This window comes from Rhizobium sp. 2MFCol3.1 (assembly GCF_000377565.1).
GTDB lineage: Bacteria > Pseudomonadota > Alphaproteobacteria > Rhizobiales > Rhizobiaceae > Rhizobium.
In genome coordinates this window covers 565,889-623,559 of sequence record NZ_KB898354.1, presented here as the reverse complement: position 1 = coordinate 623,559, position 57,671 = coordinate 565,889, and the positions used below count along the sequence as shown (strand labels likewise).

52 protein-coding genes and 1 other RNA gene (1 of these 53 cut by a window edge) are annotated in these 57,671 nt (G+C 62.3%); 17 read left to right on the top strand and 36 right to left on the bottom strand.

The window, feature by feature from the left end:
- The first annotated feature begins 37 nt into the window (after positions 1-37).
- Both D460_RS0105915 and pncA read left to right on the top strand, forming a co-directional pair.
- Complete coding sequence (locus tag D460_RS0105915; RefSeq protein WP_245267714.1) at positions 38-1,330, top strand: sugar MFS transporter; 1,293 nt, start codon at positions 38-40, stop codon at positions 1,328-1,330.
- Positions 1,331-1,433: 103 nt separating this feature from the next.
- A complete protein-coding gene (gene pncA, locus D460_RS0105910) occupies positions 1,434-2,060 on the top strand; it encodes a bifunctional nicotinamidase/pyrazinamidase (RefSeq protein ID WP_018897596.1) in 627 nt (208 codons plus the stop codon).
- A gap of 60 nt (positions 2,061-2,120) precedes the next feature.
- Here the strand turns inward: pncA and D460_RS0105905 are convergent, their stop codons facing one another.
- Positions 2,121-2,369, bottom strand: coding sequence for a DUF2164 domain-containing protein (locus D460_RS0105905; RefSeq protein WP_018897595.1), 249 nt, complete (start codon positions 2,367-2,369; stop codon positions 2,121-2,123).
- 133 nt (positions 2,370-2,502) lie between these two features.
- Between D460_RS0105905 and D460_RS0105900 the strand changes: the two genes are divergently transcribed.
- Together D460_RS0105900 and D460_RS0105895 are read left to right on the top strand one after the other, a co-directional pair.
- Positions 2,503-3,219 (top strand): AzlC family ABC transporter permease, encoded by a 717-nt coding sequence (locus D460_RS0105900; protein WP_018897594.1) that lies wholly within the window; start codon positions 2,503-2,505, stop codon positions 3,217-3,219.
- 1 nt (position 3,220) lies between these two features.
- Positions 3,221-3,529: an AzlD domain-containing protein gene (locus D460_RS0105895; RefSeq protein ID WP_018897593.1), complete on the top strand. Its 309-nt coding sequence runs from the start codon at positions 3,221-3,223 to the stop codon at positions 3,527-3,529.
- Positions 3,530-3,573: 44 nt separating this feature from the next.
- On the opposite strand, the gene D460_RS0105890 is transcribed toward D460_RS0105895, so the two are convergent.
- Positions 3,574-5,409, bottom strand: a complete 1,836-nt coding sequence (locus tag D460_RS0105890; RefSeq protein WP_018897592.1) for an aminopeptidase P family protein — start codon at positions 5,407-5,409, stop codon at positions 3,574-3,576.
- A gap of 285 nt (positions 5,410-5,694) precedes the next feature.
- Between D460_RS0105890 and D460_RS36345 the strand changes: the two genes are divergently transcribed.
- Positions 5,695-5,844, top strand: a complete 150-nt coding sequence (locus D460_RS36345; RefSeq protein ID WP_018897591.1) for a hypothetical protein — start codon at positions 5,695-5,697, stop codon at positions 5,842-5,844.
- 238 nt (positions 5,845-6,082) lie between these two features.
- On the opposite strand, the gene D460_RS0105885 is transcribed toward D460_RS36345, so the two are convergent.
- Genes D460_RS0105885 through D460_RS0105875 form a run of 3 tightly spaced genes read right to left on the bottom strand, consistent with a single transcriptional unit; the run spans position 6,083 to position 8,708 of the window.
- Entirely contained in the window at positions 6,083-6,961 is an 879-nt protein-coding gene (locus D460_RS0105885; protein WP_018897590.1) for a 50S ribosomal protein L11 methyltransferase, read from the bottom strand.
- A gap of 15 nt (positions 6,962-6,976) precedes the next feature.
- Positions 6,977-8,101: an NAD(P)/FAD-dependent oxidoreductase gene (locus tag D460_RS0105880; RefSeq protein WP_018897589.1), complete on the bottom strand. Its 1,125-nt coding sequence runs from the start codon at positions 8,099-8,101 to the stop codon at positions 6,977-6,979.
- A gap of 4 nt (positions 8,102-8,105) precedes the next feature.
- Positions 8,106-8,708, bottom strand: a complete 603-nt coding sequence (locus D460_RS0105875; protein ID WP_018897588.1) for an SCO family protein — start codon at positions 8,706-8,708, stop codon at positions 8,106-8,108.
- Between the two features lie 303 nt (positions 8,709-9,011).
- Here D460_RS0105875 and D460_RS0105870 point away from each other — a divergent pair, with 303 nt between their 5' ends.
- Together D460_RS0105870 and D460_RS0105865 are read left to right on the top strand one after the other, a co-directional pair.
- Positions 9,012-10,976, top strand: a complete 1,965-nt coding sequence (locus D460_RS0105870) for a HAMP domain-containing methyl-accepting chemotaxis protein (RefSeq protein WP_026282832.1) — start codon at positions 9,012-9,014, stop codon at positions 10,974-10,976.
- A gap of 2 nt (positions 10,977-10,978) precedes the next feature.
- Entirely contained in the window at positions 10,979-11,449 is a 471-nt protein-coding gene (locus D460_RS0105865; RefSeq protein ID WP_037110830.1) for a chemotaxis protein CheW, read from the top strand.
- 85 nt (positions 11,450-11,534) lie between these two features.
- On the opposite strand, the gene D460_RS0105860 is transcribed toward D460_RS0105865, so the two are convergent.
- From D460_RS0105860 to D460_RS0105845, 4 genes are all read right to left on the bottom strand, one after another.
- A complete protein-coding gene (locus D460_RS0105860) occupies positions 11,535-12,404 on the bottom strand; it encodes an aldose 1-epimerase family protein (protein WP_026282830.1) in 870 nt (289 codons plus the stop codon).
- Between the two features lie 117 nt (positions 12,405-12,521).
- Positions 12,522-13,016 carry a CreA family protein gene (locus D460_RS0105855; RefSeq protein WP_018897584.1) on the bottom strand — a complete coding sequence of 165 codons (495 nt, stop codon included), beginning with the start codon at positions 13,014-13,016 and terminating at the stop codon, positions 12,522-12,524.
- A gap of 147 nt (positions 13,017-13,163) precedes the next feature.
- Positions 13,164-13,754 carry a 3'-5' exonuclease gene (locus tag D460_RS0105850; RefSeq protein ID WP_018897583.1) on the bottom strand — a complete coding sequence of 197 codons (591 nt, stop codon included), beginning with the start codon at positions 13,752-13,754 and terminating at the stop codon, positions 13,164-13,166.
- 99 nt (positions 13,755-13,853) lie between these two features.
- Positions 13,854-14,312: a nuclear transport factor 2 family protein gene (locus tag D460_RS0105845; RefSeq protein WP_026282829.1), complete on the bottom strand. Its 459-nt coding sequence runs from the start codon at positions 14,310-14,312 to the stop codon at positions 13,854-13,856.
- A gap of 340 nt (positions 14,313-14,652) precedes the next feature.
- On the opposite strand from D460_RS0105845, the gene D460_RS0105840 reads away from it, so the two are divergent.
- Complete coding sequence (locus D460_RS0105840; protein ID WP_018897581.1) at positions 14,653-15,186, top strand: GNAT family N-acetyltransferase; 534 nt, start codon at positions 14,653-14,655, stop codon at positions 15,184-15,186.
- 52 nt (positions 15,187-15,238) lie between these two features.
- Here D460_RS0105840 and ligA read toward each other — a convergent pair whose 3' ends face one another.
- From ligA to D460_RS0105800, 8 genes are all read right to left on the bottom strand, one after another.
- On the bottom strand, positions 15,239-17,401 hold the full coding sequence (gene ligA / locus D460_RS0105835; protein ID WP_018897580.1) for an NAD-dependent DNA ligase LigA: 2,163 nt from the start codon (positions 17,399-17,401) through the stop codon (positions 15,239-15,241).
- 116 nt (positions 17,402-17,517) lie between these two features.
- Positions 17,518-19,191, bottom strand: coding sequence for a DNA repair protein RecN (gene recN, locus D460_RS0105830; RefSeq protein ID WP_018897579.1), 1,674 nt, complete (start codon positions 19,189-19,191; stop codon positions 17,518-17,520).
- Between the two features lie 5 nt (positions 19,192-19,196).
- Complete coding sequence (locus D460_RS0105825) at positions 19,197-20,063, bottom strand: outer membrane protein assembly factor BamD (protein WP_026282828.1); 867 nt, start codon at positions 20,061-20,063, stop codon at positions 19,197-19,199.
- 273 nt (positions 20,064-20,336) lie between these two features.
- Entirely contained in the window at positions 20,337-21,293 is a 957-nt protein-coding gene (lpxC, locus tag D460_RS0105820; RefSeq protein ID WP_018897577.1) for a UDP-3-O-acyl-N-acetylglucosamine deacetylase, read from the bottom strand.
- Positions 21,294-21,581: 288 nt separating this feature from the next.
- Positions 21,582-23,303 (bottom strand): cell division protein FtsZ, encoded by a 1,722-nt coding sequence (gene ftsZ / locus D460_RS0105815; protein ID WP_018897576.1) that lies wholly within the window; start codon positions 23,301-23,303, stop codon positions 21,582-21,584.
- Between the two features lie 57 nt (positions 23,304-23,360).
- Positions 23,361-24,692: a cell division protein FtsA gene (ftsA, locus tag D460_RS0105810; protein ID WP_018897575.1), complete on the bottom strand. Its 1,332-nt coding sequence runs from the start codon at positions 24,690-24,692 to the stop codon at positions 23,361-23,363.
- Entirely contained in the window at positions 24,689-25,621 is a 933-nt protein-coding gene (locus D460_RS0105805; RefSeq protein WP_026282827.1) for a cell division protein FtsQ/DivIB, read from the bottom strand. Before D460_RS0105805 ends, ftsA begins: the two co-directional genes overlap by 4 nt.
- Positions 25,609-26,535: a D-alanine--D-alanine ligase gene (locus D460_RS0105800; RefSeq protein WP_026282826.1), complete on the bottom strand. Its 927-nt coding sequence runs from the start codon at positions 26,533-26,535 to the stop codon at positions 25,609-25,611. Before D460_RS0105800 ends, D460_RS0105805 begins: the two co-directional genes overlap by 13 nt.
- A gap of 499 nt (positions 26,536-27,034) precedes the next feature.
- Between D460_RS0105800 and D460_RS0105795 the strand changes: the two genes are divergently transcribed.
- Positions 27,035-28,339 (top strand): MFS transporter, encoded by a 1,305-nt coding sequence (locus D460_RS0105795; protein ID WP_018897572.1) that lies wholly within the window; start codon positions 27,035-27,037, stop codon positions 28,337-28,339.
- 116 nt (positions 28,340-28,455) lie between these two features.
- Entirely contained in the window at positions 28,456-29,553 is a 1,098-nt protein-coding gene (locus D460_RS0105790) for a metallophosphoesterase (RefSeq protein ID WP_018897571.1), read from the top strand.
- A 3-nt stretch (positions 29,554-29,556) separates the two neighbouring features.
- Here D460_RS0105790 and murB read toward each other — a convergent pair whose 3' ends face one another.
- The 18 genes from murB to D460_RS0105705 all read right to left on the bottom strand — a co-directional run bounded on the left by murB (position 29,557) and on the right by D460_RS0105705 (position 49,538).
- On the bottom strand, positions 29,557-30,531 hold the full coding sequence (murB, locus tag D460_RS0105785) for a UDP-N-acetylmuramate dehydrogenase (protein WP_018897570.1): 975 nt from the start codon (positions 30,529-30,531) through the stop codon (positions 29,557-29,559).
- A complete protein-coding gene (murC, locus tag D460_RS0105780; RefSeq protein WP_018897569.1) occupies positions 30,528-31,943 on the bottom strand; it encodes a UDP-N-acetylmuramate--L-alanine ligase in 1,416 nt (471 codons plus the stop codon). The genes murB and murC overlap by 4 nt, the downstream gene beginning before the upstream one ends.
- Positions 31,940-33,070, bottom strand: a complete 1,131-nt coding sequence (gene murG / locus D460_RS0105775) for an undecaprenyldiphospho-muramoylpentapeptide beta-N-acetylglucosaminyltransferase (protein ID WP_018897568.1) — start codon at positions 33,068-33,070, stop codon at positions 31,940-31,942. The genes murC and murG overlap by 4 nt, the downstream gene beginning before the upstream one ends.
- A gap of 6 nt (positions 33,071-33,076) precedes the next feature.
- Positions 33,077-34,231, bottom strand: a complete 1,155-nt coding sequence (ftsW, locus tag D460_RS0105770; protein WP_026282825.1) for a putative lipid II flippase FtsW — start codon at positions 34,229-34,231, stop codon at positions 33,077-33,079.
- Between the two features lies 1 nt (position 34,232).
- The gene (murD, locus tag D460_RS0105765; protein WP_018897566.1) at positions 34,233-35,645 is read right to left on the bottom strand and encodes a UDP-N-acetylmuramoyl-L-alanine--D-glutamate ligase; all 1,413 of its coding nucleotides are present in this window, start codon (positions 35,643-35,645) and stop codon (positions 34,233-34,235) included.
- Positions 35,646-35,652: 7 nt separating this feature from the next.
- Positions 35,653-36,753, bottom strand: a complete 1,101-nt coding sequence (gene mraY / locus D460_RS0105760; RefSeq protein ID WP_018897565.1) for a phospho-N-acetylmuramoyl-pentapeptide-transferase — start codon at positions 36,751-36,753, stop codon at positions 35,653-35,655.
- 22 nt (positions 36,754-36,775) lie between these two features.
- Positions 36,776-38,209, bottom strand: coding sequence for a UDP-N-acetylmuramoylalanyl-D-glutamyl-2,6-diaminopimelate--D-alanyl-D-alanine ligase (locus D460_RS0105755; protein WP_018897564.1), 1,434 nt, complete (start codon positions 38,207-38,209; stop codon positions 36,776-36,778).
- Complete coding sequence (locus D460_RS0105750) at positions 38,206-39,666, bottom strand: UDP-N-acetylmuramoyl-L-alanyl-D-glutamate--2,6-diaminopimelate ligase (protein ID WP_018897563.1); 1,461 nt, start codon at positions 39,664-39,666, stop codon at positions 38,206-38,208. Before D460_RS0105750 ends, D460_RS0105755 begins: the two co-directional genes overlap by 4 nt.
- 67 nt (positions 39,667-39,733) lie before the next feature.
- On the bottom strand, positions 39,734-41,485 hold the full coding sequence (locus D460_RS0105745) for a penicillin-binding protein 2 (protein WP_018897562.1): 1,752 nt from the start codon (positions 41,483-41,485) through the stop codon (positions 39,734-39,736).
- Positions 41,486-41,487: 2 nt separating this feature from the next.
- Positions 41,488-41,886 (bottom strand): hypothetical protein, encoded by a 399-nt coding sequence (locus D460_RS0105740; protein WP_018897561.1) that lies wholly within the window; start codon positions 41,884-41,886, stop codon positions 41,488-41,490.
- Position 41,887: 1 nt separating this feature from the next.
- The gene (gene rsmH, locus D460_RS0105735) at positions 41,888-42,913 is read right to left on the bottom strand and encodes a 16S rRNA (cytosine(1402)-N(4))-methyltransferase RsmH (protein ID WP_018897560.1); all 1,026 of its coding nucleotides are present in this window, start codon (positions 42,911-42,913) and stop codon (positions 41,888-41,890) included.
- Positions 42,914-42,927: 14 nt separating this feature from the next.
- Positions 42,928-43,368: a division/cell wall cluster transcriptional repressor MraZ gene (mraZ, locus tag D460_RS0105730; protein WP_018897559.1), complete on the bottom strand. Its 441-nt coding sequence runs from the start codon at positions 43,366-43,368 to the stop codon at positions 42,928-42,930.
- An 824-nt stretch (positions 43,369-44,192) separates the two neighbouring features.
- Positions 44,193-44,588, bottom strand: an RNA gene (gene rnpB, locus D460_RS34450) — RNase P RNA component class A.
- 49 nt (positions 44,589-44,637) lie between these two features.
- Positions 44,638-45,834 (bottom strand): FAD-dependent oxidoreductase, encoded by a 1,197-nt coding sequence (locus D460_RS0105725; RefSeq protein WP_018897558.1) that lies wholly within the window; start codon positions 45,832-45,834, stop codon positions 44,638-44,640.
- A 12-nt stretch (positions 45,835-45,846) separates the two neighbouring features.
- The gene (locus tag D460_RS0105720; protein WP_018897557.1) at positions 45,847-47,034 is read right to left on the bottom strand and encodes an FAD-dependent oxidoreductase; all 1,188 of its coding nucleotides are present in this window, start codon (positions 47,032-47,034) and stop codon (positions 45,847-45,849) included.
- Between the two features lie 118 nt (positions 47,035-47,152).
- Positions 47,153-47,809, bottom strand: coding sequence for a lytic transglycosylase domain-containing protein (locus D460_RS36700; RefSeq protein WP_026282824.1), 657 nt, complete (start codon positions 47,807-47,809; stop codon positions 47,153-47,155).
- Between the two features lie 260 nt (positions 47,810-48,069).
- Positions 48,070-48,834 carry an N-acetylmuramoyl-L-alanine amidase gene (locus tag D460_RS0105710; RefSeq protein WP_018897555.1) on the bottom strand — a complete coding sequence of 255 codons (765 nt, stop codon included), beginning with the start codon at positions 48,832-48,834 and terminating at the stop codon, positions 48,070-48,072.
- Entirely contained in the window at positions 48,831-49,538 is a 708-nt protein-coding gene (locus D460_RS0105705) for a DnaJ family molecular chaperone (RefSeq protein ID WP_018897554.1), read from the bottom strand. The genes D460_RS0105710 and D460_RS0105705 overlap by 4 nt, the downstream gene beginning before the upstream one ends.
- Positions 49,539-49,938: 400 nt before the next feature.
- On the opposite strand from D460_RS0105705, the gene D460_RS0105700 reads away from it, so the two are divergent.
- The 3 genes from D460_RS0105700 (at position 49,939) to D460_RS0105690 (ending at position 52,908) form a co-directional block, all read left to right on the top strand.
- The gene (locus D460_RS0105700) at positions 49,939-51,150 is read left to right on the top strand and encodes a pyrophosphate--fructose-6-phosphate 1-phosphotransferase (protein ID WP_018897553.1); all 1,212 of its coding nucleotides are present in this window, start codon (positions 49,939-49,941) and stop codon (positions 51,148-51,150) included.
- Positions 51,151-51,209: 59 nt separating this feature from the next.
- On the top strand, positions 51,210-51,845 hold the full coding sequence (locus D460_RS0105695; protein ID WP_018897552.1) for a LysE family translocator: 636 nt from the start codon (positions 51,210-51,212) through the stop codon (positions 51,843-51,845).
- Positions 51,846-51,993: 148 nt separating this feature from the next.
- Positions 51,994-52,908, top strand: a complete 915-nt coding sequence (locus tag D460_RS0105690; protein WP_018897551.1) for a lytic transglycosylase domain-containing protein — start codon at positions 51,994-51,996, stop codon at positions 52,906-52,908.
- A gap of 21 nt (positions 52,909-52,929) precedes the next feature.
- Here D460_RS0105690 and D460_RS0105685 read toward each other — a convergent pair whose 3' ends face one another.
- On the bottom strand, positions 52,930-54,321 hold the full coding sequence (locus D460_RS0105685; protein WP_018897550.1) for a serine hydrolase: 1,392 nt from the start codon (positions 54,319-54,321) through the stop codon (positions 52,930-52,932).
- A gap of 178 nt (positions 54,322-54,499) precedes the next feature.
- Between D460_RS0105685 and D460_RS0105680 the strand changes: the two genes are divergently transcribed.
- The 4 genes from D460_RS0105680 to D460_RS0105665 all read left to right on the top strand — a co-directional run.
- Positions 54,500-55,744: a DUF3419 family protein gene (locus tag D460_RS0105680; protein ID WP_018897549.1), complete on the top strand. Its 1,245-nt coding sequence runs from the start codon at positions 54,500-54,502 to the stop codon at positions 55,742-55,744.
- Between the two features lie 11 nt (positions 55,745-55,755).
- On the top strand, positions 55,756-56,427 hold the full coding sequence (locus D460_RS0105675) for a class I SAM-dependent methyltransferase (RefSeq protein WP_026282823.1): 672 nt from the start codon (positions 55,756-55,758) through the stop codon (positions 56,425-56,427).
- A 130-nt stretch (positions 56,428-56,557) separates the two neighbouring features.
- Positions 56,558-57,355: a GH25 family lysozyme gene (locus D460_RS0105670; protein ID WP_026282822.1), complete on the top strand. Its 798-nt coding sequence runs from the start codon at positions 56,558-56,560 to the stop codon at positions 57,353-57,355.
- Between the two features lie 82 nt (positions 57,356-57,437).
- Positions 57,438-57,671, top strand: the start of a protein-coding gene (locus tag D460_RS0105665) for a lytic murein transglycosylase (protein WP_018897546.1). 1,056 nt of this gene lie beyond the right edge of the window; only the first 234 of its 1,290 coding nucleotides appear in the window; the start codon lies at positions 57,438-57,440; its stop codon lies beyond the right edge, outside the window.

Sequence of the window (57,671 nt, the reverse complement as noted above, 5' to 3'; positions counted from 1 at the left end):
CCCGGCGTCCACAACAGGAGGTTCCAAAGTGGCCAGTATAACAACAAACAATGCTGCGAAGACGTCGGCGTCGTCGTCCCCGGCAGCCAACTATCAATTCGCGCTCATTGCCCTGACATCGCTGTTCTTCATGTGGGGTTTCATCACCTGCCTGAACGACATCCTCGTTCCGCATCTGAAGAACGTCTTCCAGCTGAATTACACGCAGTCGATGCTTATTCAGCTGTGCTTCTTCGGCGCCTATTTCATCGCCTCGCTGCCATCGGGCGCGATCGTCAAGCGCATCGGCTATAAGTGGGGCATCGTGCTCGGCCTGATCGTTGCCGCCATCGGCTGCGCGCTCTTCGTTCCGGCCGCAAGCTACCGCGTCTACGGCCTGTTCCTCGGCGCGCTCTTCGTGCTGGCATGCGGCGTCACGCTGCTGCAGGTCGCGGCCAACCCCTATGTCACCGTTCTTGGCCCGCCGGATACCGCCGCCAGCCGCCTGACCATGACCCAGGCCTTCAACGCGCTCGGCACCACGATCGCGCCGATCTTCGGCGCCTTCCTGATCCTGTCGGCAGCCACCGCGGCCGTTTCCAGCGCCACGCCCGAACAGCTCGACGCGATCAGGATCGCTGAAGCCGGCGCCGTGAAGTTCCCCTACATGCTGCTTGCCGCCGCATTCCTGGTACTCGCCGCCGTGTTCGCGGCTCTCAAGCTGCCGCAGGTCGAAGGCGATGAGGAGATCGAACCGATCGTCGGCGGTGGTTCTGCCTGGCAGTTCCGCCACCTCGTGCTGGGCGCCATCGGCATCTTCGTCTATGTCGGCGCAGAAGTCAGCATCGGCAGCTTCCTCGTCAACTTCATGAGCCAGCCCGACATCGCCGGCTTCTCGGAAGCCGACGCCGCCCACTACGTCTCCTATTTCTGGGGTGGCGCCATGGTCGGTCGCTTCATCGGCGCGGTTGCCATGCGCTATGTCGACGACGGCAAGGCGCTCGCCTTTAACGCGGCCGCCGTCATCATCCTGCTGCTCGTCACCGTGTTCACCACCGGCCACACCGCCATGTGGGCGATCCTCGCGGTTGGCCTGTTCAACTCGATCATGTTCCCGACGATCTTCTCGCTCGGCCTCTATGGCCTCGGCAAGTTCACCAGCCAGGGCTCCGGCATCCTGTGCCTGGCGATCGTCGGCGGCGCGCTCCTTCCTGTTCTCCAGGGCGTTCTCGCCGATACGATCGGCATTCACCTCGCCTTCCTGATGCCGATCGTGTGCTACGCATACATCGTCTTCTACGGCCTGAAGGGTCACCGCCCGAATGCACAGCAGGTTGCCAAGCACGCCTGATCGATAAAATTGCGCCCCGCCGCACTGGCGGGGCGTTTCCACTCTTGCGCCATCACACACGTCTTGGCATGTTGCCGTGCAACAATAGGTGGAGAAACTGCCAATGAAGGCCTTGCTGCTGATCGATATCCAGAACGGGTTCTGCCCCGGCGGAAACCTCGCCGTTCCCGATGGCGACAAGGTGGTCCCGATCGCCAACCGGCTGATCGCGAGCGACCGATACGACCTGATCGTCGCCTCGCAGGACTGGCATCCGGAAGGCCACGGCAGCTTCGCCTCCTCTCATGAAGGCAAGCAACCCTTCGAACTCCACGAACTCTCAGGCAAGCCGCAGATGATGTGGCCGGACCATTGCGTCCAGGGCACGAAAGATGCCGAGTTACATCCCGAACTCAGGGTGCCCGAGATCGACGTGATCTTCCAGAAGGGCGAGAAGCACCACGTCGACAGCTACTCCGCCTTCCGCGACAACGACCGGGACGCCATCACCGGCCTCGCCGACTATCTCAAGGAACAGGGCGTCACCGAGCTCGACCTCTGCGGCCTCGCCACCGATTACTGCGTCAAGTTCTCGGCCCTCGATGCGCTCGAAATGCTCCCCGGCGTCAAGGTGCGCTTCATCGAGGACGCCAGCCGTGGCATCACGCCGGAAGGCGTGGGGGCTGCGATCAAGGAGATGCGCGAAAGCGGCATCGACATCGTCACCAGCGAGCAGCTGATCGAAAACTAGAGCAATTCCAGCAAAAGTGTAGCGCGGTTTTGCGTCCGGAATTGCGTAACAACAAATGCTCTAATCACCGGCCTCGCGCTGCAACTGATAGACATCATCCGAGAAGTCGTCGATGCGGCGCGCCAGCGCTGCCTGCGCATCGTCGATGCCCTGGCGATAATAGGCAGCTCCCACCTCCTTTGCGAAGAAATCAAGCACCAGTTCGGCCTTCAACAGGCCGATCGGCTGATCAAGCTCGCGGTCGAAGTGGAGCTGGATGCGCGCGATCAGCGCCGCCTTCTCATCCTTGGAAAATTCGATCGGCTTCATCGTCCCCTCATTGGCTTTACGGCTACTGCATTGGCACCGTTCAGCGAAATCGATCGGTCAATCAAGGAAATTCGCTTGCCGCCGTAGCCCTCGCCCCTTAGAGGGGTTCCAAATTCCAGGAGGATGATCGCGGATGTCACGCGCGAATTTTATCGACGGCCTGCGCGGCGGTTTCCCCATCGCGCTTGCGTCCGCCCCGTTTGGCGCGCTGTTCGGCGCTCTGGCCGCCGATCATGGCATGTCGCTGTTCGAACTCACCTTCATGAGCGCCACCGTCTATGCCGGCGCCAGCCAGATGGTCGGTCTCGAGCTTTTCGGCCATGACGTCCAGGCGTGGCTGATCGTCGCCTCGATCCTCGCTGTCAATTTCCGCCACGTGCTCTATTCGGCGGCGATCGCGCCCTACATCAAGCATTTCACCAAGCTGCAGAAGTTCTTCACCTTCTTCCTGCTCGTCGATCCGCAATTCGCCGAAACGGTGAAGCGCGGCGAAGCGGGCAAGCCGGTGACCTTCTCCTGGTATCTCGGTTTCGGCCTGATCATCTATGTTCCGTGGACGCTGGTCAGCCTGCTCGGCGGCACGCTCGGCCGCTATATCGGCGATCCGAAGTCGATCGGCCTCGACATCCTGCTGCCGGCCTATTTCCTCGGCATCGTTCTCGATTTCCGCCACCGCGACAACTTCATTCCGGTGGCCGCCGTCAGCGCCGTCGCCTCGGTCGTCGCCTATCACTATGTCGGCTCGCCCTGGCATGTGAGCCTGGGCGCTGCCGCCGGCATCCTGCTGGCCGCTTTGTTCCCGCCGCCGCCGACGGCGCAGGAACTCGAATCCGATCTGCACGAGGTGTGACGTGACCTTCGATCCCCACATGTTGCTGATCATCCTGGCGGCCGCCGTCGCAACCTATGCGACGCGTATCGGCGGCTATATCCTGATCACCACGATGAAGCGCATTCCGCCGCGCATGGAAGCAGCTCTTGCCGCTGTGCCGGCAGCGGTCTTGACCACGCTCGTCGCCCCCGCCTTCTTCACCGGCGGCTGGGAAACCAAGCTGGCACTGGTCGTCGCTCTGCTCGTCGGCCTGCGCGTCTCGCACACATGGATGCTGGTCGCCGCCTGGGCGGTCGTCATGGCCTGGCGCCACACGATCGGCGGCTGACGCGGCGACCGATCACGGTCGCCGCTCCACAGTTTCGATAGTTCTCAGTATTCCAGCGGCAGCGTCGCATTCTCCAGCCACGCCTTGACCTCGTGGTCATGGATCAGCGGCATCAGCGCCTCACGCGTCTTCACGTGATAATCGTTGAACCAGTGCAGCTCGTCATGGGTGAGCAGCTCGGGAATGACGAGGCTGCGGTCGATCGGGCAGAAGGTCAGCGTTTCGAAGCTCAGCACCGGCATGTCGCCGCCCTCGACCGGCTCGGCATCGCGCACATAGATCAGGTTCTCGATGCGGATTCCGAAGGCGCCCGGACGATAGTAACCGGGCTCGTTGGAGAGGATCATGCCCGGAAGCAGCTCTTGCGTCGACATCCTGGAGATCCGCTGCGGCCCCTCGTGAACCGAGAGATAGGAGCCGACGCCGTGACCGGTGCCATGGCCGAAATCGGCCCCTGCCCGCCACAGCGCGATGCGCGCCAGCGGATCGAGATCGCAGCCGCGCGTCCCCTTCGGGAACCGCGCCGTGCTGATCTGGATCATCCCCTTCAGCACCAGCGTGAAGAACCGCTTCTGCTCTTCCGAAACCGTACCGACGCCGACCGTGCGGGTGATGTCGGTGGTGCCGTTTATGTATTGCGCGCCGGAATCGATCAGGAACAGCTCGCCCGCCTCAAGCTTGCGGTTGCTCTCGGTCGTTACCCGGTAGTGCATGATCGCCGCATGCGGTCCGGCACCGGAGATCGTGTCAAAGGAAATGTCCTTCAGCGGGTTCTGCATGCTCTGCCCAACCTTTGCACGCGCCGCCTCGAGCTTCTCGGCGACCTCGATCTCGGTCACCGTGCCGGGCTTGGTCTGCGCCAGCCAGCACAGGAACTCGACCATCGCCGCACCATCCTGCAGATGCGCTGCCGCCGACCCGTTGATCTCGACGCTGTTCTTCACCGCCCGCGGCAGCTTCGCCGGATCGTTGCCCTCGACCACGACACCGCCAGCCGCGCGGATGATGCTGGCAAGCCCGTAGGAGGTGAGATCGGGATCGACGAGCACGCGGCCGCCATCCTTGGAGACTGCCGAAAGCTTGTCCTCGAGCGCCGATGGCGGCAGCTGCACGCACATCTGCGCCAGATAGGCCTCCTGCTCGATCCCAGTCTTGCGCTTGTCGAGAAACAGATCGGCCTTGCCATCGGCATAGATGATGGCGCGCGCCAGCGGATGCGGCGTGTGCGGCACGTCGGCGCCGCGAATGTTGAAAATCCAGGCGACCGACGACGGATCGGCGATCAGAACCGCCTTGATATCCTTGGCCGCGAGATCGGCCGCGATCCTGGCGATCTTCTCATCGGCGAGAATACCAGCCTGCGCCACGTTCTGGATGGCAACGGCGCCCAGCGGCTCCTGCGGCCGGTCGGCCCAGAGCCTATCGAGCGGATTGTGCGGGAGGATGACCAGCGAACCACCGATCGCGTCCAGCGCCTTCTCCAGCCGCTTGACCTCGGCGCCCGAATGCAGCCACGGATCGATCCCGAGGCGGAGCCCCTTGGCGCCGTGATTGCCGAGCCACAGATGCGGCGGCTCGTTGACGAGATCGCCGCCCGTAAACACCGAACCGTCCACCTGCTCGGCAAGCTGCGTCACATAGCGGCCATCGACGAACACGATCGCCTCAGTGCGCGTCACCAGCGCCATACCGGCCGAACCGGTGAAGCCCGTCAGCCACGCCAGCCGTTCCGAACACGCCGGCACATATTCGCCGTTGAACTCGTCCGCCCTGGGGACAAGAAAGGCGTCGATCTGAAGATCGTCGAAACTTGCACGCAGCGCAGAGGTGCGATCGCGGCCGAATTGTGGCGTGGAGGTGACTTCGAAAGACTGGTACATGCTCAAAAACCTGATGTTTGGTCCGACATTCAACACGAATCCGGCAGGCGGAATGCCGCTATATTATCGGAATTTCACGCGAACGGGAGAAAAACCGCGTCGCGCCGATGATCGAAAGCCGCGTAATATTTGGGCGGAAATGAGGCGCAATTCACCGGCTTGGCACGCTTTATGCATTGGCTGCATGGCTCCCATGAGACAAACCCTCTGCCTCGATTTTTTCGATCGGTTATAAGGCGCTCATCGAATGGTTCAAAGTGAACCGGAAACAAAAGGAATTTTGAAATGACTGCCTCTCTGTCGCGCTCCGCTTACAGCAGCCCGGTACAGGCTGGCGAGCGCCAGACTGTCCGTCATATCATCGGCGCTCGTCGCCCGCTGAACGAAGGCCCCCGCACCATTCTCGCTGGCGCCGCAAGAAGCTACGCATTCTGAGCAACGCGCCGCTCCGCTCTCCTCCTCCCTCACCGGAACGGCGATCAGAATAAGTAGACGTCTGCTTGAGCACTCCTCCTCATCAAGCTCGCAGACATGATCGGGAAACCGGTCGCAAGGCGGTGCCATTGGCGCCGCCTTTTCTTTTTGTCGCGATGTGACGCGATCCAAATGCAAAAGCCCCGAGGCCAATCAGGCGCTCGGGGCTTTTTTTTGAATGTGGACTTGGATCCAGACCTTACGGCCGGTCGAGATGGATCGTCACCCAGCCATTGCGCCAGATCGTGCGCACATGCCTCAGATGCGCGCCATTATAGGCCGCCAGCACCTTCCAGCGCTGCGACGCCAGAATGCCCGACAGGATCACCGATCCGCCCGGCGCCAGATGCGTGACGAGCTGCGGCGCCATCTTGATCAGCGGCCGCGCCAGGATATTGGCGATGATGAGGTCGAACGGACCATGGTTCGAAAACGCCGTCGAATGAAACCCGGGCGCCGTCTCCGTGACGATACCCGACGCGATGCCGTTGCGGCGCACGTTCTCGGCCGCGACACGGGTGGCGATCGGATCGATGTCGGTGGCGAGAACCGGAATGTTCTTCAGCTTGCGCACAGCGATCGCCAGAACGCCGCTGCCGGTGCCGAGATCGAGCGCGTTGCGGACGCGGCGCGAGCGCACTACGCGGTCGATGACCTCAAGGCAGCCCGCCGTCGTGCCGTGATGGCCGGTGCCGAAGGCTTGGCCGGCATCGATCTCGATGGCGATATCGCCGGAGCGCACCTTGTCGCGGTCGTGCGAGCCATGAACCAGGAAGCGCCCTGCCCGGACCGGCTTCAGCCCCTCGAGCGACTTCGCCACCCAATCGACATCGGGAATGACCTCGCGCTCGACCGTCATATCCGGGAACGCTTCTGAAAGCGCCGCCTCGACGCGGACGCGGACGTCATCTTCGTCGACCTGCATCATGTAGACGGAGGCTTCCCAGATGTCCTTCTTCTCGTCGATTTCGGTGGTGGCGATGGCGAAGTCTTCTTCGCCGAACACCTCGGACAAAAGGTCGAGCACTTCCCCGGCCAGCACTTCTGTCGTCGTCACATAGAGGCGGATTTCACTCAAGGTCGGTCTTTCCCGTTACAACGCGCCGTCGATCCACGGCGGCGGCGGCGTGTCGTAGCCCGCAACGCCGGTCAGCAATCTTCGTTGGAATGCAGGTAGTCTAAAAAGCACCGGCACCGCAAGGTTCCGGATCGAAATAGCCAGTCGATTGCGCATCGCAATCAGCCTTGTCAGCTGCCGCGTCTGCTTCAGCACGGTCTTTACCGCCGGCAATCGAAGCCGACTGTACTCGCTCTCCCGGCCCTCGGAAATCAGATAAGCGAGCCAGCAGGCATCCTCGATCCCGAGATTCATGCCGCGCGCACCGGCAGGCGAATGGATATGCGCGGCATCGCCGGCCAGAAACACATTGCCCTTGGCCATCGCTTCGACATGCCGGAAGTGAATGCGAAACTCCGAGGCCCAGAGACGCTCCGCCACCGGCCCGGGATGAACGATCTTCGTCTCGAAATCCGGCAGCGTCGAAATGAACCGCAGCACATCGCGCTCGACCGGGATCCTGCCGATCATGCCTGGATCGACCAGCTGCATCTCGATGAAATGCGGGTCGATCTCCTTCTTGTAGTGAAAGTCGGCCAGATAGAAGCTGCTCTCCAGCGCCTCCCCCGGAAAGCCGATACCGACAGCCTTGCGCACCACCGAATGCGCGCCATCCGCCCCGATGACGATATCGAACGTCGCGGTCTCGACCGTCCCGTCAGGCTTGCGCAGCGTGACGACGGGCTTGGCATCGCCGGATACCTTCTCGATCGCGGTCTGCCATTCGGGATCGACCTCGTAATCATCGAGCTTGCTGAGAAGCAGTCGTTCGGTATGTCCCTGCGCCAGCGCGTAAATGGCGCTGAAGCGCCCCGGCAGCTTCGTCGTATCGACCGTCGCCAGGCGATGACCCTCGGAGGTCGCGCGAAACTGCGCGATCTGCTGCGCCTCCTGCAGAATGGCATCCGTTACCCGCGATGGACCAAGCAGCGTCAGCGTCCGCGCATTGACGCCGAGAGCCCTGCTTTCGGCAAGCGGAACGGGACCGAGGTCATTGTCGACGACACGCGGGCGAAAGCCGCGTCGGGCGAGCTCGAGGGCAACGGTAAGACCGGTCGTGCCGGCGCCTGCAATCAGAATGCTGCGATGCCCCGGCGCCATGATCTCATCCCTTGTTGGCGAGGTTCTCCAGCTTTTTTACCGCCGTATCGGGATTTTCGCCATAGGCGATCGTTCCAGCGAAACGCCCTTGGGAATCGAGCAGGAACACCGAGGCCGTGTGATCCATGGTGTAGTCGCCATTGGGGTTGTTTTCGTCGACCGGCACCTTCTTGGCGTAGACGCGGTAACCCTTGATCACGTCCGCCACCTTGTCCGGCGCGCCCGAAATGCCGACGATGCGCTTGGAAACGTTCGACACATACTGGTTCATCACATCGGGCGTATCACGCTCCGGATCGACGCTGACGAAATAGGCATGCAGCTTATCGCCATTGGGATCGACCTGCTTCAGCCAGCCATCGAGTTCGAACAGCGTCGTCGGGCAGACCTCGGGGCAATGCGTGAAGCCGAAGAACACCGCCGACGGCTTGCCGCGAAACGCCTGCTCGGTGATCGGCTTGCCATCCTGGGCCACAAGCGTGAACGGCACGCCGAACGGACCGTCGGAGGCGACCTCCTTGGTCTGCGTCACATTCAAGGTCAGCCATCCCAGGATACCGGCCATCAGAAACACGGCAACCCACACGGCGATACGCACTGTTTTCATCGATAATTTCCTCGCCCGGGAAAGCAATCCCGTCCCCTTGCCTGATATCGCGTCGCCGGCAGCCGCGCAATTCAACAAGACGTTTTTCGGGCCGTGATGAATTGCCTCACCCCATGCTGAGCGCAATCGCAGACCGACCGTTTATCGTTAGCAAATACTTAAAAAGTCATTGGCATATTTAGCCCCGGATAGGACGCTCGCCGTTCGACTGACATGATGTCCGGCTGGAGCTTGATCCCGCATATCCGCTTGCTGGCGAATGAGAACATGACCGCGCTCATCGCGGAGGGGACAAGTCTTCACATGACAGACATGACAGTGCGTAAGAGCCTTTCCGTCAGCCAGAGGCTCGGAACGCTCGCCGGCGCGGCATTGATCGGCTTCGGCGCGATGATGGGCATCGGATGGTATGAAAACATCACGGTGCGCAAGGCGCTCGATCGGGCCAACGAAATCCAGGCAAGCGTCGACTACATCAACGAGATGCGCACGGCCAACCTCACGCTCATTCTGGCGGCGATGGACACCATCGTCGATCGCGACAGCAAGGTGGTCACGACGGAACGCCTGAAGCTGATGAACGATTCGATCGCGCAGCTCTCGAGCGGCGCCAGCCAGATGCGTCTGCTCGCAGACGAAATGAACGCAGCCGCTCTCGTCTCGAATTATGACGCCGATGTCGCCGCCCTCAAGCAGAGCATCCTCGGCGACCTCAAGAATGCGGTCGAAACCGGCGCGCCGGCAGCCGCCTTCGACCAGCTGGACGACGCCATCGACAGCGGCGGCGACAAGCTGACCACGACGCTCGACAAGCTCGCCATCGACGGCGGCGCCATCGCCAAGAAACGCATCGAACAGGCAAACGCGATCTCCGAGGATGCCGTCTACATCCAGATCGGCCTCGGCATCATCGCCATGCTGTGCATGGCCGGCCTCCAATACATCCATGGCGGCTCGATCCGGCGCGGCATCGAGAGCGTTCGCGCCAGCATGCAGCGGATCACCAATGGCGATCTCGACAGCCCCGTGCCCGCCACCCAACGTGGCGACGAAATCGGCGACATGGCCCGCGCCGCCGAAGGATTTAGGCAGGCAGCGATCGACAAGCGCGCGCTCGAACAGCGCAGTGAAAGCGAGCGCCAGCAATCGGACGCCGAGCGCCGCAGCCGCGACGCCGCCAAGCTCGCCGACACCGAAGCGCTCAACACCGCCGTCACAGCGCTCGGCCAGGGCCTGAAGCGCCTTGCCGCCGGCGATGTGACCGCGACGATCGTAAACGCCTTCAAGCCGGAGCTGGAGGGCCTGCGCGCCGACTTCAACCAGACCACCGCGACGCTGCGCCAGACGATGACCGAGATCACCCGCAACGGCACATCGATCCAGGCCAATGGCCGGCAGATGCGCTCGGCCGCCGATGACCTCGCCAAGCGCACCGAGCAGCAGGCCGCCTCGCTGGAACAGACATCGGCCGCGCTCGACCAGATCACCACCACGGTGCGCAACGCCACCAACCGCGCCGAGAGCGTCGGCCAGATGGTAGCCCTTACCCGGGAGAACACCGCCAAGTCCGATATCGTCGTCAACGACGCGATGGCCGCGATGGAACGCATCGAGACCGCCTCGCGCGAAATCGGTCAGATCATCAACGTCATCGACGAGATCGCCTTCCAGACCAACCTGCTGGCGCTGAACGCGGGCGTCGAGGCGGCCCGTGCCGGCGAAGCCGGCAAGGGGTTTGCGGTCGTGGCCCAGGAAGTGCGTGAACTCGCCGTGCGCGCCGCCAACGCCGCCAAGGATATCAAGACGCTGATCGGCAAATCCGGCGCCGAAGTGAAGACCGGCGGCGAGCTTGTGACGGCCGCGGGACAGGCTTTGCGCGAAATCGGCGAAGATGTTTCGCGGATCGACGAACATGTTAAATCAATCGTAACCTCTGCACGCGAACAATCGGTAGGACTGAACGAGATCAATACAGCCATCAGCCAGATGGACCAGGTCACGCAGAAAAACGCGGCCATGGTGGAAGAGACGAACGCGGCAAGCCATACGCTTGCCACCGACGCCGACCACCTGATCCAGCTGATCGGCACGTTCAATATCGGCGAGGGCATGAATGCCCGTCACACGCCGCGGGAAGCATCAGCAGCCTCGCATCCGAAATCATCTCCCGCCCGAGCCCTCATCGGCAAGGTCGCGGGCGCATTCAGCGGCGGCAGCGCCGCACGAGCCATGGCCGCTCCGGCCGGAGACAACTGGGAAGAATTTTGATCATGAATAGCACTGTCATCAACCAGACCGGTTCTCATTTGGAGATCGTGTCCTTCCATCTCGGCGAGCAGGAATTCTGCATCGACATCATGGCGATCCGCGAAATCCGCGGCTGGGCGCCGGTCACCCCGATGCCGCACACCCCGCCCTACGTTCTCGGCCTCATCAACCTGCGCGGCGCCGTCATCCCCGTTATCGACATGGCCTGCCGCCTCGGCATGAAGATGACCGAGCCTTCCGAGCGCTCCGCCATCATCGTCACCGACATCGCCGGCAAGCTGGTCGGCCTTCTGGTCGAACAGGTTTCCGACATGATGACCATCAAGAGCGAAGACCTGCAGCCGGCGCCGGAAATCATCCCGGAAGAGCAGCGCGCCTTCTGCCGCGGCATCGTGGCGCTGGAAAAGACCATGGTCTGCTTCCTCAACCTCGACACCGTCATCGCCGACGAACTGGCCCGCGAAGCCGCGTAAGCCTGATCGAGCACTGCAATACGAAACAGCCCGCGACGGCATCCGTCGCGGGCTGTTTTCATTTCAATCGGCAGCTGGTCTAAGCTTAACCCAAGATCTCGACGGAGAAGGCAAAGCGCGCGGTCTTGCCCGCTTCCAGCGTCTGGCTGTAGGGCCGCTCGGCAAGCGCCCTGGAGCTGCCATTCTCGGCCGCCATGCCGTGCCAGGGCTCGATGCAGATGAAGGGTGCGCCTGGCTTCTGCCAGAGCGCCAGATTGGGCAGGTTCTCGAAGCTGAAATGCAGCGTCTGCCCGCCCTCGGCGCTATAGCGCAGCCCCTCGCCGGCCCCCTCAGGAAAGACCATCGCGTCCTCATCGAACATCCTGTGATCGAGCACCAGACGGCCTTGCCTGAACGGCGACGGATGCTTGGCGAACGACAACAGCCCGCCGGAGAGGCGGATGAGCGCGGGCTCGGCCTTGTTATCAAGCGTGATCACATGATCGCTCCCTTGGGCACCCGGCAGCGGCCAGACGAAGGCGGAGTGGAAGCCCAGCCCAAACGGCATCGGCCGCTGGTCTCGATTGCTCACCTCTGCGGCGACCGTCAGCATGCGTCCCTCAAGGCTGTGCTCCACCGCAAGCACGAAATCGAACGGATAAACTGCCTTCGTCGCCTCCGACGCCGCCAGTTCATAGCGGCACATCGTATCGCTGGACGCAGCAAGCGCGAACTCGGCGCGGCGGGCAAAACCATGCTGGTTCATCGGGTAGCTCTTGCCCTCGATCTCGACCGTATCGTCAGGCGCCTTGCCGACGATCGGAAACAGGATCGGCGACCGCCCGCTCCAGAAGGCCGCATCGCCGTTCCACAGCAGCGAACGCCCGTCGCTGGTATCGAGCGTCTGCATCTCGGCACCCAGCGACGACACGTCGACGCTCAGAAACTCGTTTGCTATCCTGTAGTTACCAGCCATCATCAGTCCTCTTCCATGTGATCTCCGGCGCGGACCTTATCCGCGCCGCATGACGATTGCCATATCGCACGGGACGACAAGAGCAGGCTTCACCGAAAGTTGCGCGCACCCCTCGCCCTACTGCGGCTTGCCGTTCTTCCAGGTCACCGTCTGCCCGTAGAGCGACACGGTGGAGATCGCCATCTTCGCCGATCCGTTGGTGAGCTCGCGCGAATGCGCCAGATAGATCAGCGTATCGTTCTGCTTGTCGTAGATGCGGGTGACGACGAGCTTCTTCCAGACCAGCGAGATGCCCGACTTGAACACCTCGTCGCCGCCCTTCGACAGGTCGATATCGCCGATCTCGATCGGCCCGGTCTGATGGCAGGAAATGGCGCTGTTCGAGGGATCCTCGAACCAGTTGCCGTTCTTGACGCGATCGATCACGCTGCGGTCGAAATAGCTGACATGACACGTGACGCCCTTGACCTCCGGGTCGGCCACCGCATCGACGAGGATATCATTGCCGATCCAGTCGACTCCCACCTTGCCGACGACATCCGCAGACGCGGCACCTGCGGACACACCAGCCAGAACGGCTGCGGAAAGGACGAGATTGCGAAGTCTGGACATGGCGGAATTCCCTCAGCGGCGCTTCAATGTTGCGCAAGCTAAGATAGGCGGAGCCTGCCGCATGGCAAGAAACCCCATGCGCATGAATCGAGCCCAGGAAGGGAGACGCGCCACGCCGGTTTCACAGCCCGCAGCAAGCCTACGCCGCTAGCCCTTGCGGCAGGTGCAGGGCTCGTAGCCGCGCGAGGTCAGCCGCCCCGGCTTCATGCCGATGAATTCAGGAATCGCATGCACCGCCGCAGCCCCCACATGCCGCGCCATGGCAATCGCCGCCTGCGCGCAGACGGCGGCATCCTCGGCGGCATTGTGGTGCACGAAACGCAGGCCGAGATGCTCGGCCAAAATATTCAGCCGGTGCGACAGAAAATGCGGCCAGATCCGCTGCGACATCTTCAGGCTGCAGAGATAGGTGAGCTCGGGATAGGCCTGCCGGTAGCCATCGAGACAGGCGCGCCAGACGCTGAAATCGAAGGAGGCATTATGCGCGATCATGGTCGCGCCCCTGAAGTCATCGACGAACTCGTCCATCACTTCAGGAAACTCCGGCGCATCCTCGACATGTTCAGGCCGGATACCATGGATGGCGATGTTCATGCCGGAAAACCGCATCTCCCGCGGCCGTATCAACCGCTCCTCCACCTTGGTCACCACCCCATCCTCGATCCAGGCAAGCCCGACCGAACAGGCACTGCCGCGCTGCTCGTTGGCGGTTTCGAAATCGATGGCGATGGTTTTCAAGCGAACTTTCCCGACTGACAGTCCCGCCGCCCTTTTAGACGCGGCGAAACGATTCGGCAAAAGCAGACGTCGACCCGCAGCCGGTCTCGGTCGCCGAGCCTAGAACATCGTATTGGTGTTGGCGGACTTTTCCGGGATGGGCTGAACCGCGTCCCAGTGCTCCTCGATCTTTCCGTCCTTCAGGCGGAATATGTCGACGATGGCGTTGCCGCGTGTTCCCGGTTCGCGCAGCGCGAAGACGTGCAGGATCACATAGTCGCCGTCGGTGAAGACCTGTTTGATTTCGCTGTGAGACTGCGGATATTTCTGCTTGAGGAAGCCGAGAAAGTCCTTCAGTCCCTCAGGACCGTCGGCGGCGTTGGGATTGTGCTGGATGTACTTGCCGAGATAGGGCGCAGCCGCCGCAAAGTCCTTCTGGTTGAGCGCCTTCTCGTAAAAATCGAGCACGATTGCCTTGTTGCGCTGCTCGACAGTTTCGCTGTCAGCCTGCTGGGCATAAGCCGGCACTGCGCAGGCCAGCATCAGGGCAACGGCAGAGAGAGTAAGCACTTTCCTCATCGGACTTCCTATCGGTTCGTATCTGACGACTCGCCGCTGAGCGAGGCGATGACCGAAAGATGCAAATCCGCTCGCCCATGGAAAGTCACAGTCGCTTTACCGGTGGTTCGCAAGGCCCGGCGGGGGCAATACCCGGATGAGTTGACAAAGATGGCGACATATCGCAACCTCGCGCCATGATCGCCAACGCAACCATGATGACCCTTCATATCACCACGCCCCACCAAGGGTGCGCGGGTGCTGTGCTGTGTTGAACGCATAGCGATCATCCCGAGAACCCTGCCGAGGCGAGCAGGGTTTTGGGAACCGGCTCTCCTCGTATCGACAAAGGAGAGCCAGAATGCCCAGAGACCCTGAAAATCCGCAGCCTGATAAAGCATCACCGGCCGGAGACATCCGCGTGCGCGCCCTGCTTTCATCGGACGCCGAAGCAATCGCCGAGTTGACCAACCTTCCCGGTTTTCGCGCCGGCACGCTGCGTCTGCCCTATCCATCGGTGACCGAGGTCCGCAAGCACGCGGAGAACCCCTCGCCCGGCGCACTCAATCTCGTCGTGACGCTCGACGACAAGATCGTCGCCAACGGAGGTCTCAACCGCTTTTCCGGACGCCGACAACACGTCGCGAGCATCGGCATGGGCGTGCATGATGATTTCGTGGGCCGCGGTTTCGGCAGAAGGCTTCTGGCGGCAATGGTCGAGGCGGCGGACGACTGGCTCGACATCAAACGCCTTGAGCTCACCGTCTACACCGACAACGAGCCCGCCATCGCGCTCTACCGAAAATTCGGCTTCGAGCAGGAAGGGCTGCTGAAATCCTTCGGATACCGCGCCGGCGAGTATGTCGACGCTTATGCCATGGGGCGGTTGCGATGAGAGTACGGTGGTCGGCAATCAACCGATCACCGTCTACCAAACACCTGAAACCTCACCCACCAATCAACGCCAGCCACTCATCCTCATCCATCGTCTGGACGCCGAGTTCTCTTGCCTTGTCGAGCTTCGATCCGGCGCCGGGGCCGGCGACCAGGATGTCGGTCTTCTTGGACACCGAGCCTGCGACCTTGGCGCCGAGGCTTTCGGCGCGCGCCTTGGCCTCGTCGCGGGTGAATTTCTCCAGGCTGCCGGTGAAGACGACGGTCTTGCCGGCGACCGGGCTGTCGGAAGCGGCGATCTGCTCGGCGGCCTCCGGCGTCACCTCTTCCAGCAGGCGACCGACGACATCGAGATTGCGCGGCTCCTTGTAGAACTCGACGATGGCGCGGGCGACGATTTCGCCGATGCCCTCGACATTGTTCAGGTCCTGCCACGCGTCACCACCAAGTGACGAGGCTTCCTTCATCGCGGTCTCGAAAGCCTCGTAGGTGCCGTAATGGCGGGCGAGCAGCTTGGCGGTGGTCTCGCCGACATGGCGGATACCGAGCGCGTAGATGAAGCGGTTGAGCGCGATCGAGCGGCGCTCGTCGATGGCATCGAACAGCTTCTTGACGCTCACCTTGCCGAAGCCGTCGATATTCTCGAGCTTGGTCAGCGTCGAGGCTTCCTGCCGCTTCTTCAGCGTGAAGATATCCGGCGCCGTGCGGATCTTCAGCGCCTCGTCCTCGCTCTCGAAGAAGAAATCGACCTGCTTGGTGCCAAAGCCCTCGATGTCGAAGGCGTTGCGCGAGACGAAATGCTTCAGGTGCTCGGTCGCCTGCGCGCGGCAGACGAAGCCGCCGGTGCAGCGGGTGACGGAATCGAGCTTGCCGGTCTTCTCGTTGCGCTCCCGCACCGCATGCGACCCGCAAACCGGACACGTTTTCGGAAACACATAGGCCTCCGCCCCCGCCGGCCGCTTCTCCATCACCACGTCGAGCACCTGCGGAATGACGTCGCCCGCCCGCTGCACGATGACAGTGTCGCCGATGCGGATGTCGTGATCATCCTCGCGGATGCGCTCGCCGGAATTGCCGATACCCTTGATGTAATCCTCGTTGTGCAGCGTCGCATTGGTGACGACGACGCCGCCGACGGTAACCGGCGTCAGTCGCGCCACCGGCGTCAGCGCGCCGGTGCGGCCGACCTGGATGTCGATGTTTTCAACGGTCGTGAAAGCCTGCTCGGCGGGGAACTTGTGCGCAGTCGCCCAGCGCGGGCTGCGCGAGCGGAAGCCGAGGCGCTGTTGCAGATCGAGCCGGTCCACCTTGTAGACGACGCCATCGATATCATAGTCGAGATCGGGACGCTTCAGCCCGATCTCGCGGTAATGGCCGAGAATGTCCTCGACCGAGGACAGCCGCTTCATCAGCGGATTGATAGGGAAACCCCATTTGCCGAAGGTCTCGACCATGCCCATCTGCGTATCCGATGGCATTTCGGAGATCTCGCCCCAGGCATAGGCGAAGAAGCGAAGCTTGCGGCTCTCCGTCACCTTGGCGTCGAGCTGGCGCAGCGACCCCGCCGCCGTGTTGCGCGGGTTGACATAGGTCTGCTTGCCCTCGGCCTCCATCTGCGCATTGAGCGCAAGGAAGTCGCTCTTGGCCATATAGACCTCGCCGCGCACCTCGACGATATCCGGCGCATCCGCAGGCAGCGTGTTCGGGATCTGCTTGATGGTCTTCACATTGGCGGTAACGTTCTCGCCCGTCGTGCCGTCGCCGCGGGTCGCGGCACTCACCAGCTTGCGGCCCACATAGCGGATCGACATCGACAGACCGTCGATCTTCGGCTCGGCGGTGAACGCGATGGAGCCGTCGGGCAGTTGCCCGAGAAAGCGGTAGACCGAGCCGATGAAGTCCTGCACGTCCTCGTCGGAAAACGTGTTGTCGAGCGACAGCATCGGCCGCGAATGGGTGATTGGCGCGAAGGTCGGCAGCGGTGCGGCGCCGACCCGGCGCGACGGGCTGTCGTCACGAATGAGTTCGGGAAAGCGCTGTTCGATCGCATCGTTGCGCCGCTTCAGCGCGTCGTACTCGGCATCCGAAATCGCCGGCTGGTCCTTGCCATGATAGAGCTCGTCATTGCTGGCGATCTCGGCCGCCAGAAAGGCAAGCTCTGCGGCGGCCTGTTCTTCGCTCAGGGTTTCGACGGGCGTTTGATTGGCGGCGGACATGGCGGAGCTCCTGTGAGGAGTCGTTTTCTAGAGCAATTTTTGTCACGGCAAAAGCGTCAGGCGGCTACCGCCAACAGCCGAATACATGTCGCGCGAAATTTGTCGCGACAGGCGACCTACTCGCCCGCCGTCAACAACCGCTTGGCAGCCGCCCTCGCCTCTTCGGTCACCGAAGCGCCGGCCAGCATGCGGGCGATCTCTTCGGTGCGGTCGTGCGGCTCCATCGTCGCCACGCGGGTAGCGATCTTTTCGGAGCCCTCGGAAGCCGGTCCCTTGGAGATCAGGAGATGCGTCGCGGCCCTTGCCGCCACCTGCGGCGCGTGGGTGACGGAGAGAACCTGCACCTTGGCCGACAGCCGCTTCAGCCGCTGGCCGATCGCATCGGCGACAGCACCGCCGACGCCCGTGTCGATTTCGTCGAAAACAAGCGTCGGCGCCGAACCGCGATCGGCAAGCGCCACCTTGAGCGCCAACAGAAAGCGCGAGAGCTCGCCGCCGGATGCGACTTTCATGATCGAGCCGGGGCGTGTGCCCGGGTTCGTCTGGACGTGGAATTCGACGACGTCGATGCCTTCGGCCGCAGCCTCTTCCGGGTTGGAGGCGATCTCCACCATGAAGCGAGCGCGCTCAAGCTTCAGCGCCGGCAGTTCCGCCATCACGGCTCCGGCAAGCGCCTCGCCGGCCTGGTGACGCTTGGCCGAGACCACCTGCGCGGCCGCCTCATAGGCGACCTTCGCGACGCCGACCTCGGCCTGGAGCTTGGCAAGCTTCTCTTCGCCGGCATCGAGATCGGCCAGATCGTTGCTCATGCGGATTGCGAGTGCCGGCAGCTCGGTGACCGGCACCGAGTATTTGCGCGAGGCGCCGCGCAGCGCGAAAAGCCGCTCCTCGACGCGCTCCAGTTCCTTGGGATCGTATTCCGTCTTGCGCAGTGCGGCTTCGACTTCCATCTGCGCGTTGGACAGCTGATCGAGTGCTGCATCAAGCAGCGCCACGGTGTCCTCGAGCAGGCCCGGCGCCTCATGGCTCTTGCGCTCCAGCCGGCGCACCAGCGAGGCGATATGAGGCACGGGCGAGGCATTGCCGTTGAGGAATTCGGAGGCCTCGGCGATATCGCCGGCGATCCGCTCGGCCTTCATCATCTTCTGGCGGCGTTCGGCGAGCTCGTCCTCCTCGCCATCCTGCGGCGCCAGCTTGTCGAGTTCCTCGACGGAGGAGCGAATGTAATCCGCCTCGCGCGCCGCCGCCTCGACCTTCTCGCGGTGCTTCTTCAGCGTCCGCTCGGTATCGCGCCAGACGCGGTAGAGCTGCGAAACGCCGGCCACCTCGTCGGCGATGCCGGCGAAGGCGTCGAGCAGGATACGGTGGGCGTGGGTGTCGACCAGCGCGCGGTCATCGTGCTGTCCGTGGATCTCGACCAGCATCTGGCCGGCCTGGCGCATCAGCTGCACGCTGAGCGGCTGGTCGTTGACATAGGCCTTGGTGCGGCCATCGGCGCTCTGCACGCGGCGGAAGATCAGGTCGCCGTCATCGTCGATGCCGTTGTCGCGCAGCAGCACGCGCGCCCGGTGGTCGGGGCCGACGTCGAAAACGGCCGTCACCTGCCCCTTGTCCTCACCATGGCGGACAAGACCGCCATCGCCGCGCCCGCCAAGGGCGAGCGACAGGCTGTCGAGCAGGATGGATTTGCCGGCGCCGGTCTCCCCCGTCAGAACGGAGAGACCCGCCTCGAAGGCAAGATCCAGCCGCTCGATCAGGACGATATCGCGGATCGAAAGCTGGATCAGCATCGGCTTTAAGTACCGAGGAGTTTCTTGCCGGCTTGCGAAATCCACGAGCCCTGATTTTCACGCGGCTCTGCGCCGTTGCTCTTCAGCAGCTTGTAGGAATCCGCGTACCACTGGCTGTCGGGGTAGTTGTGGCCGAGAACGGCGGCTGCCGTCTGGGCTTCCTCGACGATACCCATCGCGTAATAGGCCTCGACCAGACGCGCGAGCGCCTCTTCGACCTGGTTCGTGTTGGGGTATTTCTCGACGACGATGCGGAAGCGCGAGATGGCGGCAAGGTATTCCTTGCGCTCCATGTAGTAGCGGCCGATCTGCATTTCCTTGCCGGCGAGCTGGTCGCGGGCAAAGCGGATCTTCGCCTGCGCGTCGTCGACATATTCGGAATCGGGATAGTTGTCGATCACGGCCTGCATGGCCTCGACGGTTCGGGACGCAGCGCGCTGGTCCTGCGTCACGTCGACGATCTGCTTGGAATAGGTAAGACCGATCAGGTACTGCACATAGGCGGCATCCTTGGACTTCGGATACTGCGCCATGTAGCGGTTGCCCGAGGCCAGCGCTTCGTCGAGGCGGCCTTGGCGGTACTTCACGAAGGTGCTCATAACCAGACCCTTGCGGGCCCACTCAGAGAACGGATTTTCGCGGTCGATCGAATCGAACTTGCGCGCGGCTTCCGCCATGTTGCCGGCCTTCATGTTGGCCAGACCCTGATTGTAGAGAACATCAGGCGGATCGCTCTGCAGGCCGAGCTTGGTAATATCGATATCGGGGTCCGATTGGCATCCGGAAATCAAGGCACCTGCGCTCAGCACCAGGAGCGATGCGAACAAAGCACGCGCTGTCTTCATCATACTTTCAGACCCTGCATAACCCATCGGAACATCCCAAGAGCCGCCATCCCTCAACGGCAGCCACGCCTCGCTGGCGTTTCTAGCCACAAATGCATGGCCAGAGCAACGCATTGATGATGCATTAACGCATTTTTGTGGCGACCCCGCCCATAATCGTCTGTTTTGTCCGGATAATTCTCGATTATGCCCAGCTAAATATCTGCCGCGAAAGGTCTATCGGGAATCACACTTGGCTGTTGCACATAAAGAAACCGCCTCCCGAAGGAGGCGGCCCTGGCCTAAAGAATGCGACGGAGGTCAAGCCGACCAGGGAGCAAATTCAGGAGCGTTGACGCGGATGAAATCGCGCGGGGCAACACGCTGGCGCGGTGCCGAGGTCTCGACCACTTCATAGGCGGTCGGATCGCTGAGCAGCGCCTTCAGCGCATTGGCGTTCATCTTGTGGCCGCCGCGATAGGAGCGGTAGCAGCCGATGAAGGGAGCGCCGGCAAGCGCCAGGTCGCCGACGGCGTCGAGCGTCTTGTGACGCACGAATTCGTCCTTGGCGTAGCGCAGGCCTTCGACGTTGATGACGGTGTGATCGTCGGAGATGACGACCGAATTTTCCAGCGACGAGCCGAGCGCGTGGCCCGAAGCCCAGAGACGTTCGACGTCACGCATGAAGCCGAAGGTGCGGGCGCGCGACAGTTCCGACTTGAAGGTGGCGGCGGTCATGTCACCTTCCCACTTCTGGCGGCCGATCAGCGGCGTGTCGAAATCGATCTCGACTTCGAAGCGCATGCCGTCATAGGGACGAAACTCGCTCCACGAACCGCCATGCTCGATGCGAACCGGCTTGGTGATGCGGATGTAGCGGCGCTTGACGCCGAGCGATACCAGACCCACCTGTTCGATGGCGTCGATGAAAGGCATCGAGCTGCCGTCCATGATCGGCATTTCGGCGCCGTCGACTTCGATGACGACGTTGTCGAGGCCAAGCGCGTAGACAGCGGCCATCACATGTTCGATCGTCGCGACGGAGCGCGCCGGAGAAAAGCCGAGAACAGTGCACAGGTCGGTATTGCCGACCTGCGAGGAAACAGCGCGAAGCTCGGTCACTTCGCCGTTGTCATGCATGCGATTGAATACGACACCAGTGTCGGCTTCAGCGGGGTTGAAGGTAATCGAAACGTCGGCACCCGAATGAACGCCGATCCCCGAAAGAGAGACCGGACGCGATACCGTCGTTTGAAAACCCAACATGCCAATAACCATTAATCTTGCCTTTATTATCCCTGGCGATCCGCTGCGACCCGTATGCCGAAACTCATCCGCCAAGGCTTATTCTCTCCATCGCGGTGCTGCGTCAAGGCGCACGTAGACGGTTTGTCAGCCCATACATACGTGTGCCCGCGCTGCAATCCAAATCACTGTTTCTTTCGCATTGTTACGAAAGCATGCATTTGAAATCACAAGGCAATCAGGCGCAAATCGGAGTGCCTGATACAACAATGCCCGGGAGCGAACTCCCGGGCTGTTGCGTGGCGATTCTGCGTGTCTTTATCAGTTCGACTGGCGGCGAAGGAAGGCCGGAATTTCGAGCTGATCGTCTTCCTGCATCATGCGGGCCTGCGGTACGGCACGGCCCTGATCATCCAGGTTTCCGCGACGCGGAGCATAAAGGCTTGCCTCAGGAGACAGCGGGCGACGCTGCTGCGAGGACGCTGCCGGAGCCGACGTCATCTCAGGAGCGACTTCCTCTTCGCGGCGACCAAGCGAGTTGGTGATGCGCTTCAGGAGGCCCATCGGACCGCGCTCTTCATGCGCATGCGACACGGGTGCCGGCTGCGAACGATGATCGATCTCGGCCTGAACGACCGGCGGGAAATCCTCGACCTTCGGCATGCGGACCGGCTGCTGCTGCATGACAGGAGCAGGCTGCTGCATGACCGGCGCCGGCTGATGCATCACAGGCTGCGGAGCCGGCTGCTGCATCACGGGTGCCTGCTGCTGGACCGGAGCCGGACGGATGATCGGTGCGGCTTCCGGAGCTGCGAAGATCTTGCTCGCCGGGCGGAAGGTTTCCTGCGGAGCAGGCTGCTGGTGAACCGGGGCAGCCGCGCGCGGGGCGTGGATGTCGAGTTCGCGTTCCATTTCGGCTTCGGCCATGCGGATGGTCTGCGCGATCTGGTCGGCCTTCGGTGCCTGCTGCATGACAGGGGCAGGCTGGACTGCGGCCGGAGCCGGAGCAACGGCCGCCGAGGGACGGATAATCGGCTTCTGAACCGGCTGGAAGGTCTTGCCGGCGTCCTGGTTCATCGCGCGGTCGATGCCGGTGGCGACGACGGAAACGCGGATGATGCCTTCAAGCGATTCGTCGAAGGTCGCGCCGAGGATGATGTTCGCATCCGGATCGACTTCTTCGCGGATACGGGTAGCGGCTTCGTCGACTTCGAAGAGGGTGAGGTCGCGACCACCGGTGATGGAGATCAACAGGCCCTGTGCGCCCTTCATCGAGGTTTCGTCGAGCAGCGGGTTTGCGATCGCCGCTTCCGCAGCCTGCATCGCGCGGCCCTGGCCGGAAGCCTCGCCGGTACCCATCATCGCGCGGCCCATTTCGCGCATGACCGAACGGACGTCGGCGAAATCGAGGTTGATGAGACCTTCCTTCACCATCAGGTCGGTGATGCAGGCAACGCCCGAGTAGAGAACCTGATCCGCCATCGCGAATGCGTCGGCGAAGGTCGTCTTGTCGTTTGCGATACGGAACAGGTTCTGGTTCGGAATGACGATCAGCGTGTCGACCGATTTCTGCAGTTCCTGGATGCCCGCTTCGGCCAGACGCATGCGGCGGCCGCCTTCGAAGTGGAACGGCTTGGTTACGACACCAACCGTCAGGATGCCCTTGTTGCGGGCGGCCTGGGCAACGACGGGAGCCGCACCGGTGCCGGTGCCGCCGCCCATGCCGGCGGTGACGAAGCACATGTGGGTGCCGTTCAGGTGATCGACGATTTCGTCGATGCATTCTTCAGCAGCTGCACGGCCGACTTCCGGCTGCGAACCCGCGCCGAGACCTTCGGTGACGCTGGCGCCGAGCTGGATGATGCGCTCTGCCTTGGTCATCGTCAGTGCCTGGGCATCCGTGTTGGCAACGACGAAGTCGACGCCCTGGAGACCAGCGGAGATCATGTTGTTGACAGCGTTGCCACCGCCACCGCCGACGCCGAACACGGTGATGCGCGGCTTCAGCTCAGTGATATCTGGCGTATGCAGCTTGATAGTCATGGTACCCGTTCCTTCTCTTTATGGCCGCATCGCCACGCCGGCCAATTCACTCAATTTCTAGAAGCTTTCCTTCAGCCACTGGCCCATCCGGGCGAAGCGGCTGCTATTTCCGCCAAGCGACATGAGCAGACCGCTCTGTGACGCATGTGTTTCCTGGTCCGCAACCTGCGGATAGATCATCAGGCCGACCGCCGTCGAAAAGGCCGGACCCTTGGCAGCGGTCGGGAGACCCGAGACGCCCATCGGGCGGCCGATACGGACGTTGCGGGCAAGGATCTTGCGGGCAACGTCGGCAAGGCCGGTCAGCTGGCTTGCGCCGCCTGTCAGCACGACGCGCTTGCCGACGATCGGGCTGAAGCCCGAGCGCTGGATGCGGTCGCGAATGAGTTCCATTGTCTCCTCGATGCGGGCGCTGACGATCCGCGACACCAGTGCGCGTGGCACCTGCGTCGGCAGATCGCGGTCGTCCTCGCCGATCGGCGGGATCGAGATCAGCTCGCGCTCATCGGAAGAGTTCCCCATGGCCGAGGCATGAACCACCTTCAGACGCTCGGCGTCCTCGATGCGGGTCGACAGGCCACGAGCCAGATCGGTTGTGACGTGATGACCGCCGAGACCGACGGCATCCGTGTGCACCAGCTTGCCTTCGGCAAAGACCGAGATCGTCGTCGTGCCGCCGCCCATGTCGATCGCAGCACATCCGAGTTCGACTTCGTCGTCAACAAGGGCTGCAAGACCGGACGCGTAAGGCGTCGCAACGATGCCTTCGACAGAAAGGTGCGCGCGGTTGACGCTGAGCTCGAGGTTCTTCAGAGCCGTGCGCTCGGCGGTCACGACATGCATGTCGACGCCGAGGACGTCACCGTACATCGACAACGGATCGCGAATGCCGCGTTCGCCGTCGAGCGAGAAACCGGTGGCCAGCGAGTGCAGCACGGCGCGATCCTGGCGCAGCGACTGCTGGCAGGCTGCCGCCAGAACCTTCTTCAGATCGTTCAGTTCGACTTCCTGGCCGCCGAGATCGATGGTGGCGGTGTAGATGTCGCTGGTGAGGCGTCCGGCCGTCAGGTTGACGATCAGGCTCTCGACGGTGAGGCCCGCCATGCGCTCGGCTGCATCGACCGCGAGGCGGATGACGCTTTCCAGCGCATCGAGATCCGAGATCGCGCCGGTCTTGATACCGCGCGAACGCTGATGGCCGATGCCGATGATTTCGATGTTATGCGTGCGACCGGGGAGGATCTGGCTCTCCTCGCGCGGCGTCAGCCGGCCGATCATGCAGACGACTTTCGTCGAACCGATGTCGAGCACGGAAACGACGTGCGACCGCTTGGACGAAAGCGGCTTCAGGCGCGGCAATCCAAAATGGGACGAACCGAACAAGCTCATATATTCTGCCCCGCCTTCTTCAAATCCTTGGTGCGCTGATCGAGAACAAGCTGACGGCGCTCCATGGCTTCAGGCGTCAGTTGGATGGCCATACGGTCGGAGAGGCGAAGATCGACGGCCGCGATATCGCGATCGAGAAGCGCCTGCTCGCCGTTGAATTTCGAAAGGCGCGCCAGCGCCTGGTCGACATCGTCTTCCGGCAACTTGACGACGACGCCATTGTCCATGTGCAGATCCCAGCGACGGCCGGAGACCCAGACATAGGCCTTCACGCGCGCCTTGATATCGGGCCACTTGGAGAACTCGTCCGCGAGCGAAGCGGCAGCCACTTCGGCGCCGCGACCAACGACCAGCGGAAGCTGCGAAAACTTGTTGTCGCGAAGCGGCGCGATGACCGCCCCACCCTTCTCGACCAGCGAGAGCTCGGCGCCATGCTGCCAGATCGCGTAGGCTTCGCGCTCCTTGAGCTTCACCTCGATCGTCTTCGGATAAACCTTGCGGACCTCGACGCTCTCGACCCAGGGAAGCTTCGCGATCTTCTGACGCGCCGCATCCACATCGAGCGCCACGAGCGAGGTCGTGCCGTCGAGACCGATCAGCTGGAGGATATCGATTTCAGAGGTCTCGGAGTTGCCGGACACCTTCACGTCCTCGACGGCAAAGCCGGCGGCGGCCGTCGTCGCCTGGGCAACGACTTCCGTGTGGCCACCCAGAGACATGCCGTAGAAACCCGTCGCGGCGAAGAACGCCAGCGCCGATACCGTACCCGTATGGGCAGGAATATAGATGCGGCCGCTGCCGAGGCTGACAAGGAAGCGGACGACGCGGCGCAGAGGCCGCGGCAGCACCATGCGCCCATCGCCTTCAGCATAGGAAGGCTCGGCTTGATGGCTTGGGCGCCCCATCCTTTTGACCGTTACCGAGAACAAGAAGCGTCCTCCACCATCCAACGAAGAAATTCACCAAACGAGTAGCCGGCATGACCGGCCATTTCGGGCACAAGCGAGGTTGGAGTCATGCCTGGCTGAGTATTGATCTCCAGCCAGATGATTTCGCCGTCTTCGGAGAAGCGATCGTCGTACCGAAAATCCGACCGACTCACTCCACGGCAACCAATTGCTTGATGCGCCCTTAGGGACAATGATTGTATTTTTTGGTAAATATTCGGTGAAATTTTCGCCGGAATGACGTGTTTCGAACCACCGGCCACATACTTGGAATCATAGTCGTAGAAGCTGTGACCCTGCGGAACGATCTCGGTCACACCCAGCACCTGATCGCCCATGACGCCGCAGGTGAGCTCGCGACCATGCACGTAACGCTCGACCAGAACCTCTTCGCCATACCGCCATTCGGCCGAGCCGATGATCTGCGGCGGACGCGACTGATCCTCCTGAACGATGACAACGCCGAAGCTCGAACCCTCGCGCACCGGCTTCACCACATAAGGCGGCTTCATCGGATGTTCGGCGGGGAAAGCGAAGCGGTTGATCACCTGCGACTGCGCGACAGGAATGCCGGCGGCAGCCGCGACACCCTTGGCCTTGCTCTTGTCCATGGCAAGTGCGGAGGCCAGAACGCCGGAGTGCGTGTAGGGAATTTCGAGATATTCCAGAATGCCCTGGATCAGCCCGTCTTCGCCGAACGGCCCATGCAGGGCGTTGAACGCCACATCGGGACGGAGAGCGGACAGCTTGGCGGAGACGTCGCGATCGACATCGATACGGGTCACCTGGAAGCCTTCAGCCTCGAGAGCATCCGCGCACGCCGCCCCGGACGAAAGGCTGACAGGCCTCTCCGAGGAAAATCCGCCCATAAGGACAGCGACATGCTTGCGACTCATAGATACCCCCAAAATAATCCGTACTTTGCATTCCAAGGCTTGCACCAAGCTGGCTTTCTTCCGAATCTGGCTCGCCTGGCGCACGTGTATTAGAGCGTCATTATGGTTAACGAAGCGTTTACTTTTGTTAACTTCTTCCCCGAACCGGCATGAATTGTGACAGTCGGGCGCGACCGTCGAAACGCGAAAACCCCGCAGCGCCAAGCGCTACGGCCGATATGTCAAAGCGAAACAAAAAGTTTAAACAACAGCGCCAAGCAGGCTCCGACCGCCGACCGCTTCCAGATTTGCGCGGACGCAAATCCGACTTCCCACCACGCCTGCAACCGCTGGAAACACGGATTGGGACGCGGTCGAGCGCCTGACTTTCCGGCTGAAAAAGCAAGCACCCTAGTTTTTGTCGGTTTATTGCGCGATTAACGTTTGCGCCGAATTAAAATTGCGTTATGAGCCCCTAGCCTCCCAAGGGCATACAACCGAAATCCCGATTGGAATGAAAATGTCAGACGCGATATCTCCAGTATCGCCGACATCAGCTTCATCGAACAGTGCACCGCTCAACTCGCCGGCACGCGTTCTGATCGCAAGCGTCGTCGGCACCACCATCGAATTCTTCGACTTCTACGTATACGCGACGGCCGCCGTGCTGGTCTTCCCGACGCTGTTCTTCCCGAACAGCGATCCGACCACCGCGCTGCTCGCCTCCTTCGCGACCTTCTCCATCGCCTTCTTCGCCCGCCCGCTTGGCGCCGTGGTCTTCGGCCACTTCGGCGACAGGATCGGCCGCAAGACGACGCTGGTCGCAGCCCTGCTGACGATGGGTATCTCGACCGTCATCATCGGCCTGCTGCCCTCTTATGAATCGATCGGCGTTCTAGCACCTCTGTTGCTGGCGCTTTGCCGTTTCGGCCAGGGCTTCGGCCTCGGCGGTGAATGGGGCGGCGCGGTGCTACTGGCGACGGAGAACGCACCTGAGGGCAAGCGCAGCTGGTACGGCATGTTCCCGCAGCTCGGCGCACCGCTCGGTCTCTTCCTGTCCTCGGGCATCTTCTGGGTGCTGCTACAGTTCATGCCGCAGGAACAGCTGCTGGCCTGGGGCTGGCGCGTACCCTTCATCGCCTCGATCGTCCTGATCGTCATCGGCCTGTGGGTCCGTCTCTCTATCACCGAAACGCCTGACTTCCAGAAGGCCATCGACAAGAAGGAGCGCGTCGCCGTTCCGGTTGCCGAAGTCTTCCGCAAGCACAAGCGCAGCCTGTTCCTCGGCACCTTCGTGGCGCTCGCCACCTTCGTGCTGTTCTACATCGGCTCGGCCTACCTGCTCTCCTACAACGTCAAGGTCCTGAAGATCCCGTTCCTCGACGCGCTCGAGATCCAGATCGTCGGCTCGATCTCCTTCGGCATCTTCATCCCGATCATCGGCAAGCTCGCCGAGCGCTTCGGCCGCCGCGAAATGCTGATCCTGACGACCGTCCTGATCGGCCTGTTCTCCTTCCTGCTCCCCGGCCTGATGGCTGGCGGCGAAGGCAGCATCCTGGTCTTCGCGATCGTCGCCATGGCGCTGATGGGCATGACCTACGGCCTGATCGGCACGGCGCTCGCAGCGCCCTTCCCGACCGCCGTGCGCTACACAGGCTCGTCGATCACCTTCAACCTCGCAGGCATCTTCGGCGCGTCTCTGGCGCCCTACATCGCCACCTGGCTGCAGGCGAACTACGGCATGCTTTACGTCGGCTACTATCTCGGCCTCTCGGCCGTCATCACGCTGATCTGCATCCTGGCCTCGGGCCGCGACGAAGTCTGATCGGTCCATTCTTGAACATGCGAGGCCGCGACGGGAAACCGCCGCGGCCTTTTTCGTTGTTGTCTGTTAACGCCCTGCCTCTATTTTCGATGCGATCAACGGCTGGGGAGAGACGAATGCTGACACGACGATCGCTGCTGACGCATGGCCTGGGCGCCGGACTGTCGCTATCTCTACCGCCCCTCGCCCGCGCAGCCGGCGTCCCCGATACCGACGTCACCTTCCTCGTCATCAACGACATCCACGCCTGCCGCATCGGCGATGGCCTTAGCCCGAATTGCGAGGCCGAAGGCAAGACCGACGCCAACCTGCTGCGCCACATCAGGGCGCTCAACAACATCCACCACCAGACATGGCCGGAAGCAATTGACGGCAAGCCCACCGGCTTTGCTCTCGCGGGCCAGCCTATCGCCAAGCCGCAGGGCGTCATCGTCTGCGGCGACGTCACCGACGACGGCGGCGGCCAGATGGCGGAGTTCGCGGAAGGGTCGCAACTGCTGCAGTTCTCGCACCGCTATCAGCAGGGACCGGGCGCCGACCACATCCACTTCCCCGTCTATGTCGGTCTCGGCAATCACGATCTCGACCAGGACGGCCATCCGCCGCAGGTGGACTGGTACCGCGACGAATTGCGCGACTACGTGCAGCTGAACCACAAGCCGAGCGTCTTCTTCAAGCCGGTCGTGCCGGTCGACAATTACGACGAAGCGTCGGACAACTATTCATGGAACTGGGGCGGACTGCACCTCATCCAGGCGCAGCGCTATGGCGGCGACAATACCAAGGGGACGGCCAACAGCCTCGACTGGATGAAGCGCGACCTCGCAGCCTATGCCGCCGACGGCCGCCCGGTCGTGATCTTCCAGCACTATGGATGGGACAAGTTCTCGCTCGAACGCTGGGACCCGGAAAAGAGCACCTTCACCGTTGAGGGCAGCGGCGCGCCGCACTGGTGGGGTGAATCAGAACGTCAGCAATTGCTCGCAACCCTTGAAGGTTACAACGTAATCGGCATTTTCCACGGCCACGAGCACGACACGCGCATGGCCTACCAGGCCGGCGGCATCGACGTCTTCAAGGCGCGCGCCGCCTTCATGGGCGGCTTCAGCCTCGTGCGTATCAAGGGGAATGTGATGGATGTGGCGATCGGCGATGCCAGCGACGATGTCGGCGGGGTGACCTTCACCACCGCCTTCACCAAACGTTTCGGCTAGAGCTTACTCGCTCGTCACGCCCTGGAACGGACGCACTTCGCGGCCGGGCATGAACAGGCCCAGGCGCTTGATCTCCCATTCCAGCTTGATGCCGGAATGCTCGAACACCTCGCGGCGAACCTGCTCGCCGAGATATTCGAGGTCGTAGCCAGTCGCCTGACCGTTGTTGATCATGAAGTTGCAATGCAGGGACGACATCTGCGCGCCGCCGATGACGAGACCGCGGCATCCCGCTTCGTCGATCAGCTTCCACGCGGAGTGGCCTTCGGGGTTCTTGAAGGTCGAGCCGCCAGTCTTCTCGCGGATCGGCTGCACCGTCTCGCGGTGGCTGCGCACGGCATCCATGTCGGCGCGGATCTTGGCGCGGTCCTCGGCATAGCCCTCGAACAGAACCGATGTGAAGATCAGGTCGCTGGCGGCCGACGAATGGCGATACGCGTAGCCCATGTCGGCATTCGACAGCACGTGCTTGTTGCCCTTGCGGTCGATCGCGGTGACCTCGACGACGCGATCACGCGTCTCGCCGCCATTGGCGCCGGCGTTCATGCGTGCTGCGCCGCCGATGCTGCCGGGAATGCCGTAGTAGAAGTGGAAGCCACCGATGCCGTTGTCCATCGCCATGGCCGCGACATGCTTGTCCGGGCAGATGGCGCCGGCGCGCACGCGGTTCTCACCGGCGAGCTCAACCGAACCAAAGCCCTTGGCCGAAAGGCGCAGAACCACGCCGGGAATGCCGCCGTCGCGAACCAGAATGTTCGAGCCGACGCCGACCACGGTCATCGGCACTTCCTCGGGCAGGATCTTCAGGAACGCGATCAGGTCTTCTTCGTCGTGTGGCTGGAACATCAGTTCCGCAAGGCCACCGGCATGAAACCAGGTGACGCGGTCCATCGGCGCATCCGGTGTAATCCGCCCGCGGATGTCCTTTACACCGTCGCCCAGCGACGCAAGAAGCTTTTGCCCATTCACCTGTTTCATGCGGATCTACCCGAAAGGCCTTCCAGTTGCTTGGGCAGTGCTGCCGCCCAATAAGTGATACTCCCAGCCCCCAACAGAACCACGAAATCGCCTGGCTTTGCAATCTCTGCGACCATTTCAGGCAACAACTCGGGAGAGGCGAGGAAGCGCGCATCGCGATGCCCGCCCGATTTGATCAGCGAAACAAGCGCTTCGGCGTTGGCGCCCTCGATCGGTTCTTCGCCTGCGGCATAGACTGGCGCCAGGAAAATGCTGTCCGCATCGTTGAAGCAGGCCGCGAATTCCTCAAACAGGCTCGCCAGGCGCGAATAGCGGTGCGGCTGGTGCACGGCGATGACGCGGCCCTTGCACGCCTCGCGCGCTGCCTTGAGCACGGCCTTGATCTCGACCGGATGGTGGCCGTAGTCGTCGAAGATCTGCACGCCGTTCCATTCGCCGGTCAGCGTGAAGCGACGCTTGACGCCGCCGAAGGAGGCAAGCCCCTTGGCGATATCCTCGCTCGACATGCCCAGGCGATTGGCGACCGCGATCGCGGCGGTCGCGTTCGAAACATTGTGGCGGCCGGGCATCGGCAGAACGAGATTGTCGAGCTTGATGACCTGGCCGGTGCGGCGACGGCGGATTTCGACGTCGAAGGTCGAGCGCGCGCCGTCGATGCGCACGTTCATGAAGCGCACGTCGGCCTGCGGGTTCTCGCCATAGGTCACGACCTTGCGGTCCTCGATACGGCCGACCAGCGCCTGCACTTCAGGATGATCCAAGCACATGACGCCGAACCCGTAGAACGGCACGTTCTCGACGAACTGGCGGAACGCGGCGCGCACGGCGTCGAAATTGCCGTAATGGTCGAGATGCTCGGGGTCGATATTGGTGACGACCGCGACGTCGGCCGGAAGCTTCAGGAAGGTACCGTCCGATTCGTCGGCCTCGACCACCATCCACTCGCCCTCGCCCATGCGGGCATTGGTGCCGTAGGCGTTGATGATGCCGCCATTGATGACGGTCGGGTCGAGCCCGCCGGCTTCGAGCAGCGTCGCGACCATCGAGGTGGTCGTCGTCTTGCCGTGCGTGCCGCCGATGGCGATCGCATTGCGGAAGCGCATCAGCTCGGCCAGCATTTCGGCGCGGCGCACCACGGGCAGCAGCTTTTCGCGCGCGGCGATGAGCTCGGGATTGTCCTTCTTGATCGCGGTCGAAACGACGACGACCTCGGCATCGCCAAGGTTCTCGGCCTTGTGGCCGACGAAGACCTCGATGCCCTTGTCGCGCAGGCGCTGGACGTTGGCGCTATCGGCCTGGTCGGATCCCTGGACGCGATGGCCGAGATTGTGCAGCACCTCGGCGATCCCGCTCATGCCGATACCGCCGATGCCGATGAAATGGACGAGGCCGATGGCCTTCGGCATTTTCATGCGCTTTTCCCCTTGAACTCTGCAATTGTACGTCCCGCCGCAATAGCCTCTACCATGTCGGCAAGCAAGTTCGCGGCGTCAGGTTTACCCGCCTGCTTGGCGGCGGCGGCCATACGCGCCAGCTTTTCCGGGTCGTTCATCGTGTGCGTCAGGATCGAGGCGATCTTCTCGGACGAGAGTTCGGCCTGCACGATCACCTTGGCGCCGCCGGTCGCGGCCAGCGATGCGGCATTGGCCGCCTGGTCGTGGTCGAGCGCATGCGGATAAGGCACCAGGATCGCCGGACGGCCGATCACCGAGATCTCGGAAACGGTCGAAGCGCCGGAGCGGCAGATCACGAGATGCGCCTTGGCCAGCCGCTCGGCCATGTCGGTAAAGAAAGGCGCGATGTCGGACGCGGCGCCCATCTGAAGCTTGGCGACGCAATCGCCGACCATGCCCATGTCCTCGGGACGAACCTGCTGGGTGATCCGGAGCCGCGCGCGCAGATCGTCGTCGAGCAGGCTGATTGCCGTCGGCATCGCCTTGGAGAAATACTGCGCGCCCTGGCTGCCGCCGAAGACGACGAGATTGAACGGCTCGCCGGCATGCGACGGCGTGTAGGGCGTCTTCGCCGCCTCGATCACGGCGGGACGCACAGGATTGCCCGTCGTCACCGTCTTCTCGGGGAAGGCACCGCCATTCTCGGGCAGGAAGCCACCGGCGATCGCCTTGACGCGGTTGGCAAGCGCCTTGTTGGCGCGGCCCATCACGGCGTTCTGCTCGTGGATCATCGTCGGCACGCCGAGACGCGTGGCGGCGAGCAGCGGCGGCACCGTCGGATAGCCGCCGAAGCCGACGACCACGACAGGCTTCAACCGCCCGATCAGGCGCTTGGCCGCCCGCATGCCGCTCCACAGTGTCCACAGCGAACGCGCGACGGCGACCGGGTTCTTCGAGGCGATCGTCGCCGAGGGCACCACATGTATCTCGTCGGCCGGGAATTTGCCGGCATAGCGCTCCGCCCGGCTGTCCGTCACCAGATGCACGGAATAGCCGCGTTCCTTCAGCTTGTAGGCCAGGGCCTCCGCCGGAAACACGTGGCCGCCGGTTCCCCCGGCGGCAAGCAGAACGATGCCTTTGCTCATATAGTCTTACTCCGCCGGAATGCCGTGCGCGACGCGGAACAGGCTCCGCTCCTGCGCACGCTTTTCCGGTCTGTGGCGCGTCAGCGCGAGAATGAACCCGGCCGTGACGCAGATGGCGACCATCGACGAACCGCCGTAGGAAATCAGCGGCAGGGTCATGCCCTTCGCCGGCAGCAGCTCGAGATTGACGCCCACGTTGATGATGGATTGTATGCCGATCTGCAGCACGAGGCCAGCGACGGCGAAACGGTTGAAATCGTTGCGCTCCTTGTAGGCATGCGACAGACCGCGCAGCACGAGCGCGGAAAACAGCAGCACCAGAGCGATGCAGAAGATGATGCCGAATTCCTCGGCCGCGACCGAGAAGATGAAGTCGGTATGCGCGTCGGGGATGATGCGCTTGACGATGCCCTCGCCCGGACCCTGGCCGAACCAGTCGCCACGGATGATCGCTTCGCGCGCCGTGTCGATCTGGAACGTATCACCCTCGCCGGTCATGAACTTGTCGATACGCAACGCCACGTGCGGGAAGACGTAATAGGCGCTGACGAGACCGCCGACGCCACCGGCGCCCAGCACGATGATCCACAGCCACGGCATGCCGGCCATGAAGAACATGCCGCCCCAGACCGCTGTCGTCAGGATGGTCTGACCAAGGTCGGGCTGCGCCACGAGAAGCGCCGCGACCATGCCGAAGAGGATGATGGCGAAGAGATTGCCCGGGATTTCCGGCTGGCGCGCGTGCTCGGCAAACAGCCAGGCGCAGACGACGACGAAGGCGGGCTTCATGAATTCCGACGGCTGGATCGAGATGCCGGCGAGCGTCACCCAACGGCGGGAACCCTTGACCTCGACACCGAAGAACAGCGCCAAGAGCATCATCGCGATGGCAACGATCAGGAGAAGGATTGCCGTGCGGCGCACCTGCCGCGGCGTCAGGAACGACAGGCCGATCATCACCGCCAGCGACGGGATCATGAAGGCCGCATGGCGCTTGACGAAGTGGAACGGCTCCAGCCCGATGCGCTCGGCCACCGCCGGCGACGCGGCAAACGACAGCATGAAGCCGATGCCCATCAGGAAGATGAACATCGCCAGGAAGAACCGGTCGATGGTCCAGAACCAATCGGCCAATGCCCCGCGTTCCGCACGACTTACCATGTCACTTCTCTCCTGTTGCCGAACCGATCAGCATGGTTACTCCGTCGAGCGCTGCCACATGGCTCACAAATGCATCGCCCCTGACTTCGAAGTTCTTATATTGGTCGAAGCTTGCGCAAGCCGGTGCTAACATGACCGCCAATGGCCCGCTTTCGTCCTTGGCCGCATCCTCGGCCGCATGCGCGACCGCCTGGTCCAGCGTTCCCGAGATCTCGTAAGGCACCGCCTCGCCGAGCGTAGCCGCGAATTCCGCTGCCGCCTCGCCGATCAGGTAGGCCTTGGCGATACGCGGGAAGAACGGCGCAAGCGTCGTGATCCCACCAGCCTTCGGCAGGCCGCCGGCGATCCAATAGATGCGGTCGTAGCTCGACAGAGCCGGTGCTGCCGCATCGGCATTGGTTGCTTTGGAATCGTTGACGAACACCACATTGCCGCGCCGGCCGACCGGCTGCATGCGGTGCTTCAGGCCCGGGAAGGATGCTAGCCCCGCGCGGATATCCTCGACCGAGACACCGGCCGCAAGGCAGGCTGCGACGGCTGCCGCCGCGTTCTGCGCGTTGTGGCTGCCGCGAAGCGTCGGGATGCCGTCGAGATCGGCGATCGGAAGTGCGGCACCCGCCTGCGCCTGAATGAGCTTCGTGCCCTCGGCATAGATGCCGTCGGCGAGCGCGTGGCGGCGGGAGATGCGCGTGACCTTGCCGCCTGCCCGCTCGATACGGTCGGCGATCATTTCGCAATGGCTGTCGTCGACGCCGACGATGGCGACGTCACTGCCCGCGACCAGCCGTTCCTTGACGTCGGCATAGTGCTGCATCGTGCCGTGGCGATCGAGATGGTCGGGCGTGAGGTTGAGCAGGATGCCGGCCGACGGATTGAGCGTCGGCGCGAGATCGATCTGGTAGGACGAGCACTCGACGACATAGAAGCGACCGGCTTTCGGCGGCTCCAGCGTCAGCACCGCGGTGCCGATATTGCCGCCGAGCTGCGTGTCGCGGCCGCTCGACTTCAGGATATGGGCAATCAGCGCCGTGGTGGTCGACTTGCCGTTGGTGCCGGTGATGGCGATGAAAGGCGCATCGGGCGCATGTGCCCGGCGCTCGCGCACGAAGAGCTCGACATCACCGACGATATCGACGCCGGCGGCGCGCGCCAGATCGACCGTCCAGTGCGGCTTCGGATGCGTGAGCGGCACGCCCGGCGACAGCACGAACAGCGACTGCGCGTTCCAGTCGATCGTTCGGAGATCGGCGGTGTGGATACCCTCGGCCGCTGCCTTGGTCACGCTGTCGGGATTGTCGTCCCACGCCGTCACCTCCGCGCCCCCAAGGATCAGGGCGCGCGCCGTGGCGAAGCCGGAACCGCCGAGCCCGAAGAGCGCGACCTTTTTTCCAGAGAGCGTGGTGACCGGGATCATGATCGTCTTACCGCAGCTTCAGCGTCGAGAGGCCGAGCATGGCAAGGCCGACGGCGATGATCCAGAAGCGGATGACCACCTGGCTCTCGGTCCAGCCCTTCTTCTCGAAGTGGTGGTGGATTGGGGCCATCAGGAAGACGCGGCGTCCGGTCATCTTGAAGAAGCCGACCTGGATGATAACCGACAGCGTTTCCATGACGAACAGGCCGCCGATGATCGCCATGACGATCTCGTGCTTGGTGGCGACGGCAACCGTGCCGATCGTGCCGCCGAGCGCCAGCGAACCGGTGTCGCCCATGAAGATGGCGGCGGGCGGCGCGTTGAACCACAGGAAGCCGAGGCCGGCGCCGATGACGGCACCGAGAACGACGGAGAGTTCGCCCGTGCCGGGCACGAAGTTGATCTGCAGGTAGTTCGCGAAGACGGCATTACCGGCAAGATAAGCGATGACGCCGAAGGAGGCCGCCGCGATCATGACCGGCACGATGGCGAGACCATCGAGACCATCCGTCAGGTTCACGGCATTGCCGGCGCCGACGATGACGAAGCCGCCGAAGACCACGAACATGATGCCGAGGTTGATCAGGAAATCCTTGAAGAACGGGAATGCGACCGACGAACCGAAGGTCGAACCCGCAGGGCCCGAGGCCAGCGACGCCCGCATCATGAAGTAGACGGCGATGCCGGCGATGACGAACTCGATGCCGAGACGCGCCTTGCCCGAGAAGCCCTTGTGGCTCTGCTTGCTGACCTTGAGATAGTCGTCATAGAAGCCGATCGCGCCGAAGCCGAGCGTGACGAGCAGCGTCGCCACGACATAGACGTTCGACAGATCCGCCCACAGAAGCGACGAACCGACGATGCCGGCCAGAATCATCAGGCCGCCCATGGTCGGCGTACCGGCCTTCTTGAAGTGCGTCTGCGGTCCGTCGGCGCGGATCGGCTGACCCTTGCCCTGGCGGATGCGCAGCGAATTGATGATCATCGGCCCGAACAGGAAAACGATTAGCGCGGAGGTGAAGAGAGAGGCGCCCGTGCGGAACGTAATGTATCTGAACAGGTTCAGAAATTTCAGGTGTTCCGACAGTTCGACTAGCCAAATCAGCATTCAGGGCCCCTTGTTTACCCGCTCAAAATTCGCGTTGCGTGTCGGCAAATGGCGGGAACTTGTCAAGGAGCGCGGCAATAATCTTGCCGAAACCGATGCCCAATGACGATTTTACCATCAGCACGTCGCCTACCGCGACAGAGTTCAATACGTGGTCGATGAGTTCGTCGGTCTGCGCGCGATGCACGACCGAAACGCTCTCGGGAAGTGATTCCTTCAGCGCCAGCATCTCGTGGCCGGCTAGCCAGACATGTTCGATGCCGGCTGCAAGCAGCGGCCCGGCGAGATCGGTGTGGACCTTCTGCGAATAGTCGCCCATCTCGAGCATGTCGCCGAGCACGGCGATCCGCCGTCCCGATCCCGTCGGCATGGAGCTGGCGAGCAGCGCGATTGCCGCGCGCATCGATGTCGGATTGGCGTTGTAGCTTTCGTCGATGACCGTGAAGCTGCCATGGCCGATCGAGAGCTTGTGGCGACGGCCCCTGCCCTTTTCGGCCTGCAGCGTCGCAAGTGCCGCGATCGCCGACTGCATGTCGGCGCCGACGATCCTGGCGACGCCGAGGGCTGCCAGCGCGTTCTCGGCGATGTGCCTGCCGGGCGCGCCGATCGCGACCTCATGCGTCTCGCCGTCGATGGTAATCCACAAGGTCGAGCTCTGGTCGCCGCCGTTGAATTCCGCCATGCGGAAATCGGCCTTGGCGTGCTGCCCGAAGGAATGGATATGCTGGATGCCGCAGGCCTGCGCCGTGCGGTCGAGGAAATTGAACTGGTCGTTGTCGCGGTTGAGCACGGCATGGCCGCCGGGCACGACGCCCTCGAAGATCTCGGCCTTGGCGGTCGCGATTTCCTTGATGCTCTTGAAATTGCCGAGATGCGCCGGCGCGATCGTGGTGATGACGGCGACATGCGGCTCGATCATCTTCACCAGCGGACGGATTTCGTCCGGGTGGTTCATGCCGACTTCGAAGACGCCGAAATAGGTGTCGAGCGACATGCGCGCCAAGGTCAGCGGCACGCCCCAGTGATTGTTGAAGGATGCGACCGACGCATGCACCTTGCCCGATGGCGCGAGAACCCGGCGCAGCATCTCCTTGGTGGTCGTCTTGCCGACGGAGCCGGTGACGGCGATGATCTGCGCACGAGAACGAGCCCGCGCCGCAAGCCCGAGCTTTCCGAGCGCCACCAGAACATCCTCGACGACGATCATCGGCACGGTCAAGCGACCCAGCGCCGGCAGGCGCGCCTCGCTGACGACGAGCAGGGCAGCACCATTGGCCATCGCCATCGACGCGTAGTCGTGACCGTCGACCCGATCGCCCTTGATCGCGAAGAAGGCCTCACCCGGCTGGATCGAGCGGCTGTCGATCGCGATCCCGGTAATCCCCTCCGGCAAGGTGCCGAACGGGCGCCCGGCCATGGCCGTGATCATGTCCTGCGTTGTCCAAAGCCAATTCACGATTTCAGCTCCTCCAAAGCCTTGCGCAACTCGGCGTGATCCGAAAACGGCAGCGTGACGCCACCGATCGTCTGCCCCTCTTCATGCCCCTTGCCGGCAACGATCAGCGTGTCGCCGGAGTTGAGCATTGCGACCGCCTCGCGGATCGCCTGGGCGCGATCGGGGATCTCGGTGGCGCAAGGGGCTGCTGCCATGATCTCGGCGCGGATCGATGCGGGCTCTTCCGAGCGCGGATTGTCGTCGGTGACGACCACGACATCGGCGAGCCGGCAGGCGATCTCGCCCATGATCGGCCGCTTGCCGCGGTCGCGGTCTCCGCCGCAGCCGAAGACGACGATGACGCGGCCGGTCGTGAACGGACGCACGGATTCAAGCACATTCGACAGCGCATCTGGCTTATGGGCGTAATCGACATAAGCGAGCGCGCCATCCTTGGTGTGGCCGACGAGCTCGAGACGCCCCGAAGCGCCCTGCAGCTTCTCAAGCGCCGCCATGGCGACCTTGGCCGGAACGCCCGTGGACATGGCAAGGCCGGCGGCGACAAGCGCATTGGCCACCTGGAAATCACCGGCAAGCGGAATGTCGACCTCGAAGATCTGTCCCTCGGCGTGGATTTCGGCGACCTGCTTGTGGCGGAAATGCTCGACGCGCTTCAGCGTCAGATATTCGCCCTTGCGGCCGACGGTGCGCACGACATGTCCTGAATCGATCGCCGCCTTGATCGCCTGCTCCGACCATGCGTCGTCGGCAAAGATCACGGCGGGATTGCCCTTGGGCAGCAGCGTATCGAAGAGCCGCATCTTGGCGGCCATGTAGTCCTCGATCGTCGGATGGTAATCCATGTGATCGCGGCCGAGATTGGTGAAGGCCGCTGCTGCAAGCTTCACGCCATCGAGGCGCGACTGGTCGAGACCGTGGCTGGACGCTTCCATCGAGGCATGCGTCACGCCTTCGTCGGTCAGTTCGGCCAAGAGCGCATGCAGCGACACCGGATCGGGTGTGGTCAGCGAGCCGTAATCGTTGCGGGTCGGCGAAACGACGCCTGTCGTGCCGATCATCGCGGCCGGGTGGCCAGCAAAGGCCCAGATCTGGCGCGTAAAGGAGGCGACCGACGTCTTGCCGGCGGTTCCCGTCACGGCGACCATCGTCTCCGGCTGCTTGCCGTAGAAATTGGCGGCTGCGAGCGACAGGAAGCGGCGCGGTTCGCTGACGACGAGAACGGGAATGGAGGCTTCGGTCGGATGCGAGGCGATCGCGACCGTAGCACCGCGCGCGGCGGCATCGGCGATAAAGCCCGCGCCGTCAGCCTTGGTGCCGGCGACGGCGACGAAGGCCATGCCGGGCGCGATCTTGCGGCTGTCGGCGGAAAGGCCGGAAATCTCCAGCGCGCCCACCGGGCCGTTCAGTTCTTCCTTCAGTTCCGGAAACGCATTTCCGGCGATGTCCCTCAGTTTCATCGAACGCACACTTTTCTCTCGAGCCGTCGAGCCCCCATGGCGAATCGGCTGCGACATTCATCCAGACTCAATAAGACACCAACATGGCCGATCCGTCGTCACCGAACTTCGGTTCCACACCGAGGATTGGCGCCGCACGGGAGATGATGTTCTTGACCATCGGCGCGGCGGTATAGGCCGCGATGTTCTGGCCCTTTTCGCCATTGTGCGGCTCGTCGCAGAAGGTCAGTACGACGTACTGCGGGTTCTCGATCGGAAATGCCGCCAGGAAGGCGTTGAAATTGAGGTTGGTGGCGTAGCGGCCGTTGACGACCTTGTCGGCCGTGCCGGTCTTGCCGCCGACGTTGAAGCCGGGAACATCGGCGTTGCGGCCGGAGCCCTTCACGCCGTTGACCTTGAAGAGATAGCGCACGTCGTCGCTGGTGCTCTTCTTGACGACCACCTCTGCCACTTCGTCGGCCTGATCGCGGTTGCGCGGCAGGAAGGTCGGCTCGATCAGCTTGCCACCATTGACGAGTGCCGCACCGGCGACAGCCGTCTGCAGCGGCGTCGTCGAGACACCGTGGCCGAAGGAGATGGTCACCGAGTTGATCTTCTTCCAGACCTTCGGCTGGCTCGGCATCTTCACCTCTGGCAGCTCGGTCTTCATCTTGGTGAGAAGACCCAGCTTCGTCAGATAGTCCTTCTGCGCATCGATGCCGACGATGTCGATGATGCGGGCCGTACCGACGTTGGAGGAATACTGGAACACTTCAGGCAGTGTCAGCCAGCGGCGCTGGCCGTGGAAGTCGTGGATGGTGAAGCCGCCGATATGCAAGGGCTGCGTCGCATCGAAGCTGGAGTTGAGGTTGACCTTGCCGGTATCAAGCGCCATGGCGAGCGAGAAGGTCTTGAAGGTCGAGCCCATCTCGAACGTGCCGTTCGACATGCGGTTCAGCCAGCCTTCCTTGGCGCCTTCGAGCGGGTTGTTCGGATCGAAATCCGGTGCCGATGCCATGGCGAGCACTTCGCCCGTGTGGATGTCGAGGACGACGGCGCCCGCACCCTTGGCTTCGTAATTCTTCACCGCGTTGACGACGATATCGCGCACGATGTTCTGGACGCGGATATCGATCGAAAGCTTGACGGGCTCCAGCGGCTGATCGCTGGTCATGCCGACCATTGCGAGATCGGCAAGTCCCTGGTCGTCGATGTATTTCTCCATGCCGGCAACGCCGCGATTGTCGATGTTGACGTAGCCGAGGATGTGCGCGGCGGTCGCGCCACCGGGATAGAAGCGGCGCTTCTCCGGACGGAAGCCGATGCCGGGAATGCCGAGCGCGAGAATCTGGCTCTGCTGCTTCGGCGACAGCTGGCGGCGCAGCCAGGCAAAGTGCGAGTTGCGGTTGGCGAGCTTCTTATAGGTGCCCTTCATGTCGAGGTCGGGCAGCACGGTCGTCAGCTTTTCGACGGCCTCGTCGGCATCGACGATCTTGTTCGGCTCGGCAAACAGCGAGACGGTGCGGATGTCGGTCGCCAGCACCTCGCCGTTGCGGTCGAGAATATCGGGACGCGACGCCAGCAGGCGGTCGGGCGGCAGGATGCTGGACACGACGTCGGGATCACGCACCGCGTATTCGACGAGACGCCCGCCGATGACGCAGTAGACGCAGACGAAGGCGAAGGCCAGAAGGCCGACGCGGCTCTTGGCCTGGCCGCTGCGCTTCTTGCGCGAGCCCTGGATCGACACGCTGCTGGATGGACCGCCGAACCGGCTGTAGACGCCGGAAGAAAAGTGGGCCTGGCTCTTGGCAACCATGATGCGTGAAAGAAAGGACATCTCTACTCCACAGATCCGGTTGTCATTTCGTCTTCTTCCTCGACAGGCTTCGCCACGACCTTCGGCTTCGGCTTGCCGGTCTTGGCGTCGGCAATCTCCGGCACAGGCACCTGCGCCTTCAGCATCGGCAGCTCCTTGGCATGCACCAGCGAGGTCGAGACCGTCGGCTGCAACTGCAGCTCGCTATTATAGTTGTTGACCAGCCGCTCCAGCCGGTTTGGCTGCGATTGCAGCGCCCAGTCGGCCTTCAACAGATCGATCGTGTCCTTCTCGAGCTTGATCTCCGCTTCGAGGCGATGAACCTCCTCGAGCTTGAGTTCGGCCCGATGCTTGATCGTATAGGTCACGGCGGCCGCGGCCGTCATGACGCCAACAAGAACGAGGTCGAAGGTTCTCAGCATATCAGGCTCCGAGCTTTCCGAGGCTTGCGAGGTTGGGCAGTCCGAAGATCGACATGTCGGCAGCTTCCGCAGGTGCCGTGGTTCTGAGACCCGCACGCAGCTTGGCGGAACGCGCGCGCGGATTGAGCTCCGCTTCCGCGTCGCTCGCCGACACCATCGGCTTGCCGATCCGGTCGAAGGTCGCGGCACGCTCGTGAGCGATCGGCATGTGGCGTGAGCCCGATGCCTTGCCGGCGCGATCGGAGAAGAAGGTCTTGACGATGCGGTCTTCCAGCGAGTGGAAGGTTACGACCACGAGACGGCCGCCCGGCTTCAACGCCTGTTCGGCCGCAAACAGCGCCTGTGCCAGCTCGCCGAGTTCGTCATTGACGAAGATGCGCAATGCCTGGAACACCCGCGTCGCCGGATGGATCTTGTCCTTCATCTTGCGCGGCGTGACGATCTCGATCAGGCCCGCCAGATCGCGCGTCGTCTCGAACGGCTTCTCGGCGCGGCGCTTCTCGATCGCATGCGCGATGCGCGGCGACTGGCTCTCTTCGCCGAGGAAATGGAAGATACGGATGAGTTCGGCGACCTTGGCGCGGTTGACGACGTCTGCGGCCGAAACGCCGGATGCCGACATGCGCATGTCGAGTGGCCCGTTCTTCTGGAACGAGAAGCCGCGATCGGCCTCGTCGATCTGCATCGACGACACGCCGATATCGAGCACGATGCCATCAAGGCCACCGGCCGGCGCGTGATCAGCCAGCTGCGAAAACTGCGAGTGAATGAGCTTCAGGCGGCCACCATGCGCCTCGACCAGCGCCTGCCCGCCCGCGATCGCCGTCGGATCGCGATCGAGCGCAATCACCTCGGCACCACCAGACAGGATGGCCGACGTATAGCCGCCTGCGCCGAAGGTGCCGTCGAGAATGACCTTGCCGGCAGCAGGCTCCAGCGCCGTCAGCACCTCGTTAAGAAGAACCGGAATGTGGCGAACCGGTCCGCCACCGGCATCAGTTGAACCTTCGCCAGGATTCGCCGCCATTCCGTTCCCTCGTGTTACGAGGAACGCTTGCCCGCCAGCCTGCGCTCCTCTCGTGCTCGTTGCTGCACAGCCTGAAATTCCTTCGGCTGCCACAGCTGAAAATGATCCGCCCGACCAACGAAGGTGACTTCGTCCGAGATACCGGTGAAGTCGCGAATGAAATCCGTGACCATCAACCGCCCCTCGGCGTCGAGCTTCATGAAGACCCCGCCCCCGTGAATGAGAAGCGACATCTCGTTCGCTTCCGGCGAAAACGGATCCTCCGCAGCGATCTGCCGCTCGAACCTTTCGAGAAGGTCCGAACCGCCGACGCTGATCGCCGGAAATACAAAATCCTGGAAGCAGTACAAATCCTGGATGTTGCCCTGCGCCATCACCGATCGAAACGCCGCGGGCACGGAGACCCTGCCCTTGGAATCGATCCTGTTGGTCGCATGTGAAAGGAAGCGGCCCATGACACGAAACATCCGTTCCCGAAAGAGCCCGGACAGCGATTAGGCGCCCCGAACCCCATTTCTCAGACACAGCTTCGCCAGCCGGATGGACGACATTCCATCCAGCGCCTCCGGTGAGGAGTACGCCTTTACTTTGCGATTGGTGGGCACTTGATTGCCCTTGCGCAGTGCAGGAATGGGATAACATGGGACCATATGGGCGTCAATGGGAAACGCCCGTCTCACGATGAGCGCAGTATCGAAAATTTATAAGCTGTTAAGTTTAACAAAGGGTTATGAACGCCGGAATTCTCAGGCTCCAAAGCGCCCTAGAGCCACACCGCAGCGTGTGGCGAAAAACATCCCCGGTTGCGGAAAATGAATTCGAACACGCCGCGCAGGTGAAAATCACAAAACTCAACCTTAAATGCGCATTTGGCGGTGAGCACATTGAGCCACCTCCCCGTTCACCGGCATGTGTTCATCCGGCATCTTATGCCTACTATGTCGTTAACGGAAAATAATGTATTTTAGATATCATGCATACACAAAGACAAAAACATATCCATTTGCAGAACAAACTAAGAAAGCACGGAGAAAATCCATGGCGAGTTTTAGCTTCAAGGGAATGTTGGCTGGAATGAAGTCGCCGAATACTCAGCCTCCACTGAAGAAAGTCGGCATGACTTCTGAAATTCAGTGTGTAAACTGTGGAAAACTACTCAAGCGATGGTCGGCTCTTTCGCTGAGCAGCACCGTTTGCGAGGAGTGTCTTCGCCAGCCGGCAACGTCTCACTGAGCCCGATAAGGGCCAGTGAAATCGTATGGACGTCGATGAAAAGACAATCGCCAGTTGGCCTGTAAGCCGGGTTCTGTATGGCTCCGGCCGAAACCGGAACGTGGCAGCCATTCCTCTGGGACAACGTTTGCACGTTGCCTCTCGCAACCCACCCGGATGACTGGCCTGGAAACCAGCCGGACGGCTTGCGCCGCCCGCGTCATCCCTATTCGGTCTTGCTCCCGGTGGGGTTTACCTTGCCATCGCCGTTGCCGGAGACGCGGTGGGCTCTTACCCCACCCTTTCACCCTTACCTGCCGAAGCAGGCGGTTTGCTTTCTGTGGCACTTTCCCTGAGGTCGCCCTCGCCGGACGTTATCCGGCACCGTGTTTCCGTGGAGCCCGGACTTTCCTCACCCTACCGTCTTTCGACATTGGTAAAGCGCGGCTGCCCGGCCAACTGGCCCGGCTCCCTTAACCGAGACTGGGAGCGAATGCCAACAAAATATCGCGTCAGGCTTCGCGGAAATACGGTTTGAAATCCGTCGCGTAGCCCTGTCCGTTGATTCGACCTTCGAGCAGCAGCAACGCGCCGAGCCGGCCGATCTCGTCGGAGCTCTTGGCAGCCGTGCCGCAACCGCCCGTCAGAACGCCGACGCGCGGCGACGCGGTGTAGCCGATCATCGGATGCCCGCTCGGCGTAAACGAGACGACGCAGGAGCCGCTTGACGTGGAGACCGGCCGCAGCTCCGGCACGACACGCTCGATCAGCCGCGTCAGATGCGACTGCACGCTCTCGCGCCCATCGGTCTTGAACCAGTCCCGCAGCTCTGGTTCGCGGTCCAGCCTGACATCATCGGGGTCGCCGCCGATCTTCATGTAGACCTTGCCGTCGGGATAGCGGATCGGCGGCAGCATATAGAAATCGTCGAGACCATCGACGCCGTGCGAGATCAGCGACGGCATGTCGGCAAACCGCGCGGCGGCGGCCTCGTCGACCTCGTAGAAGGCGATGGTGCGCGCATAAACCTTCAGATCAACAGGCTGCGGCAAGAGATTCTCCGCAATGGAAAAACCGCCGGCGGCAAGCAGCACCTTCTCGGCCCGATATGTCTTCCCGTCGGCCGTCTCGACGGCAACCAGACCGCCCTCGTCGCGGATCGACAGCGCGACCTCGCGGATGACGGAAGCCCCGGCCCTCTCGGCGGCGATCGACTGCGCCCTGACAAGATTGCGCGGGCTGATATAGCCTGCGCCCGTCGCCTCGTGCACACCCTCGGTGCCGTCGGCAAAAGCGAAGAACGGAAACCGCGCCTTCAGGCCGGCATCGTCAAGCAGCGCCGTCTCGACCCCAAGCGACCGTGCAGCAGACGATGTCCGCTCGACATAGGTGTCCGCCCCACCGCGCCGGGGGCCGACCACGAGGCAGCCGGCGGGCGTGTAGAAGGAGACGCCGCTTTCCCGCTCGATCTCGGCATAGCGGCCGATCGAGCGATTGGCGAGAAGCGCCCAATCCCGGTCGGGATCGATGGTGCGTGTGATGCGGCCCTCGTCGTAGTGGCTGGCGAAGACGCCGTCATGCCGCTTGCGATCCTCGGGCTCGTCCGGGCCGATGACGGCAACGCCATCGGTCGATTTCGCCAGATGCCGGGCGGCGGCAGCGCCCATCATGCCACGGCCGACGATGATATACTTGAAATCCACGCTCATAACCGTCCCGATCTATCGAAAAGAAGGCGTCAGCTGCCGGCCGAAATCGGCCTCTCCGAGCGCGCCTTCCGCAAGCAGCACCGCACCAAGCCGCCCCAACTCGTCGGACGACTTCGCGGCAACGAAATTGCCGCCCGTCAGCACCGCGATGCGTGGCGAGGATGTAAAACCGGCATAGGGATAGGCGGTCGGCGTGAAGGTCGCGACGCAGGGCGCCGATGTCACCGGGCAACCGGCGAGATCAGGCATCAGCTCCAGGGCAGTTGCCACCAGCAGATCGCGCTCGGCGGGATCCCCATCCGACCGGAACCAAGCCCCGGCATCCTGAAGCGTGTCGAAGCTGCGCGTCTCGGTATCGCCGCCAAGCTTCAGATAGGTCTTCCCGTCGGGATAAAGCACTGGCGGAAGAATATAGACATGGTCCTCATCGCGGTCGCCGAAGACGATGCTCGACGGCATGCCGCCGAAGATCGCCTTTTCGCGCTCGCCGAGTTCGTAGAAGACAACCGTGCGCGCCGCGACGCGGGTATCCACGGGCGCGGGAAGAAGCTGGTTGAAATTGCTGAAACCGCCGGCCGCGACAAGCACGCGCTCCGCCGTATAGGTGCGGTCGCCGACGCTCACCTCGACATGCGAGCCGGAATCCTGGACGCTGGTTACCGTCGCATCGATGATGGTGACGCCGCCCACTTCCGCAAGCGCTGTCTGCGCGCGCACCAGGGCGCGTGGATTGACATGGCCAGCCCGGCGCTTCTCGTAATAGCCGCTGAAGCTCTCCCTCAGCGTGAACTCCGGAAAGCGCTGGCGCAAGGTGGCCGCATCCAGCACCTCATACTCGACGCCGAGCCCGTCGGAGACCTCGATCGCGCGTCCGAGATAGCCCTGCCCCGGTTGCGGCACCGGCCCGGCGAACAGGCATCCGGCTTCGGTGAAGAAGGAGATGCCGCTCTTCGCCTCGATCTCGGCGTAACGGTCGAGCGAACGGGCGGCAAGCGTCGCCCAGACGATATTGTCGTCGAAGGTGCGGGTAATGCGCGCCTCGTCATAGTGGCTCGCGAACACGCCGTGATGGCTCTTGCGCTCGACAGGCTCGCTCGGGCCGATCAGCGCCACCCCTTCGATCATCGCGCTCAGATGGCGGGCCGCAGCCGCACCCATCATTCCGCGCCCGATTATGATCGCCTTGAAATCACATGCCATGTCTCACCTCGTTTCAAGGTGAGATAGCACGATCTGCAAGTTGAATCATATTGTTAAGTCATGCCCTCAGGTGATTCAGCCACAAGCGGTTTTGCCCGTGGCTATCCCACGCTGGCGATCAGTTGATCATCGCCAGCACTTTACCGCAATAGGCCTTGGAGACCGGGTTCATGCGGGTCGCCGCGTGGCCGGCATTGTACTTGAGGATGGTATCGCAGGTCTCGCCGCCGCCAAGCGTGTGGGCAGCCGCCAGATACTTCATGCCGTACTTGATGTTGGTATCGGGATCGAAAAGGCCCTTGCTGGAACCCGAATAACCCATCATCCGAGCCGTCGCCGGCTTGATCTGCATGAGGCCGATTTCGCCGGCGCTGCCGCGAGCATTCGGATTGTAGTTGCTTTCGACACGAACAACGGCATGCGCGAGTTCGACCGGGACGTTGTACTCTTTGGCGTACTTGACGATGATCGCCGCATACTTGCTGCCGGGCATATCGGGCATCGAGAAACCGGACGTACGGTCGACGGTGTTGAGTGCCACGGTCTTCTGAGACTTATCGGTCTTGGCGACCTTCTGCACCCGCTGGGTCTTGTGAACTTTCGGAGCCGTCTTCGAGGCTACTTCGGCCGTCTTGGCCTTGTCTGTCTTTTGCGTCTTGAGTGTCTGCGTCGTCTCTGTCGCTTGCGCTCTATTGCCCCATTCGCCTGCGTTTGCGCAATTGAATCCCATCAGCAGTGTGCTGGCGCACACCACAGCAGAAAAAATCTTTCTCATGTAGTCCAGATACTCCAAGCAAAAGAAAAGCTGCGTATAAATGAAATCCGAACGCAGCATAAATTCGCATCAATACTCAAAGTATCAGCGATATTTCTTTTCTGTTTCAATTGACGACGGTCGACAACACACAACAAAACAACCGGCGCCGTTTAGCGACTGCGGTTAGACCATCGCATTGAGGAGATAATAGGGAAAACATGTGGCAGCGCGGCAAACCCGTAAAATCTAGGGGTATATGCCGGCAAATCGGCCCGGTGTCAGGCGCCGTAGCGCGGCAGGGCCGATAGCAGGCGATGCAGCGTGTCGATCGTCGAGAAATCGGCGATCCCATCGACCCTTTCCGGCCTGAAATGGCGCTGGAAGGCTTCGATTTCGCCGGCCATCTTGTCGGAAAATTCGCCTGTGATCTCAGTGCCGTAACCATAGAGCGACAGCATCGACTGCAGGGCTTCGACCGGCTGACCCTGGTCGCCGCGCTGGAAGAAGCGTCCACCGGTGATGGCGGCCGGCGCCACCCAGTGGCCGATACCCCTGGAGTGCAACAATCCCCAGGGGAAGTTTTCGCCCGGATCAAGCTTGCGCCGAGGGGCGACATCGGAGTGTCCGAGCACCCTTTCCGGGGTGATTGACCAACGATCGCCGCAGTCGCGACACAATTCGATCACCGCCTCGAGCTGCGCCTGCGGATACTCGGGGCATCCGCCCGGATGTCCGGCATTGGCGATCTCGATGCCGATCGACGACGAGTTGATGTCGGTTTCGCCCTGCCAGATGCTCTTGCCGGCGTGCCACGCGCGCCGCGCCTCCGGAACGAGCTGCACGACGTCGCCATTCTCATGCACGAAGTAATGGCACGAGACCTGGCTCTCTTCGCGACAGAGCCAGTCGAGCGCTCCGTCCGCGGTCGGCATGCCGGTATAATGGAGAATGATCATGTCGGGCTTTCGCCCGTCGACGCGCCCGCCATGGTTCGGCGACGGCCGTACGCTCGCTTTGGCGTAGTCTGCCGCAAAGGCGGTCATGCGGCGCGGCGTTCCTTCTCGATCGCCTCGTAGGCGGCATTGAGCGCCGCCATGCGTTCATTGGCAATCGCATGAAACTCGGCCGGCACACCGCGCGAGATCAACCGATCCGGATGATGCTCGCTGACGAGACCGTGGTAACGGCGGCGGATCGTCGGGAAATCATCCGACGGAGAAACGCCGAGCACCTTGTAAGGATCGCCGCCGATCGACACATGCCGCGCGGCGATCTGCTCGAAGCGCTGTTCACTCATGTGGAAGATCTCGGCAACATGCGCCAGGAACGCGAATTCCTTCTCATGGATCAGACCATCGGCCTTGGCGATATGGAACAGGCCGTCGAGCACTTCTTCGAGAACCGGGCAATTGGCGGCACAGGTCACGCAGAGCGTCGAAAGCCGCTCCGCATAGGCCTCGTAGCCGGCCACGTCCTGGCGCGCCAGATTATAGAGACGCGCGACATTGGCGGCCTGATCGTCGGGGAATTCGAAAATCTCGCGGAAGGCCTGAACCTCCTTCTCGCTGACGATCCCGTCGGCCTTCGCCATCTTCGCTGACAGCGCGATGATCGCGACGGAAAACGCCACCTTGCGCCGCGTCTCGGGGTCGCCTTCAAAAACCGTGCGAACAGCCTCGACCACGGCGGAAAGCGCATTTCCCGCAGCGTTGCCTATGGCGTTCAGCAGTTTTTCCCAGAAGGACATCAGGTCTCTCGTCTAATAAAAGGAGAAACACCTTGAACAAATAAAGGTTGCCTTTGCAAGACGGGGATTGGCCGCAGGGTTGAAAACACCTTTCACAATTCGGTAATGGTCGCGTGTAACCGAAACATTCGCACCCTTTGCCGGCCCCAAGCCCGACAGCCTCGTGACGCTTTGTCGCGCCGCATCGGGACGCGTTCTGACAGACCCGTCGACGATTTCCACAATCCCATGCAAACCGCGGTTGCTGCTTGAACCGATTAGATCAGCGCCTGCGGGCGACTTGTCCGTCCGACCGCGCTGCAACACGCATTTTTCACAGAAACAACACTTTACACCATCCCTTCTCTGCCGCATCCATGCACGACCGAACCAAGCTTAGACACGGATAGCGGAGACACCCATGGCCAAGAAAAAAGTCGCAATGCTCACGGCAGGAGGCCTTGCACCTTGCCTCTCTTCGGCCGTCGGCGGGTTGATCGAACGCTACACCGACATTGCTCCCGATCATGAACTGATCGCCTACCGCTCCGGCTACCAGGGCGTGCTTCAGGGCGACAGCATCAAGATCACGCCCGAGATGCGCGAGAAGGCCTATCTGCTGCACCGCTACGGCGGCTCGCCGATCGGCAACAGCCGCGTCAAGCTCACCAACGCCGCCGACTGCGTCAAGCGCGGCCTCGTCAAGGAAGGCGAAAACCCGCTCCGGGTCGCAGCCGAGCGCCTCGCCAATGACGGCGTCAGCATTCTCCACACGATCGGCGGCGACGACACCAACACGACGGCTGCCGACCTCGCCGCCTATCTCGCCGCCAACGGCTACGACCTGACGGTCGTCGGCCTGCCGAAGACCGTCGACAACGACGTCGTTCCGATCCGCCAGTCGCTCGGCGCCTGGACGGCGGCCGAAGTCGGCGCGCACTTCTTCGACAATGTCAGCAACGAGCAGACCGCCGCTCCCCGCACCCTCATCATCCATGAAGTCATGGGCCGCCACTGCGGCTGGCTGACGGCGGCCACCGCCCGCGCCTACCTGAAGCGCACCCGCAACAACGAATATGTCGATGGCATGATGACCAATGCCGGCATGAAGAGCATCGACGCGGTCTATCTGCCCGAAACGCTTTTCGACCTCGAAGAAGAATCGGCGCGCCTGAAGGAGATCATGGACCGCACCGGCCATGCCACCGTCTTCGTCTCGGAAGGCGCGTGCCTCGACGCCATCGTCGCCGAGCGTGAAGCGGCCGGCGAAACCGTCAAGCGCGACGCCTTCGGCCACGTGAAGATCGATACGATCAATGTCGGCGGCTGGTTCCAGAAGCAGTTCGCGAGCCTGTTGAACGCCGAGCGTTCGCTGGTTCAGAAATCCGGCTATTTCGCCCGCTCCGCCCCTGCCAACGGCGACGATCTGCGCCTGATCCAGAGCATGACCGACCTCGCCGTCGAGAGCGCGCTGAACAAGGTCTCTGGCGTGACCGGCCACGACGAAGGCCAGAACGGCAAGCTGCGCACCATCGAATTCCCGCGCATCAAGGGCGGCAAGGCTTTCGACACCTCAGTCAAGTGGTTCGGCGAACTGATGGACGAGATCGGCCAGAAATACGAAGACGCATGATTGACGCAGGCGAGATATGATGTCTTTGCTTGTCCTCTAATGAAAGAGGAGGAGATTCCATGTCGCTCGAAGCTTGGCTAGCATTTGCTGCAGCATCGGCAATCATGCTGGCTATCCCAGGGCCGACGATTCTCCTCGTCGTATCTTATGCGCTCGGCCACGGCCGCAAGACAGCCTTTGCGACCGTGAGCGGCGTGGCGCTCGGCGACTTCACCGCGATGACGGCATCGCTCTTCGGCCTCGGCGCGCTTCTGGCGGCCTCCGCCACGCTGTTCACCATCCTGAAGTTCATCGGCGGCGCCTATCTGATCTGGCTCGGCATCAAGCTCTGGCGGGCGCCGATCATTGACGGCCCGATGGCCGACAATGACAATCTGCCCGAGGAAAAATCGCTGAAGATCTTCCTCCACGCCTATGTAGTGACCGCGCTCAACCCGAAGAGCATCGTGTTCTTCGTAGCCTTCGTACCGCAGTTCTTGAATCCTGCGCTTCCCTTCTTCGGTCAGATGCTGATCATGGAAGCGACCTTCCTGGTGCTCGCGACCATCAATGCCTCCACCTACGCCCTTGCCGCGCATGCCGCGAGGGGCCTGATTCGCAAGGCCGCCGTGCAGCGCGCGGTCAATCGCACGGGCGGCACATTGCTCATTGCGGCCGGCGCCGTGACCGCCGGATATCGCCGCATCGCCGCCTGAAAATCTCAGGTTACCGACCGCGAAAAGCTCAAGAAATTTTCCGTGGGTTGCCGCAAAGCAACGAATAGGTTAATTGGCAATTCAGGGCTTAAGGTTTTTGGTAACTTTTGACGCTGCCGGGGTGGCGCGTTTTCACGAGAGTGAGAGTATGGCAGCGATCGGTTTTTCCGGCTTTAAACGCAATCTCATCGTATCCACGATGCTGTGCTGCGTTGCTGCTGGCTGCTCGAGCGTCGAATACACATCCCAGGCAGATTTGATGGCCGAACAGGTCGTCGTTCCTACTCCGAAGCCCGGCGAAGACGCGATGTTCGCGGCCATTCCTGCAGGCGAAGGCACACCGAGTACTCAGATCGGCGGCGACCAGACCGCTGCATCCGTCGCAACCGCCGCCATGCCGGCAGTCGATTCGGCACAGCAGACCGCGCAGTTGCAGCCTGCCGCTTACGGCCAGATTCCGCTGACGCCTGAAATGACCGCGATCCAGTCCGTGGTGCCGACACCGCGACCGGGTGCGCCGTCGACCGAACTCGCTTTCGCCGCCAGCCCGCAGAACAATGCCATTGCCGCCCTTTCGGCGATCGACACCACGCCGCACTCGATGATGGACTACGGCTTCGACACGTCGGGCCCGATGGACCCGCCGACCGCGCCGCCCATGTTCGGCGACAATGACAGCGACGACGATGGCGCGCCGACTGTTGAGAAAAGCGCGATCACCAAGATCATCGAAAAGTATTCGCAGATCTACAAGGTGCCCGCGACGCTGCTTCACCGCGTCGTTCACCGCGAAAGCCGGTACAACCCGAAGGCCTACAACAAGCGCGGCTACTTCGGCCTCATGCAGATCAAGTACAACACCGCCAAGTCGATGGGTTACGACGGCCAGCCTGAGGGCTTGTTCGACGCCGAAACCAACATCAAATACGCCGCGAAGTATCTGCGCGGCGCATGGCTGGTGTCCGACAACAGCGAAGACAATGCCGTCAGACTCTATGCCCGCGGCTACTATTACGATGCCAAGCGCAAGGGCATGGACGACATCGCCCACGGCAACTACTAAGCCTTGTAGCCTCTAACGTCTCTATTGCGCGAGATCGGCCGAGGCCGATCGGGTCGGCGGCGGCAGCTTCGCCAGTATCTCTTTCAGCAGAATTTCCGGCCGGTATCTGAGCCAGCTCGGTGTCAGCCCGAGCCTGACCATGACGAGACTGGCCGACGGCACGATCACCATGCTCTGTCCATCATGTCCTTCCAGCCAGAAGGCGTCGTCCGGAATGCCGGTCTCCCCACTCCTGCCGCTGCCGGGCGGGCGAAGCCAGGACTGACCATGCGAATACATGCCGCCGGAAGATGCCGTCGGCGTGCGCATCATGCTCATGAAGCTCTCGGGCAGCAGCCGCTCGCCGTTCCAGACCCCATCCTGCAGCAAGAACTGCCCGAACCGCACCCAATCGCGCGCCGTCGCATAGAGATAGGAGCTGCCGGCGAAGGTGCCCCGCGCATCCACTTCGAAAACAGCACTCGACATGCCGAGCGGATCGAACAGAGCCGTCCTCGGATAATCGATCGCCTGCTTCTCGTCGCCCAAGCGATCCATCCAGATGCGGGAGATCAACACGGAGGTTCCGCTGGAATAATTGAACTGCGTGCCGGGATCGTCGTCGAGATCAAGGCTTGCTGGCAGCGCCGTCTGGTCCGCGTCGAGATAGAGCATCCGGGTGACGTCAGCCACCGTGCCGTAGTTCTCGTTGAACCTGAGGCCGCTCTCCATCCCAAGCAGCTGCCCAAGCGTGATCTGCGACCGCTTGTCGTCGCGCCATTGCGAAAACAGCCCGGCATCACCGGCATCGATCCTGCCGTCGAGCATCAACCGACCGACGAGCGCGGCATTGACCGTCTTCGTCATAGACCAGCCGATCAATGGCGTTTGCGGGCCAAAACCCTTGCCGTAGCTTTCGGCGACGATCTTGCCGTAATGCACGACGACGACCGCACGCATGTTTTCACCGGTCAAACGGGGGTCGGCGAGCAGCGCTGAGATCGCCGCATCGTTTTCGATCGGCAGCACGGCTGCGTCCTCGGAAGGCTTCGTGACGATGGGCTCGGGCACCGCCTTTCGCGCGGCGGCGAAATCGCCATCCGGCACCGCCGTGCAGCCGAGGCCATCGCGATAGATCGCATAATTGGCGGCAAACAGGCCGAGGATGCGCGCCGTCACCTGCTTGCCGGCCTCATCGACCTGCACGCGAATCAGCCTCAGCAAGGGATTGCCGGGCGCCTGGACGTCTTCGGCAAGCACGGCATTCGCATTGCGTCCGGCCAGGAAGACATTCGAGCAGACGATCTTCGCCGCATAGCCGTCACCGATCCTGAGCAACTCCGGCGGCCTGACATAAAGCCAGCCAGCACCCGCAATGACGATAACGGCAACGCCTGCAGCCGCCGCCTTCAAGATACGCAGAACACGTCCCATAAGCGCCCCTCCGAACCGATAGAGAAGCAGGAAATTGTCGTTTAGAAAGCCCCGTCAAGTGCTCACCATTCTCAATTGCGCGAGGTGTCCACAGCCAAGGCCGCCCACAGGCGACGTCATCAAACTGTAGTGCCGTCGCGTTAAACGCCCTGAACGCTAAATGTTGAGAGACTCACTTATGACGGAATTTGCCCCGGATGCCGGCTTCCGCAAGAACCGGAAACTCAAGGCAGCTCTTCTCCGCCACAAGGCCTTTTCGAAAGAGGGCCTGTCCGAACGTCTTTTCGGGCTGCTCTTTTCCGGCCTCGTCTATCCGCAGATCTGGGAAGATCCCGATCTCGACATGAAGGCGATGGAGCTTGAGCCTCATCACCGCATCGTCACCATCGGCTCCGGCGGCTGCAACATGCTCGCCTATCTCTTGCAAAGCCCGGCTTCGATCGATGTCGTCGATCTCAACCCGCACCATATCGCGCTGAACAAGCTGAAGCTCGGCGCCTTCCGCCATCTTCCCGCCCATGCCGATCTCGTTCGCTTCCTGGCAAGGCCGAACCAGTCCGCCAACAGCCAGGCCTTCGATCGCTTCCTGTCGGCCAATCTGGATGAAGCGACGAGCAACTACTGGAACGGCCGCAAGTTCGGCCGCCGCCGCGTCACGGTCTTCGACCGCAACATCTACAAGACGGGCCTGCTCGGCCGCTTCATTGGTGCCGCACATCTTCTCGCCCGCGTCCACGGCATCGACCTCACCGGCGTTGCCAAGGCGAAGACGATGGAAGAACAGCGCCAGCTTTTCGACGAGAAGATTGCGCCTCTGTTCGAAAAGCCTGTCGTGCGCTGGATCACCAGCCGCAAGAGCTCGCTCTTCGGCCTCGGCATCCCGCCGCAGCAATATGACGAGCTCGCAAGCCTCGCCGCCGACAATTCGATCGCGCCGGTTCTGCGCCACCGCCTGGAAAAGCTCACCTGTCATTTCCCGATGCAGGAAAACTACTTCGCCTGGCAGGCTTTCGCCCGCCGTTATGCCGATGAAGGCGAAGGTCCACTGCCGACATACCTGAAGGCGGAGCACTACGAGGCGATCCGCGCCAATGTCGACCGCGTCAGCGTCCATCACGCAAGCTTCACCGAGCTGCTTGCCGGCGAGCCGGCCGCCTCGCGCGACCGCTACATCCTGCTCGACGCGCAGGACTGGATGACGGACCAGCAGCTCAACGACGTCTGGTCGGAAATCTCGCGCACCGCACGCGACGGCGCCCGCGTCATCTTCCGCACCGCCGCCGAAAAGAGCATCATCGAAGGCCGCCTCTCGCCCGCCATCCGCGACCAATGGACCTATCTCGAGGACCGCTCGCTCGAACTGACCGCGCTCGACCGCTCGGCCATCTACGGCGGCTTCCACATCTATGTGAAGAAGCCGTGAGCCAGACGGATATGAGCCAGGCCGACACGCGCCCAACTGCCCCCTCGGAGAAGCATGCCGACCTCATGGACGGCATGTATCGCTACCAGCGCCATATCTATGACCTGACGCGCAAGTACTATCTCCTCGGCCGCGACCAGACGATCCGCAACCTCGATCTTATCAGGGGCGCCACGCTGCTCGAGGTCGGCTGCGGCACCGGTCGCAACCTGGCGCTCGCCCACAGGCATTATCCTGAGGCCAAGCTCTACGGCCTCGACATCTCGCAGGAAATGCTGATCTCGGCCCGCAAGACCTTCGCGGGGTTGAACACATCAGCCGATTTCCGCGTCGCCGACGCCACGGCCTTCGATGCCCGCGATTTCGGCGTCGATGGCTTCGACCGGGTGATGATCTCCTACGCGCTGTCGATGATCCCCGATTGGGAGCGCGCGATCGACGCATCGCTTGCGGCCCTTGCCCCCGGCGGCCAGCTGCACATCGTCGATTTCGGCCAGCAGGAAGGCCTGCCCGGCTGGTTCCGCGCCCTGCTGCGCTCCTGGCTCGACAAGTTCCACGTCACGCCGCGAGCGACGCTGCGCGACGTCCTGCAGGCCAAGGCTGATCAGGAAAATGCCCAGCTGATCTTCAAGACGATCGGCGGCGGCTATGCCTGGCGGGCGATAATAATTAAGGCCCGCTAATATTTAGCTTGAAACTAACCGATTTTTTACGTTGATATGGTGAATAGAGAGGGCATCTAAGCGCTGGACGCGTCAATTCGAAGGTCAGGCTGTGGGGCAAAAAGATCATTCGGTTCACGACGGAACATCCATGCGCCGGCTTCTGTTATGCGTATTGCCCCTTGCCCTCATGCTCGCTGGCTGCACCTCCTCGGGCTATGATTATCTATCCACCGCCTCGATAAAGCCGAAGATGCGCTTCCAGGACACCGATCCGCAGGATTTCGGGCCTAAGCATCCGCAGCAGAATGCCATCCACGGCATCGACATCTCCAAGTGGCAGGGCGATATCGACTGGCAGACGGTGCGCAAGTCAGGCGTCGACTTCGCCTTCATCAAGGCGACCGAAGGCAAGGACCGCATCGACCCACGCTTCAGCGAATATTGGCAGGAAGCTCGTCAGGTCGGCATTCCGCACGCCCCCTATCATTTCTACTATTTCTGCTCGTCCGCCGACGAACAGGCGGACTGGTTCATCAGCAACGTGCCGAAGGAATCCATGAAGCTGCCGCCGGTGCTCGATGTCGAGTGGAACGGTGAATCGAAGACCTGCCGCACACGTCCCGATCCCGAGACCGTGCGCTCGGAGATCAAGCGCTTCATGGACAGGCTCGAAGCCTATTACGGCAAGCGCCCGATCATCTACACCTCGGTCGACTTCCACCGCGAAAATCTCGACGGCTATTTCCAGGATTATCACTTCTGGGTCCGCTCGGTGGCGAAGCACCCCGAGGTCACCTACGCCAACCGTCGCTGGGCCTTCTGGCAGTACACCTCGACCGGCGTGATCCCTGGGATCAAGGGCCCGACTGACATTAACGTGTTCGCGGGTTCGGCAAAGAACTGGAATAACTGGGTGGCGGCCGTATCCAAGGATAGGAATTCTTAGTAACGTCCCGTTTTCTTTCTTGCTTCTGTCACAATCATTTGGGACATCGACAGCAATTCAAGCAATGACGAGGATACACTCCATGCACCGCACGCCTGCAAGCCGTTCTGCGCTCGCTCTCCTCCTTGCCGCTGGTCTGGCGACCGGCGCGGCAGCGCAAACACCGGCCCCGGCCACACCGGCCCCGGCCACACCGGCCCCGGCCGCACCGGCCGGTCAGGCGCCCGCGACGGCGGCAGCCCCCGCCGCTCCGGCTGTCGCATGTGACGGCGATCTCTCCACCTTCCTCGCCGGCGTCAAGGCCGAAGCGATTGCG

Bases quoted from the DNA above. Each gene is read 5' to 3' on its own strand.
- pncA (WP_018897596.1), top strand. From the start codon at position 1,434: ATGAAGGCCTTGCTGCTGATCGATATCCAGAACGGGTTCTGCCCCGGC.
- D460_RS0105905 (WP_018897595.1), bottom strand. From the start codon at position 2,369: ATGAAGCCGATCGAATTTTCCAAGGATGAGAAGGCGGCGCTGATCGCG.
- D460_RS0105900 (WP_018897594.1), top strand. From the start codon at position 2,503: ATGTCACGCGCGAATTTTATCGACGGCCTGCGCGGCGGTTTCCCCATC.
- D460_RS0105890 (WP_018897592.1), bottom strand. From the start codon at position 5,409: ATGTACCAGTCTTTCGAAGTCACCTCCACGCCACAATTCGGCCGCGAT.
- D460_RS36345 (WP_018897591.1), top strand. From the start codon at position 5,695: ATGACTGCCTCTCTGTCGCGCTCCGCTTACAGCAGCCCGGTACAGGCT.
- D460_RS0105880 (WP_018897589.1), bottom strand. From the start codon at position 8,101: ATGGCGCCGGGGCATCGCAGCATTCTGATTGCAGGCGCCGGCACGACC.
- D460_RS0105875 (WP_018897588.1), bottom strand. From the start codon at position 8,708: ATGAAAACAGTGCGTATCGCCGTGTGGGTTGCCGTGTTTCTGATGGCC.
- D460_RS0105870 (WP_026282832.1), top strand. From the start codon at position 9,012: ATGACAGACATGACAGTGCGTAAGAGCCTTTCCGTCAGCCAGAGGCTC.
- D460_RS0105865 (WP_037110830.1), top strand. From the start codon at position 10,979: ATGAATAGCACTGTCATCAACCAGACCGGTTCTCATTTGGAGATCGTG.
- D460_RS0105860 (WP_026282830.1), bottom strand. From the start codon at position 12,404: ATGGCTGGTAACTACAGGATAGCAAACGAGTTTCTGAGCGTCGACGTG.
- D460_RS0105855 (WP_018897584.1), bottom strand. From the start codon at position 13,016: ATGTCCAGACTTCGCAATCTCGTCCTTTCCGCAGCCGTTCTGGCTGGT.
- D460_RS0105845 (WP_026282829.1), bottom strand. From the start codon at position 14,312: ATGAGGAAAGTGCTTACTCTCTCTGCCGTTGCCCTGATGCTGGCCTGC.
- D460_RS0105840 (WP_018897581.1), top strand. From the start codon at position 14,653: ATGCCCAGAGACCCTGAAAATCCGCAGCCTGATAAAGCATCACCGGCC.
- ligA (WP_018897580.1), bottom strand. From the start codon at position 17,401: ATGTCCGCCGCCAATCAAACGCCCGTCGAAACCCTGAGCGAAGAACAG.
- recN (WP_018897579.1), bottom strand. From the start codon at position 19,191: ATGCTGATCCAGCTTTCGATCCGCGATATCGTCCTGATCGAGCGGCTG.
- D460_RS0105825 (WP_026282828.1), bottom strand. From the start codon at position 20,063: ATGGGTTATGCAGGGTCTGAAAGTATGATGAAGACAGCGCGTGCTTTG.
- lpxC (WP_018897577.1), bottom strand. From the start codon at position 21,293: ATGGTTATTGGCATGTTGGGTTTTCAAACGACGGTATCGCGTCCGGTC.
- ftsZ (WP_018897576.1), bottom strand. From the start codon at position 23,303: ATGACTATCAAGCTGCATACGCCAGATATCACTGAGCTGAAGCCGCGC.
- ftsA (WP_018897575.1), bottom strand. From the start codon at position 24,692: ATGAGCTTGTTCGGTTCGTCCCATTTTGGATTGCCGCGCCTGAAGCCG.
- D460_RS0105800 (WP_026282826.1), bottom strand. From the start codon at position 26,535: ATGAGTCGCAAGCATGTCGCTGTCCTTATGGGCGGATTTTCCTCGGAG.
- D460_RS0105795 (WP_018897572.1), top strand. From the start codon at position 27,035: ATGTCAGACGCGATATCTCCAGTATCGCCGACATCAGCTTCATCGAAC.
- D460_RS0105790 (WP_018897571.1), top strand. From the start codon at position 28,456: ATGCTGACACGACGATCGCTGCTGACGCATGGCCTGGGCGCCGGACTG.
- murB (WP_018897570.1), bottom strand. From the start codon at position 30,531: ATGAAACAGGTGAATGGGCAAAAGCTTCTTGCGTCGCTGGGCGACGGT.
- murC (WP_018897569.1), bottom strand. From the start codon at position 31,943: ATGAAAATGCCGAAGGCCATCGGCCTCGTCCATTTCATCGGCATCGGC.
- murG (WP_018897568.1), bottom strand. From the start codon at position 33,070: ATGAGCAAAGGCATCGTTCTGCTTGCCGCCGGGGGAACCGGCGGCCAC.
- ftsW (WP_026282825.1), bottom strand. From the start codon at position 34,231: ATGGTAAGTCGTGCGGAACGCGGGGCATTGGCCGATTGGTTCTGGACC.
- murD (WP_018897566.1), bottom strand. From the start codon at position 35,645: ATGATCCCGGTCACCACGCTCTCTGGAAAAAAGGTCGCGCTCTTCGGG.
- mraY (WP_018897565.1), bottom strand. From the start codon at position 36,753: ATGCTGATTTGGCTAGTCGAACTGTCGGAACACCTGAAATTTCTGAAC.
- D460_RS0105750 (WP_018897563.1), bottom strand. From the start codon at position 39,666: ATGAAACTGAGGGACATCGCCGGAAATGCGTTTCCGGAACTGAAGGAA.
- D460_RS0105745 (WP_018897562.1), bottom strand. From the start codon at position 41,485: ATGTCCTTTCTTTCACGCATCATGGTTGCCAAGAGCCAGGCCCACTTT.
- D460_RS0105740 (WP_018897561.1), bottom strand. From the start codon at position 41,886: ATGCTGAGAACCTTCGACCTCGTTCTTGTTGGCGTCATGACGGCCGCG.
- rsmH (WP_018897560.1), bottom strand. From the start codon at position 42,913: ATGGCGGCGAATCCTGGCGAAGGTTCAACTGATGCCGGTGGCGGACCG.
- mraZ (WP_018897559.1), bottom strand. From the start codon at position 43,368: ATGGGCCGCTTCCTTTCACATGCGACCAACAGGATCGATTCCAAGGGC.
- D460_RS0105725 (WP_018897558.1), bottom strand. From the start codon at position 45,834: ATGAGCGTGGATTTCAAGTATATCATCGTCGGCCGTGGCATGATGGGC.
- D460_RS0105720 (WP_018897557.1), bottom strand. From the start codon at position 47,034: ATGGCATGTGATTTCAAGGCGATCATAATCGGGCGCGGAATGATGGGT.
- D460_RS36700 (WP_026282824.1), bottom strand. From the start codon at position 47,809: ATGAGAAAGATTTTTTCTGCTGTGGTGTGCGCCAGCACACTGCTGATG.
- D460_RS0105710 (WP_018897555.1), bottom strand. From the start codon at position 48,834: ATGACCGCCTTTGCGGCAGACTACGCCAAAGCGAGCGTACGGCCGTCG.
- D460_RS0105705 (WP_018897554.1), bottom strand. From the start codon at position 49,538: ATGTCCTTCTGGGAAAAACTGCTGAACGCCATAGGCAACGCTGCGGGA.
- D460_RS0105700 (WP_018897553.1), top strand. From the start codon at position 49,939: ATGGCCAAGAAAAAAGTCGCAATGCTCACGGCAGGAGGCCTTGCACCT.
- D460_RS0105695 (WP_018897552.1), top strand. From the start codon at position 51,210: ATGTCGCTCGAAGCTTGGCTAGCATTTGCTGCAGCATCGGCAATCATG.
- D460_RS0105690 (WP_018897551.1), top strand. From the start codon at position 51,994: ATGGCAGCGATCGGTTTTTCCGGCTTTAAACGCAATCTCATCGTATCC.
- D460_RS0105685 (WP_018897550.1), bottom strand. From the start codon at position 54,321: ATGGGACGTGTTCTGCGTATCTTGAAGGCGGCGGCTGCAGGCGTTGCC.
- D460_RS0105680 (WP_018897549.1), top strand. From the start codon at position 54,500: ATGACGGAATTTGCCCCGGATGCCGGCTTCCGCAAGAACCGGAAACTC.
- D460_RS0105675 (WP_026282823.1), top strand. From the start codon at position 55,756: ATGAGCCAGGCCGACACGCGCCCAACTGCCCCCTCGGAGAAGCATGCC.
- D460_RS0105670 (WP_026282822.1), top strand. From the start codon at position 56,558: ATGCGCCGGCTTCTGTTATGCGTATTGCCCCTTGCCCTCATGCTCGCT.